We start from the raw sequence: 57,671 nt of genomic DNA, 5'->3' as shown, positions 1-57,671 counted from the left end.
GGCAAGCGCAATCCATCCGCACTCGATCCATATAGGTTGCTGGCGACTGCCCGTTAGTCTCACGGAATACGCGATAGAAGTGCGACTCGCTCAGCCCTGCCTCTGCCGCGAGCTGTTCATTCGTGCAACGAAGAGCCGGATTCGCCTCAATGCGCGAAGCGAGCTCTACTGAATACTGGTGCAGGTCGGGAGACTGTGAGGATGAGTTCGTCGATTGCATGAGCTGAAGCAGTATTTCTAATATATAGTGGCGAACTTGATATGCCGTTAATATCGAATCTGGCTGTTCAATGACTCTTCGCAAGCCGCGGAAGGGCTCAACAATCCCTCGGTTCGTTGAACATATACGGGGTTGATGTTTAAGCACATGAACGAATTCCTCTCGCTCTGCTTCCCCTAATGAGAACCATTCATGATGTGTTTCAGGATTCCGTATAATGATCCACCAGATCGTGCAAGGACCTATATAGTCGAAGCTAGCTCGATGGCTCTCTCCCGGCCGCGTATGGAATAGCTGCTGCGCATGCGTATGGTGCGTGACGCCGTCAACTTCCCAGCTCACTTTACCTTGTTCAATATAGACAAACTCATAAGCATCTTCATGGAAATGGATCTGCAACGGAGCAGCCGTTTTAAAATGATCGTACCCTAATAGCTCGAATTCCGTCATGTGCATCAGCTTCGGATGATCACCATAGCGATAGACCCATCGCTCGTTGTTCTTGTTGGAGATCGTCATAACATTACCCCTATTCATGTTTCATACTCCTAATGTTTCGAATCCTATTCCATATGAATCGAAAAGTCAACTCGCGTGTAACCCCTTACGATGGAGATATATGAATTATGATAAAGGAGTGGGACCATTGGCTAATCAATCTAAGAAGTTAATCCATGTTGTATTCAAGACACATCTCGATATTGGTTTCACCGATCTGGCGCAGCGTGTGACGGAGCGATATATGAACGTATTCATTCCAGGTGCGATCTCAAGAGCTGAATACTTTGCGGAGCACCCTGACAAAGGGTCCTTTATATGGACAACAGGCTCCTGGCTGATCCACCACATCTTGAAGCATGGCAGCGAAGAAGAAAAGAGCAAGGTGGAAGACGCGATCAACAAGGGTTATCTAGAATGGCATGGTTTTCCTTTTACAACCTATACTGAATTGATGGACCCTGAACTGCTCCAATACGGTATGGAGATGACGAAGGGGCTGGATCGCCGCTTCGGCAAGCGGACGATTGCAGCCAAGATGACCGACGTTCCCGGTCATACGCGTTCGATGATCACTTATCTCGCCCAGGCGGGCATCAAGTATTTGCATCTAGGCGTTAATGGATCAAGTACTGTGCCGAATGTGCCAGAAATGGCAGTATGGCGCAACCAAGACGGATCGGAGATCATCGTCCATTACAGCAAGGACTACGGCAATTCCTATGAAAGGGAAGGCTTTGAGGACATGCTGTACTTCGCGCATACGCACGATAATCTCGGACCTTCATCCGTGGAGCAGATCGAGGCACAATTCCAACGGCTGAGAGAAACGTATCCAGATGCGGTTATTGAAGCCTCAACGCTGGATCGCTATGCGGAGAAAGTATGGGCCATCCGCGATACCCTGCCAGTCGTGGAGGAAGAGATCGGCGACAGCTGGATTCACGGCTCTTCCACAGATCCGTATAAGCTGGCTGCCTATCGGGAGCTGCTGAGACTGAAGAGCCGATGGTTAGCGGAAGGCGTTTTGACTACAGCAGATGAAGAATACAAGTCGTTCTGCGATGAGCTGATCATGGTCGCGGAGCACACTTGGGGAACAGATATTAAGCGTTATTTGGCGGATTATGCTCATTATGAGAAGGCAGACTTCCAGAAGGCGCGTAAACGCGATAAGACAGATGTTACTCTGAATCCGACGGGGTATCAGTTCCTGGAGAGTGGTGCACGCGCTGACATGATCAATATGTTTGGCGCGGATGCGCAATCTAGATTGGATGAGCGCTCTTACAGTATGATGGAACGATCTTGGCAGGAACAGCGGGACTATATCACGAAAGCTGTTGCGGCTCTTCATCCAGAGCGACAAGCAGAAGCGGCAGCAGCGCTAGAGGGGCTCAAGCCAAGACGTGGTATGGCAAGTTCAGCAGAAGCTGCGGTATTGCAAGCCGACGAGTCATACGCGCTAGGCAGCTTCAAGGTTAAGTTTGCAGATGATGGTTCTATCGTCGAGCTCCGAGACAAGAAGGGCAAGGAATGGGCAGGCCCATCCAATCCGATTGGTCTATTCTCTTACGAAGCCTATTCCCAAGAAGATTATGATCGTTGGTACCGTCAGTATCATGTGATGTGGAAGTATTCCTACTCCTGGGCGACTGGGGACTTCGGCAAGCCAGGGTTGGAACTGACTTCCGAGTTGATTACCCATCAGACGGTAACGCCTAAACTAAGCTCGATCCATCACTATCAGGCCGATGGCCAAGATATCGTGAAGCTCAAGCTGCGGATGCCGAAGGAAGCTTCAGAGAAGCGGGGAGCGCCTAGAGAGCTCGAAGTTGAATACAGATTCGCTGTGGATTGTGACACGGTTGAATATAAGCTTATGTGGTTTGATAAGGATGCGAACCGATTGCCGGAGGCTTCCTGGATTACCTTCAACCCTGCAGTAGACAATCCGAATCAGTGGAAAATGGATAAGCTGGGACAGCTCATATCTCCGCTCGAGGTAGTAAAGGGCGGCAATCGCAACATGCACGCTGTTAACAAGGGCATCACTTATCGTGGTGCTGACGGTGAGGTACAGATCGAGATGCTGGATGCTGCCTTGGTATGTCCAGGCGAACGAAGATTGCTTCAATTCGATCATTCCTTCGCATCATTGGCAGGCGGCATGCATGTGAACCTGCACAACAATATCTGGGGAACGAACTTCCCGGCATGGTACGAGGAGGACGCTCTTTTCCGATTCAAGATGCACTTCAATTCCTACGTATAACGCAGCAGTATTAGCATTTTCATATAAATAGCCAAGGTCAAGGTCAGGGCCAGGGACGCTCAAGTCGTCTCTGGCCTCTTTGTTATGTCCATAGGATAAGCTCAGTCTACTCTATTTACCAGCACGGCCCTAATTTGTATTTCATATTCCTAATGTTTCGAATCCTATTCGATATAAATCGGATAGTCAACTCGCGTGCAACCCCTTACGATGTAGTTATGTGAGTCAAGATAAGGAGTGAGACTAGTGACTAATCCATCCAAGAAGCATATTCATGTTGTGTTCAAGACACATCTCGATATTGGTTATACCGATCTAGCGCAGCGTGTAACGGAGCGATACATGAACGTATTTATACCGAGTGCGATCTCAACGGGCGAGTACTTTGCGGATCACCCGGACAAAGGATCCTTTATATGGACAACAGGCTCATGGTTGATCCATCACATCTTGAAATACGGCAGCGACGAAGCGAAGGCCAAGGTTGCTGATGCAATCGATAAGGGTTATCTAAGATGGCATGGTCTTCCATTTACAACTTATACCGAATTAATGGACCCAGAATTGCTGGCATACGGAATTGAAATGTCGCAAGCGCTGGATCGCCGCTTCGGCAAGCAGACGATCGCAGCTAAGATGACCGACGTTCCGGGTCATACGCGATCGATGGTCACTCAACTCGCCAAGGCGGGTATCAAGTATGTGCATCTGGGCGTTAATGCCTCAAGTCATGTGCCTCATGTGCCGGAGGTATTTGTATGGCGCAATCAAGACGGATCAGAGATCGTCGTTGAATACAGCAAGGACTACGGCGATTCCATTGAAATGGAAGGCTTGCAGGATATGCTGTACTTCGCGCATACACACGATAATCACGGACCTTCATCCGTCGAGCAGATCGAGGCAGAATTCCAACGGCTTAGAGAAAAATACCCGAATGCGGTTATTGAAGCCTCGACGTTGGATCGCTACGCGGAGAAAGTATGGGCCATCCGCGATACTCTTCCAGTCGTAGAAGAAGAGATTGGCGACAGCTGGATTCACGGCTCTTCCACAGATCCGTATAAGCTGGCTGCTTATCGGGAGCTGCTGAGACTGAAGAGCCGATGGTTAGCGGAAGGCGCTTGGACGACAGAGGATGAAGAATACAAGGCGTTCTGCGATGAGCTGATCATGGTCGCGGAGCACACTTGGGGAGCAGATATTAAGCGTTATTTGGCGGATTATGCTCATTATGAGAAAGCAGACTTCCAGAAGGCGCGTAAGGATGATAAGACAGATGTTACCCTGAATCCGATGGAGTATCGTTTTCTGGAGCATAATTCACGCGGTGAGATCGTTGATATGTTTGGCGAGGAAGCACAATCTAGATTGGATGAGCGCTCCTACAGTCTGATGGAACGATCTTGGCAGGAGCAGCGGGACTATATCTTGAGAGCAGTTGAGGCTCTTCATCCGGAGCGGCGAGCAGAAGCGAGAGCTGCGCTAGAAGGGCTTAGACCACTACGCGATACGGCAAGCTCAGCAGAAGCTGCGGTATTGCAAGCTGATCAGTCCTACGCGCTAGGCAGCTTCAAGGTTAAGTTTGCAGATGATGGCTCAATCGTCGAGCTTCGCGACAAGAACGGCAAGGAATGGGCAGGCCCATCCAATCCGATTGGTCTATTCTCCTATGAAACCTATTCCCAAGAAGATTATGATCGTTGGTACCGCGAGTATCATGTCAGATGGAAGAATACGCACTTCTGGGTGATCGGGGATTTCGGCAAGCCGGGGATGGAGCTGACTTCCGAGTGGATTACCCATCAGACGATAACGCCTAAATTAAGCTCGATCCTTCACCATCAGGCGGATGGCCAAGATATCGTGAAGCTCAAGCTGCGGATGCCTAAGGAAGCGGCAGAACGTCGGGGAGCGCCTAGAGAGCTCGAGGTTGAATACCGATTCTCTATGGGTGCCGACACGGTTGAATATAAGCTGATGTGGTTTGATAAGGATGCGAACCGATTGCCGGAGGCTTCTTGGATCACCTTCAACCCTGTTGTAGACAACCCGAATCTGTGGAAAATGGATAAGCTGGGACAGCTCGTATCACCGCTCGAGGTAGTGAAGGGCGGCAACCGCAACATGCATGCCGTTAACAAGGGCGTCACGTATCGAGGCGCTGACGGTGAGGTGGAGATCGAGATGCTGGATGCCGCCTTGGTATGTCCGGGCGAACGAAGATTGCTTCAGTTCGATCATTCCTTCGCATCCTTGACAGGCGGCATGCATGTGAATCTGCATAACAATACATGGGGAACCAATTTCCCTGCATGGTACGAAGAGGACGCGCTGTTCCGATTCAAGATGCACTTCAAGTCCTACGTATAACTTAGCAGCATTAGCATCTTAATATAAATGGTCAGGGTCGAGGTCAGGGACGCTTAATTCGTCTCTGGCCTCTTTTTGATGTCCAGACGATGTGTTCAGGCTGTTGGTTTACTGGCGGCGTGGGACTGTTCAAGGGTCTATCTTCTCATCGTGAAATATAAATTGGAATGTACAATCATTTTCCGTTACCATGGATGGTAGACGAGCTTACAATCGGACGAATCAGTACTGTCAATGCTTATGATAAGGAGAGAAGCACATGAAGGCGCATGGATCCTATTACATAGGAGTCGATATCGGGACTACAAGCACCAAAGCCGTTCTCTACGGGGAACGAGGTAAAGTTATCCGTACACATCATATCGAATACGCTCTGTTCAGCCCTGCTCCATCCATTGCCGAACAAGACCCCGATGAAATCTTGCAAGCCGTAATCGGAACGATTACGGCGGTGCTTCAACAGCAGGAGGGGCATCATAATGCGGCTGATCATGTGGCATTGGTATCCTTCAGTTCGGCGATGCACAGTGTGATAGTGATGGATGAAGGGGGAAACCCGCTGACACGCTGCATCACATGGGCAGACAGCCGTTCGAGCAAGATGGCGGATCGAATTCGCGTCGAAATGAACGGACTCGAGATCTACAGCAGAACGGGGACTCCGATTCATCCCATGTCGCCGCTCACGAAGATTGCTTGGATACGTGAGGAGAATCCGGACCTGTTCTTAAGGGCATATAAATTTATTGGCATTAAGGAATATATCTTTTATAAATTGTTTGGTCGCTACGTGATCGATCATTCGCTTGCTTCTGCTACTGGGCTGTTCAACTTGAAAGAGTTGAAGTGGGATGAAGGCGCTCTAGAAGTCGCGGGCATAACGCCAGAGAAGCTGTCGGAGCCCGTGCCTACGACTTCCATCTTCACGAAGTTGGATGAGGAGTACGCTCAAGAGCTCGGCATCTCGCCTGAGACGCCGTTCATCATCGGCGCGAGCGATGGTGTACTGTCCAATCTTGGCGTTAATGCGATCGAGCCGGGTACAACTGCTGTTACGATCGGAACGAGTGGAGCGATTCGCGCAGTCATAGATAAACCTGTGACAGATCCGAAGGGCAGAACCTTCTGCTACGCGCTAACCGAACACCATTGGGTGGTTGGCGGTCCTGTTAACAGCGGCGGGATGATCTTTCGTTGGGTTCGCGATGAGCTGGCACCTTCTGAAATGGAGACAGCGAAACGCCTAGGCATTGACCCGTATGAGGTCCTGACTAGCATTGCATCCAGGGTACCCGCGGGTGCGGACGGGCTGCTCTTTCATCCGTATATGGCAGGGGAACGCGCGCCGCTGTGGAATGCGGATGCGCGGGGGTCCTTCTTCGGACTCGGCCTGCATCATAAGCGGGAGCATATGATTCGTTCCGTGCTCGAAGGCGTTATCCTGAATCTTTACTCCGTCATGCTGGCGCTCGAAGAGATCATTGGCGTTCCAAGTAAGATCCAGGCGACTGGCGGATTCGCGCGATCTGAGCTATGGCGTCAGATGATGGCCGACATCTTCAATCAGGAGATACATGTTCCGGCGAGCTTTGAAAGCTCCTGCTTAGGGGCGGTAGTGCTGGGGATGTACGCACTTGGAGAGATCGAGGATTTCTCTATTGTGTCCGAATGGATAGGAACTACACATGTGCATCAACCGATCCCTTCTAACGTAAATGTATACCGAGAGCTGGTTCCGATCTTCCTTCGCGTTTCTCGACTGCTGGAAGAGGAGTACCATGCTATAGCCGCCTTTCAACACAAATGGGTCAACTAGGTACAGTAACATTTAACACATACGATGATAAATAGGCTATTCCTCCATCAAGAAGCTCATCCAAGTGATATTAGTTGAGTGAGGTGTTGGCGATGAAGTATTTTACTAGGCAGCAATATGAGAAGATGCAGGTCTGGGGACATTTGGTTTTCCCAGAAGATGAGGAACAATACAAGGAATTTCATGATATTAGGTATGAGGAAATATACAAGAAGAACTTCGAAGACATGAAGCCATATCTCATCAAATATCTACCTGATCGCTTTACACCGTATATTCATGATGGAAGTCTGGTTCAAGGGCAGCTGCTCAAACAGCCTCTTAAGTCGTTTGTTCAGGAATGGCAGTCACATTGGAATCAGGAGTGGGATGGAGCGGTAAGACAGTATAGTGAATACTACCGAACCATTAAGGATCGCCTTCCGCTTAAGCCTGAGATTCTCAGTGAGGTAACCGGATTTCATGATTCTCGAATCATTAGAATGGAGTTTCCAGCCGCAGATTGTGTTAAATTATCATTGGATTGCAAGGGAGCCTTCACTTCTATGGAAGCATGTGATCTGGTATTTGAAGGAGTTAAGTCCAGCGAGATACCCTTAGATCTTGTTTCCGATAGATGGTTATATGAAGAGCTGTATCTTCTGAATGAGAACTTGATCGAGTTGCGAGTACTGCTGGACTCGTCGAGAGGCTACATGGATACTAATGAGCTCATTATCCGTGCAGAGAACATTGAGATCACGAATATAGTCGAGAGAACAGATGAATATTGACCACCTAAAAGGGGTTGTCCCAGAAGTCATTTTTCACATGACTTTTGAGACAACCCCTTTATTGTTAACGATATTAAATCGACAACCTTGAGCTCGCCATCTTGGAACGGTCTATCTCAGTTGAGACGTCGAAAATATGCATCTCAGCTCCAAAACCAGCTGTGAAAAGGGCTGAGATGCACAAAATAGACATCTCAGCCGGCACAACACCCTTGGCGAGCCGAAAAACAAAGCTGAGACGTCGAAAACATGCATCTCAGCTCCAAAATCAGCCCGAAAAAGGGCTGAGATGCACAAAATTGACGTCTCAGCCGGCAGAAACGCCTCGGCGAGCCGAAAAACAAAGCTGAGACGTCGAAAACATGCATCTCAGCTCCAAAATCAGCTCAAAAGAGGGCTGAGATGCTAAATAATGACATCTCAGCTTCCCAGCCCCCTTATTGGTCTATACAGACTTTATCTTGTAACTATTGCGATCACGCTTCAGGGCATGTCCATTCGCTGGTCAGATACTTCTCCGTAAGGGTGGTCAGCATTTGAATTCCGACCGCATTACGACCGCCTTCTGGAATGATCACGTCAGCGTACTTCTTCGAAGGCTCGATAAACGCCTCGTGCATAGGCTTAACCGTACTTAGATATTGGTTGTGAACGGACTGGATGGACCGTCCGCGCTCCTCAATATCCCGTACGACTCGACGCAGAATGCGCACATCAGGGTCTGTATCTACAAATACCTTGATGTCGAGCATTTGACGGAGGTTCTCGTCGGACAACACATGAAGCCCCTCAATAATCACGATATTGTTCGGCTGAAGTTCAATCTTCTTATTCTCAAACCGAGAATGAGTTGTGAAGTCATATACCGGAGCATATGCGATCTGGCCTGCTCTCAACTGGTTCACATTTTCAATTAACAGCTCATTGTCAAATGCGAACGGGTGATCATAATTGATCGTAGTGCGTTCATCCAAGCTGAGATGAGCGTGGTTCTTATAGTAATTGTCTTGTGATATAAACGTTACATTATCTGATCCAAGACGATCAATGACAGTGCGAGCCACAGTTGTCTTGCCGGAGCCGGTGCCGCCGGCGATACCAATGATTAGCATGGCGATTCAAATAACCTCCCTGAGATGATTGCCTGTGCAATTCTAATATTGTAGCACAGCTTAATTTATTTTTCACATCGTCTCAGGCAAGAAAATTATTGCATATATTGCTTTACCTTTGGGAACCCTTCTGTCAGCAATCTGACCTAGAAATGCTGCTTGTTGTATGAAGACGGATATACATGTTCCACCCGACTTCCGATACGGCTCATGATCTCATTCGTCAGCGTCCCGCATCGTGCGGCGATCTGACCTGCAGTAATAGCTTCCGTACCGTCTTGTCCAATTAATGTCGCTGTATCTCCTTGCTGTATTCCTTCGATTGAGGTGACATCTGCCATGAATTGATCCATGCAGATGCTTCCTACGATGCTTGCCCGTTGACCGCGGATAAGCACATATCCACCCTGGTCTCCCAAAGTCTTCGGAATACCGTCGGCATAGCCAATCGTAATGATCGCGATCCGCGTATCACGCGAAGCCATACAGGCATGCCCGTATCCGATCGGAGACTGAGCGCTTATGTCCTTAACCTGCGCAACTGTCGCCTTCAGGGTAAGCACAGGGCGCAGCTCTGCTTGCGCCATAATCGGATCCTCATCATGGCTTAGTAATCCGTATAACGAAATGCCAGGTCGCGCCAGATCATACTCCATCGATGGATGATTCAATATTCCATAGCTGCTCTGAAGATGAACAGCGCCGGGATCTAGACCAGCTTCTTTAATCTGCTGGACTACGCCGTTCAATCGATCCGCTTGCATGCTCGAATAAGCGATACGCTTTTGATCCAGACTGTCGGATACGGACATGTGACTGAATGTCCCTGTAACCTGCACATGTTGGAGCTGATAGCAGGATAGGATCCGATCGATGTTTTGATAGGGCTCACCTAGACGGTTCATGCCAGTGTCAATCTTCATGTGCCCCTTTAGGTTTAATCCACATTGATCTAAGGCAATAGCGTGATCGGCGCTGACAATCGTTTGCGTCAGCTTATAACGCCAGAGATCATGAATACGGTCAGGTGATGTATAGCCTAAGATCAGAATATCGCCGGTTACACCATGCTGGCGTAAGCTAATTCCTTCTTCAATCTCGGCGACTGCAAACTGTGCTACACCGATCTTATTTAGAGCCTGCGCAATCGGTATGCTTCCGTGTCCATAAGCATTAGCCTTGACGACTGCCATGATTCGGCAGGCAGCGGGGAGTAAGCGCTGTAACTCCAGTACGTTATGCTTCAGATTCCTCAGACTAATCTCCGCCCAAGCTCGATGCGATGAAGCCTTCGCAGCGCTATTCTTCGTACGCATCAGCATACGAGCGACAAGCATAGCTAGTAGGATAGATAGAACGGAAATAGCAATATAATAAATGAGAGGTTGATTCACTTGAACACCCACTCGTGATCATGATAGATCGTAACGATAAACCCATCGCAGTTATTTCCTGACCATTCATACTCACAGTCACTCTTCATCATGATCGATGTCTCGCATTCCTCGGCCTCAACATAATACATCTCTATGAGGTGGCGCTTGTACTTCATATATAGATGCGAACCTTTGTAGGGAAATTGTGTGATAAAGTCGATATATTCTTCTAAGCACAGATCATGCTGCTCCATTATAATCGCGTGCGGAACACCGACATATCGGTAATGCCACGGCTCACACGCAATGTTCGTGATCGATTCTTTGCCTTCCTTATATCTCTGGACAAATCCATACTCCGCCGCAAGCTGCCTGAAAGTCGCGAATACCCCGTCGTGAGGAAGCGAAGGACAGAGATAGTCCACTTCCTCGATCAGCTCTCCGACATCAACGGCGAGCCCTGTTTGGTGCTCACTTTCATTTGGACGAGCTACATACTTGACCGTGAACTCGGCTCCATGCTCCAGCAACGAGGTATCGTATATATGCTTCTGCTGCGCCTGAGTGCGATATCCGCTCACGATCCCGATGCTGTCTTCGGCATGGCAAGCCTTCAGCCATGCGCGCAGCTGCAGGCAGCAAGTTCGCTCGAGACGCAGCTCTTGTTCTTCTGTGCCCGCTTGCGGAATTGCTGTCACAGGTATGATGTTGCCATCTTGAGGCTGCGCCGCTAAGGGCCAATCCCGATTCACTAATATTAAGTGTCCATGATGAATCATCTCACGTTTCAGACTGACTACTGCATCTGTCAGTGGCATGAGTTCACCTTCTTCGCGGCATCCAGCGAGAGCTCGATAAGCCGATTCATTAATTGCGGATACGAGATACCGCTGCAGCTCATCATGTTCGGATATCGGCTTGCAGAGGTGAATCCAGGCATCGTATTCACCTCATTAAATACGATACGCCCATCCACAGTAAGGAACATGTCTACCCGAGCGAGCCCCGTACAGCCTAGTGCTTTGTAGATCAGACGAGCGGTATCCTTGATCTTATCGGCTGCAGCCGCATCTATTCTCGCAGGCAAATGAATCTTGGAAGAGCGCAGTGAGTATTTCTCTTCATAGTCGAAGAATTCACCCGTAAGCTCAATCTCATCTACTTCAGCGATAATGGGATCTTCCGCATGACCCAATACCGCGCAGCCTACTTCAAATCCGCTCACGTTCTGCTCGATTACCACCTTCCTGTCATGCAAGAAGGCAGCTTGAATTCCATTCATAAGCTCCAGCTTGCTGTATGCCTTCGTGATGCCGAATGATGAGCCTGACTTCGCAGGCTTAATATACAACGGAAAGCCAAGCTTCTCTGCGTCTTGAACAGCTTGATCGAGACGATCGCCCTCGAATACGGTAACCGATGGAGCAGTTTCAACGCCTGCTGCTCGGACCATCTGGCTCGCAATGGCCTTGTCCATACAGATCGCTGATGACAAGGTGTCGCATCCGACATAGGGAATGCCGGACAGCTCCAGAAGTCCTTGCACAGTCCCGTCCTCGCCGTTCTTGCCGTGTAGAACGGGGAATACGGCATCTACAGCAGTGACGCGATACTCTGTGCCTACCAACTCTACGATCCCGCCGATCTCCTTGCTTGGCGAGATGAAGGCGGGGAGGCAGCTAGAGTGAGTATGCCAGAGATCATTTCGTATATCCTCTGTAGTGCCATTGTAGCGAAGCCATGCTCCTTCTCTTGTAATCCCAATCAAAATTATATGATAAGCAGATCGGTCTAGATGATCGATAACAGAGGCTGCCGATTGCAAAGACACATCATATTCAGTCGAGCAACCGCCGAACAATACGGCTACATTTTTCATTTTCATGAGGAGTCTCTCCTGTTCCTATTCATTAAGATACAGTTGATTATAGGGACAAGAGCTGAAGCAATTTCCAAGAAATTGTTAAGAAGTATGAAGAAGATATGAAGAAATAATGATTTCTCCGCCTGTGGACATTTATAGATGGAGCTCAGAATGCTGGAGAAGGTTACTGGAGAAGGTTATATGAACCAATTGATGAATAGGATACACTATGAGGTTATTTGGAATCGGAGGAATGAGCATGAAGCGTTGGTGGATGAATTCGCCGTACACGTTCGCATTCGGGATGTTCGCGATGATGGTTCCGAGTCAGGCTTTCAGTTCATTTTACAGCTATTTCTATGTGGAGAAGCTTGGACTTGGGATCGGGCTCGCCACGCTGGCGCGCACCATCTTCCTCATCTGGGATGCAGTCAATAATCCAATCTTCGGTTATTGGTCGGATCGCACAAGGACTCGTATTGGACGGCGCAGGCCTTGGGTGTTCGGAGCTATTCCGCTGTTTATGCTGACATTCGTGCTCGTATTCTCTCCTCCTGATGGGTTAACGCAACATGGATTGTTCGCATGGTTTCTAGTAGCGCTCATTCTGTATGAGACGGTTGCTACGGTCCTGTGGGTGAACTATGGCGCGTTATTTCCAGAGCTGTTTCGAGGAGACCGCTTGCGCGCGAAAGCTTCTGCCGTAGAGCAAGGGTATCAGGTCGTTGCACTGCTCATTGGCTCCGCATTAACTCCAATTCTGTATACAGCGATCAACTTTTCAAATATGGCGATTCTGTACGCGGGCATCTTCGGTATCTTCATGCTGCTGTTTGCGTTTAGTGTTCGGGAGAATAAGGAGGCTAGCGCTAGCGAGCCGATGAAGCTGATTCCCGCATTCCGCGAGACGATTCGCAACAAGAAGTTCTGGGTGTTCAACATCTCGAACTCGTTTGCGCAGACCGTGAACGGGCTCATCAGCTCGATGATTCCATTTTACGCGAAATATGTACTGAAGATCTCGGAAGCCCAAGTGACGATTCTGCTCGCATCTGTATTCGTCTCGGTCATTCCATTGGTGTTCGTGTGGTATTGGATGATTCGGAAAATGGACGGGGTTAAAGCATGGCGGCTGTCTCTTGTCCTATATGGCATTTCTGTGATCCCGCTGTGGTTTGGCTTCGATCTCATTAGCGGCATCGCGGCAGGCATTGCCGTCGGGTTCGGATTGGCGGGCTTCTTGGTTACACCGGCCATTGTCAGCGGGAGGATTATCGATGAAGACGCTGAGAAGACGGGATTGCGCAGAGAAGGCATCTACACGGCTGTTGCCGGGTTCATTACTCGATCGAGCGGATTGATCTCGGCGTTGGCATTTTTAATAGTGGGGATTATATTCGGCTATGAAAGCGGCGATAAGCCGGGGGAGAACCCGGAGGCGACGTTTCGATATCTGATCAGTGTTGTGCCGTTCATTCTGCTTACGATCTCAGTCCTCATATCCTATACCGTAAAGTTTCAATTCTCTGGACATGTGGGAGGGGAGCATGATCATGACCAAGGATACAGTCAGAAGGCTGATCATCAATTGTGATGATTTCGGGCAGAGTCCCGCCATGAATAAGGCAATTATGCATCTGCTGGAGGAAGGCAAGGTATCCTCGGCCACGATAATGTCCGTTGCGCCGGGATACGAGGAGGCGGCTTCCTGGACTGCCCGCAGGCGGCAGCCGAATGTGGGGCTTCATCTGACGATGACAAGTGAATTCGATGCCTTGCGGTGGAGCAGTCTGACAGGTCATCCCTCGCTGCATGATGAGAGCGGCAAGCAGTACAAGACCGTGAAGGAATTCGAGCAGGGCGCCGACACGAATGCCGTGTTGAAGGAGATTGATGCGCAATATGAACGGGCGAAGAAGTCGGGTATCAAGATCAGCCACGTCGATAACCATATGGGCAGCCTGTATGGAGTAGAAACGGGGCGGAGTCTGATCCCGCACATGCTGTGGAAGGCGGCGCGCTGGCGGCTGCCAACGCGTCTCTTCCGGTACATTCATCCGGAGGATTCGCTCCTTGGATCGTTGAAGGGAATCGAGCGTGCAGTCGCGCTTGCCTCAGCGCTGGCGGATACGTTCGGCGTGCCGATTCCCGATTACCTGCTGTCGCACCCCTTCCACCTGCAGGAAGGGGAGACCTATAACAGCTTCAAGCGATCCATCATCGCCAAGCTGTACAAGCTGCCGGATGGTGTATGTGAAACTTACATCCACCCGGGCGCGGAAGACTCTTGGATGCTGGCGAACATCCCAGACTATGAGAAGCGGGTATGGGAATATCGCCTGCCCTTCGATGACGACTTCGCATATGCGATGCGCGATGCGGGGGTCATCTTAACGGATTACCGCTACGTGGAGAAGCATCTGAGACGCCCGCGGCTTCAGTCCGCTTTTAGGCTGCTAAGAGTACTTTTAAGATCGTGAATCTAGATAGGCACCAGCCATCCTAGATAATAGATTCGTTTGCCGCACAGCGCTGGTTGTGCGGCTGTTTGATTGCGGGCGATGAAGCTAGGTTCCGACATAGATTGGCGAATAATTATTTTAGTTGACAAACTTTTAAAAACATATAATAGTAGGTTATACATTTAAGAATAATATGGATATTTTGGAGCATTGGGGGAATAAGATACGTGAAATATAAGCAGTTTAGTAGAATAACGTTCGTGTTTCTATTAGTTGGAGTCCTGCTTGTTCTGTCTGCATGCGGCGGAGCAGGGAGTCAATCGACAAACAATAAGAAAACGGTCAATATTGGGATAACTCACTCTCCCGGCAGCTTGAACCCGCTCTCACCTGTTGGCTTGGCATCTACCTACGTTGCAGGCTTGATGTTTCTGCCGCTGGTTGAGATTGACGAAGATCTAACCTTTAAGCCTATGTTGGCTGATTCTATAGAGACGAAGGACAATACAACCTTCACGATCAAGCTGAATCCGAACGCGAAGTGGACGGATGGCACGCCAGTTACGGCAGATGACGTCATCTTTACGATGAAGCTAATGGCTAACCCTAAGGTAGCATCCGTCTATACTTATATGTTTGGCATTTTGGAAGGGCTGGATGATGCGGGTTACTTGCCAGAGGGCAAAGAAGATATATCCGGCGTTAAGAAGCTAGATGATCATACGTTGGAGTTTAAGACTAAGGCTCCCACAACGCTAAATATTTTTTGCGATACGATCGGCAGATACTTGCTCACTGTTCCTCAGTCAGCGCTAAAAGATATTGCTCCTGAGAACCTGAGCAAGAGTGAATTCATGCAGAAGCCTACGGTAACGAATGGTCCGTTCAAGCTGGTAGCATACAATCGTGACCACTTCGTTCAGATGGAAGCGAACAAAGACTATTTCAAGGGCGCTCCGAAGCTGGAGCAGTTGAACTTCAAGGTGCTGCAGGCAAACGCAATCTCTACGCAGCTGCAGAGCGGCGAGATTGATATGAACATTCCTTCCGTTGGTGTGATTCCAATTGATGAGCATGAGAAGATTAAGAGTATGGAAGGAATCACTACTGTAGACGGAGCACCAGTCGCAACTCAATTTATGTACATCAATGAACAAACAGTACCGGACGCGAAGCAGAGACAAGCCATTTCTTATGCGATGAACCGTGAACTTATCGTAGAGAAGCTGCTTAAAGGGTCTGGCGAAGTTGTCGACGGATTCTTTACGAGCATCAGCCCTTATGTCGATTCCAGCGTGAAGCCTGTTGGTTATGATCCGGAGAAGGCTAAGGCTCTACTGGCAGAATCGGGATGGGACACTTCGAAGACACTTACCTTGTCGGTATTGTCTGGAGACAGCACATTGGAGCAAGCAGCTAATATTATTGCTGAGAACCTCAAAAGTGCAGGCATCAACGTTAAGATTCAAATGCTGGATCTAGCAACACTTATCGATTCTATCGTGAAGATGGAGTATGACCTGGCGATTCTTACGGTTTCCATGACGCCGATCAATCCGCTGCCGGACATTGCCTATTTCTTAGGAGAGGGTAATCCTAACGGCTACAGCAACAAAGACATTGACGCGCTCCTTGCTTCCTTGAAAGCTGAGACAGATGAAGCGAAGATCAAGCAGTATTACAGCGAGATTCAGAAGATTACTGCTCAAGACGTTCCTATGCCGTCCATCTATGCTACTCGAGCTTTAGGTGCTGTGAATAAGAGGGTAATCGGAGCTAATCCAACTGATTTCGGTATGTTTATAAATGTGCATGAGTGGGATATCAAGCAATAAACGTGATAGATAGTGTACGAGAACCGCTTTCTAAATGACCATTGCAGAGCAGAAGCAGACAATTGATATCGCAATCCAAAACTGTTGAGGACAAGGCTTATTGTATTCAATGAGCCTGTTTCTGCTGTTAATGAAGCTGCCCGGAAACTAACCTGCCTATTCTATTGCTCAAGGCTGAGACAGCATGGGTGTAAAGTAACAAGATCGCGGTCATGTACCTTGCCATTTTCCGATAACTGATGAAGATCCGAGGTGTTGTTATTTGTTTAATTATGTACTGCGGCGAATTCTCATTGCGATTCCCGTGCTGTTCGGAGTGACCGTCATTAACTTCATTATTATGTACATGGCGCCAGGCAATCCCGTGGATATGCTCATCAGCCCAACCATTCCAGCAGAGGCGTTAGAAGCAAAGAAAATAGAGCTAGGTCTTAACGCACCGCTTTATATCCAATATTGGAACTGGCTCAAGCTTCTGTTTCAGGGTGATCTAGGGTATTCCATGATAACGTATCAGCCTGTAGCGGAAATGATAGGGGCACACTTGGGACCAACCTTGCTGCTTATGGGTACTTCATTGCTGCTGGGCTTAGCTATTGCGATTCCATTGGGTATCATAAGCGCAACCAAGCAGTATTCGAAACTGGATTATACAGCTGTTACAGGGGCTTTTCTCGGTATTTCCGTACCTAACTTCTTTCTTGGACTAGGACTTATATACATCTTCTCGATCTGGTTAGGGATTCTGCCATCCGGAGGCATGACGGAGCTAGGGGGCGAAGGCGGCTTCGCCGATGTTCTCATTCATATGATCATGCCTGTTATCGTGCTTACGGCCAATGTGGCCGGCCGCAATATTAGATATGTCCGCTCTAGTATGCTTGAAATATTGGAGCATGATTATTTGCGAACGGCACGAGCTAAGGGCCTGAGGGAATTCCTAGTCGTTAATAAACACGCGATGAAGAATGCCTTAATTCCGATCATCACCGTTCTTGGGCTGGAGATTCCGATTCTATTTGGCGGAGCTGTAGTGGTGGAACAAATATTTTCTTGGCCGGGATTAGGACAATTGACGATGTCATCGATTATGAATCGTGATTACTCCACGATCATGGGACTCAATCTGGTGGCGGCGATCGTAGTTATTGCTGCGAATCTAGTAACCGATATCGCCTATGTCTTAGTCGATCCAAGAATTAAATTAAGTAAAAAGAAGAAAGCGGCGGTCTAATGAATCTAATGAAGAGGTACTTCACAGGCCGCAGCGTACGGCAAGAAGCTGAGGGTATGATGAAGCTGAATAGCGGGGATAGCTCCGCAGAGACGGTTGCACAGCGGTTCACACGGCACAAGTTTGCTGTAGCGGGCCTTGTCGTCATTGCGATCCTTACTCTATGTGCCATATTCGCGCCTATAATTACACCCTATGAGCCTACTGAAATTACGGAGAATTTCGGCGCTCCTCCATCTATGCAGCATCTGCTGGGTACTGATCAGGTCGGCAGAGATCAATTTACTCGTCTCATATATGCGGCGAGAGTATCTTTATCAGTAGGGATCGGGGCAGTTGCCATATCTGCCATCATCGGAACGACCCTTGGACTGATCTCGGGCTACTTCGGCGGCTGGGTTGATCATATCATTATGAGAATTACGGATGTGTTCATGTCGTTTCCGTATATTATGTTGATCCTAGTCGTTGCCAGTATCGTGGGGCCAGGCTTGTTGAATATCATACTCATCCTAGGCGTGCTCGGATGGCCCGGCGTAGCGCGCTTAGTTCGGGGCAATGTGCTCTCGATTAAGGAACAGGAGTATATTACGGCGGGAACGGTGCTCGGCTTGCGCACGCACATCATCTTGTTCCGCCATATCCTTCCGAATACGATGGCGCCGATCCTGGTCTATGCAACATCAGGAGTTGCTGGGGCTATCTTGGATGAAGCGGCGCTTAGCTTTCTTGGGCTAGGTGTCCAGCCTCCGACGCCGAGCTGGGGGAATATGCTGTCAAGCGCCCAGTCGCTCACTGTGCTGACGTCACAGCCATGGCTATGGATTCCACCTGGTATAATGATTATATTGGCTGTGTTGTCTATCAACTTTATCGGCGATGCGCTTCGTGACGCGCTGGATCCGAAGAATAAGCAATCTCGTTCCTGAATAGAGAAGAGCCAGCCTTCAGCATATGCAGCGGCTGGCTCTTTCCATGTAATCCATGTTACAGGATAACGTGATCCAAGTATCGTAACATAGAACATAGTCTGTTACATCGTAGAGGGGGAATTAACTGTGAACGGACCAATGTTGTTGACGCTGATCATATTAGCAGCAGCGTCAGCGCTGTTTATCTCAGGTAAAGTGCGTTCAGATCTTGTGGCGATTGGTGCCCTAATCGTGATGATGCTGACGAATATATTGACACCAAGTGAGGCGCTGTCAGGCTTCTCCAATTCGGTTGTCATTATGATGATCGGCTTGTTTGTAGTTGGAGGAGGCATCTTTCAGACTGGCTTAGCTAAGATGGCGAGCCGTAAGCTGCTGCAGCTCGCGGGGAAGAATGAGACGCGCTTGCTGATTATGGTCATGCTGGTTACGGCGGCGCTCGGCACGTTCGTCAGCAATACGGGTACGGTGGCCGTTATGATGCCGATCGTCGTTAGTTTAGCTATGAATGCAGAGATCAATCCCGGCCGCTTGCTGATGCCGCTGGCCTTCGCCAGCAGCCTTGGCGGCATGCTGACCTTAATCGGAACACCGCCTAACCTGGTGATTCAGGATACGCTAATCAACGCGGGTTACGAGCCGCTCTCCTTCTTCTCGTTTACACCGATAGGACTGGTCTGTCTCACTGTAGGCATTGTGTCGCTCTTATTTCTGCGCCGATTTCTGCCTAAGAATGAAGAAGGCAATAGCAAGAAGCGTACTGGGCGTTCGCTTAAAGATCTTGCACGAAAGTATCAGCTGTCGCAGAATCTATTTCGCGTTCAAGTAGGAGCAGAATCACCTATTCGCTCGAAGACGCTGCTAGAACTCGATATACCCGCGCAATTCGGGCTGAACGTCATCGAGATTCGCCGTAAGATATCGACCAAGAACCAGTTCTTCAAGACGATCAATCAAGAAATAGCAGGGCCTGACACGGTGATTCAAGAAGAAGATATTTTATATATTAATGGGTCCTTTGAACAGTTAGAGTCGTTTATTGAACAGTATGAACTGGAGCTGCTCGATAGCCAAGCGTCAGAGAAGAAGCAGCTAATCAATGCGGAGCAGTACGCTACAAGCGATGTAGGCATTGCAGAGGTCATGCTGACGGCTAACTCCAGGCTGATTGGTCAGCTCATTAAGCATTCCGGCTTCCGTGAAAAGTACAGAATCAACATTCTAGGGATTCAGCGGAAGGAGCAGTACCTGCTGCACAATTTAAAAGAGGAGAAAATGCGTTTTGGCGATGCCCTGCTCGTTCAGGGGACGTGGAAGGATATCGCCTTACTAGCCGGGGAGCAGGCTGATGTCGTCGTTGTTGGGCAGCCGCTTGAAGAGTCGCGCAAGGTAACGAATGACAATAAGGCGCCGATAGCAGCCGGCATTTTGCTGCTGATGGTCTTATTGCTCGTCACTGAAATCGTTCCTGCGGTGGCTTCGGTCATGATTGCGGCTGTGTTGATGGTTATATTCGGCTGCGTGCGCAATATGGAGGAAGCGTATAAGACGGTCAACTGGGAAAGCATCGTGCTCATCGGCGCGATGATCCCGATGTCGATCGCGATTGAGAAGACAGGGGCCGCTGCACTGCTCTCAGAGGGACTTGTCCAATCGCTTGGCAGTTACGGACCGCTAGCTCTACTCGCAGGTGTGTACTTCACAACGTCGGTGCTCACGATGTTTATCAGCAATACAGCCTGCGCTGTCCTATTCGCGCCTATTGCGCTGAATGCGGCGATACAGCTTGGAGTCAGTCCTTATCCATTCCTGTTCGCGGTATCGATCGGAGCGAGCATGTGCTTCGCTTCTCCGTTCTCGACGCCGCCCAATGCGCTGGTCATGTCGGCTGGCCGATACAAGTTCAGCCATTACTTGAAGGTCGGGCTGCCGCTGCAGCTGGTGATGGGCATTGCTGTGGTTGCCGTGCTGCCGCTGTTCTTCCCGTTTTAACGCGTTCGAGGAAGTGTTGCGGACATGGAAGTTACATTTTCGAATAATAGGGGTAAATATAGCGTATTAGGTGGTTTTACTTACAGCGTGATCTATACATATAATGATTAATATAATGTATGGATCATTCAAGGAGGTGACTAAGACGATGGGCGATGAGCCAGGGGAGCCGGGTGATAGGCTATTGGCATTATGCGGTTGGCGTACGATCAAATATGTCTGGAAAACGAGCTATTATCGACGGAATTAGATCCTCTATCAGTTAAGTAAGTAGGAGCAAGTTAGAAATAACGATGATCTAAAATCACGATGGAGGATGAATAACTTGTTTACAGAGATATTGGTACTTATCATACTCATATTGCTAAATGCGTTTTTTGCGGCTTCTGAGATCGCGTTGATCTCATTGAATGATAATAAGATTAAGGCGATGGCGGAATCGGGGCACAAGAAAGCCCGACTGCTGCACAACCTTCTGAGCGAACCGAGCCGTTTCTTAGCCACAATTCAGATCGGTATTACGCTTGCGGGATTTCTGGCGAGCGCATTTGCTGCCCAGAGCTTCGCTAGCGAGATCGCGACGATGCTCTATGAGGCAGGAGTGCCTATTGCACTGGGCGTTCTGGAGTCGATCGCGGTTATTGTAATTACATTAATCTTGTCTTATTTCACGTTAGTGTTAGGTGAGCTTGTACCTAAGCGATTAGCGATGAAGAAGTCGGAGCCGATCGCGATGTTTGTCGCGTTGCCATTAACGATACTTTTGAAGATTGCCGCTCCGTTCGTTAAATTGTTGACCAGTTCAACGAACTTGATTGTCCGATTGTTTGGAGTCGACCCGTATGATAATAAGGAAGAAATAACCGAGGAAGAGATTCGGATGATGGTCGATGTCGGTAACGAGAACGGTACGATTCAAGAGACGGAGAAGATGGTGATCAACAACATCTTTGAGTTCGACAATAAGACAGTAGACGATATCATGACGCATCGCAGCGCTGTAGTCAGCATTCCGATTGACCTTTCGCTGCAGGAAGTCGTGAAGATTATTAATATTGAAAAATATTCCCGATACCCGATATACGTGGATGATGCAGATCATATTGAAGGTATTTTGCATGTTAAAGATATGTTTCAATTCATCGATACGAGCACTGGCAGTGAGAACGACTTCGCGTTGAAGGATATCATTCGCAGGCCTTACTTTATTCCGGCGTCGAAGCATATAGACGATCTGTATAAAGAGATGCAAAAAGACAAAGTCTACATGGCAGTTGCGATCGATGAATATGGTGACATGGCGGGTATCGTGTCGATAGAAGACTTAGTCGAAGAGATTGTGGGCAATATATTTGACGAGCATGATGAAGAAGAGAAGACGATTGAACAGCTCGATGAGGATACGTTCTTGATCAATGGGGGAACGAATCTGCGTGAGCTAAGGGATTATCTAGATATAGAATTTCCACTGGATGAGTATGATACGTTAAGCGGCTTCCTGATTGGTTTATTGGATCGGATTCCGAATGAAGATGAGCAGCCTGTCATGGAGTACAGCGGGTTCAACTTTAAAGTGGAAAATGTCGATGAGATGCGCATCACGGTCGTCAAAGTGTCAAGGTCTGAGCCGCTGGCTATACCTGAAGCTCCATAGGTTATAGAGGTCTGGTTATATTAGGCTGCTGGGCAGCATGTAAATGATGGAATGCCGCATCGGCGGATTAGTCATTCCGAATAGCTTGTCCACGCACAGGGCATAAGATATAATGGGAACTAATGAGGAGATAGAAGGTATGTAATAGTTAGTATATTTCCGAAAAAACCTAGGATAACTTGATTCAAAGGCATATTAACTTATACAGTGTACATTATGGCATGAAAGCTTCATATAGAATAAGAAACCTCAGTCCATCTCGGGTTGAGGTCTCTTTACATTGAGAGTATGATCTTTAAACAAGAAGTTATATGTCTTAAGTTATATGTCGCAGAAATTATATAACGTTATACCATATCAAGGAGATGTTTAGATTGGATATATTCAGTGTTGAATTCTGGACTAGCCTATTGTCAATCGTCATTATTGATTTAGTATTGGCGGGTGATAATGCGATTGTAATCGGGCTGGCTGCGCGCAATATTCAGAAGAAAGATCAGAAGAAAGTAATCATATGGGGGATGGTGGGTGCAGTCGCCATTCGTATCATTGCAACGGTATGTGTAGTTTATCTGCTCAAGATTCCTGGATTGCTCATTATAGGCGGCTTGATGCTGCTCTGGATCGCGATTAAGCTCGTTACCGAGGATCATGAACAACATAATGTCGAGGCCAAGAACAGTATATGGGCAGCCATTGGAACTATCATCGTCGCTGACGCTGCCATGGGGCTTGATAATGTGCTTGCGGTAGCAGGCGCGGCAGAGGGACATATTGTACTCGTGGTCATAGGATTGATGATCTCTGTTCCTGTCGTCGTATGGGGCAGCACAGTGGTACTGAAGCTACTCGAAAGATTCCCTTGGGCTATTTTTGTTGGATCGGGTGTATTAGGCTGGACAGCTGCCAAGATGTTTGTAAACGAACCGTTCTTGGCACAGTTCTTCACGAACCCGGTTATTAAATACGGATTTGAGATACTGATGGTTGCCTTAGTTGTCCTTATCGGTATCGCGAAGAAAAACAAATCAACTGCCGTCAGTCAGTCATAGGTCAATGCAGTTGCATCGGCAATGTCGCACAAAAAGCAGGCAGTGTCACAGAGTTGAATGATAGCTTAGACTGCAAAGAGCGGACGCCTCTCAGGGTGTTCGCTCTTTTTGGTATATCGCAGCGGCATAGTTACTTTCTAGCAGCAAGGATAAATTGCGTTTATCTTTACTATGGCGAATGATATAATGGTGAGCAATTGTGTTGAGATCTATAACGCTTATCGAGTGTATGTAGTGTTTATAGCTTATGCGAGCCTTCTCAGCATACATCATACGTCATATCAATAGAAATGGGAGCTCAATGACAAAAAAGATTGCTTGGATCACAGATAGTACGGCTTATATCCCTGCTGACTTAAAGGATAACCCAGATGTATTCGTTATGCCCCTAGGGATTATATTTGGCAACCATGCATACGAAGATGGTATTGATCTAACCACAGAGCAATTGTATCGACGCATTCGAGAAGAAACAGTCATACCTAAGACGTCGCAGCCGCCTATTGGTAGATTTGCTGAATTATTCGAACGTCTAAGTGTTGATTATGACTGTGCAATCGCTATTCATGTATCTGAGAAGTTAAGCGGAACACTAGCTTGCTGCCAATCCGCTGCAGAGATGGGTTCCTTCCAGGTTGAGGTCGTTGATTCGAAATCGATGTCTTATGCGATCACAACATTGCTGTACAAGGGCATCGCGATGGCCAAGGAAGGGATCGATTGCCAGGAAATTGCAGGTGTATTGCGTCAAGAGGCTAATAAGTCGGAAAATTATATCGTGTTAGGCAGTCTGGAGCAATTCTATAAAGGCGGTAGAATGACAGGCACTCAGTACCTGCTAGGTTCTCTGCTTCGAATTAAACCCGTTATTCGAGTTAACTCCGATGGAGCATTCGAACTGTTCGAACGAATTCGCTCAGAGAAGAAAGCGTACTTGAGAATGATTGAATTGTTCGCAGAAGCGTATCAACGGAACACGATTCATCAACTGCAAATTATGCATGGCAATGTGATAGAGAAAGCAGAAGCATTCAAGCAAGAAATGAGAAGTCGCTTCCCAAGCCTGGATATCGTAATCGGCGAGATAAGCTCTACTATTGCTGTCCACGCAGGCGAAGGCACTCTGGCTGTCATTTGGCATAATGAGTAAACCCAGTTTGATCTATAAAAAACAGACTACTTCCTATAATTAGGAGGTAGTCTGTTTATTATAACGAAGTATCCGTATAACCTAGTCATTATATGACAATCTATACTCAGATTCTCCTCAAACACAAGATGATGCTAGGTATGCGGACACACGATCCGCTATTTGCAGCCAACACCGCTATATCGTCATCCACACGGACCGTACAGCCGCTATTTGTGACAAATCAGCCCGTTTTCGATAGAACCGAAGCAAATAACGGCTTCTGTGTCCGCAAAACTCCCAATATGCTGCTTTTTTTAAGGAATAAGGGCTCCTCTGTCCGTTTCCGCCACCCTTAATCTAGAACTACTGTAGAATATATGAAAGTAATCTATTATACTCATATATAGGACTTATAACCTACTATAAGGGGATACTGTGATGAGAGCAATTAAGAAATTAGTCATGTTCTTGCTTGTTGTCTTGATGATGACAGCTGCTCCGCAAGCATATGCGGCAAGCAATGCGGCAATCGCGGATAACGGCAGTATTATCAATCAGAACATTGTGTTTATTGATGTCCAGAACCATTGGGCGAATGATGCTATTTATGATATGGCTCAGAAGGGGTATATCAGCGGATATCAGGATAATTCATTTAAACCGGAGAAGCCAATCACGCGAGAGGAATTCGCTAAGCTGATCTCGGTCACGTTTTCGTTGGATCTGGTGGATGTAGATACTCCGTCATTCACGGATGTGCAGCGAGATCGATGGTCTTTCAAATATGTCGAGGCAGCGAAGGAATTTCTTACAGGCTACTATCCGCCTAAGGGGAAGGCATTCTTTAGTCCCGATACGAAAGCTACTCGTGAAGATGTAGCAGTGGCGCTCGTTAAGGTATTGGGCTATACGGCTGATGATTTACAAGATCCGTACATACTTGATCGCAACTTTAGTGATGTAGACAGCATTTCCTATAACCTAAGAGACTATGTAGCGATTGCGACTGAGAATCGACTCATTCAAGGCTATCAAGACGGCACCTTCCGTCCTGAGAATCCGATTACGCGCGCGGAAGTGGCCACGCTCCTATATCGAGTAATCAAGGATTCTTCCCATGATCAGGGAGAAGGCTTGAAGCTGGAAGTGAGCGTTCCTGAGAAGACTGAGAGCGGAACCTTCTCGGTCGAAGGATCGACAAGCCGCAATGCGAAGGTAACCATTAACGGTTCGGCTGTTAAGGTGGAAGATGGCCGCTTTAAAGAGCTGTACAAGCTGGATGAGGAAGGCCGCCATACCATCACGATTACTGCAAAGCTGCCAAACGGTCAAGAGAAGAGCGTAACGAAGACGATCGTCTATCAGATCGATGGTCCTCAATTACGAGTGAACGACGTACCGGAGACGACCACAAAAGAATCGATAACAATCAGCGGTACGGTAACGGATAAGAATGACAGCTATCCAGTAGTATATTTAAACGATGAGAAGGTGTCTGTGTCCAGCTACAACGGTTCCTTCTCGGAGGAAGTGAAGCTGCAAGAAGGCGTGAATAAGATCGTGGTTCGCGCAGTTAATAAGCAGGACAAGTCCACTGTGGTGACGAAGACGATCACGTTCAATGCGGGAGGTCCTAACCTCCAAGTGAACTCCATTCCAGAGCAAACGGCGAATGAGAAGCTGACGGTTTCTGGTACGGTAACGGATAAGAACGATGGCTATCCAACGCTCTATATTAATGATCAAAAGGTATCTGTCAGCAGTTATAATGGCAGCTTCTCAGAAGAGTACACGCTCCGTAACGGCGAGAATACATTCGTATTCAAAGCGGTCAACAAAAACGGCAAAGAGACGGTTGTCACGAAGAAGGTTACACTCAACGCCGATGGCCCTGTGCTGCGTGTGAATGATCTTCCGGCAGTGTCAACGAACGAGACGATCACGATCAGCGGTACAGTTACAGACAAGAATGACAGCAATCCAACGGTTTATATGAACGATGAGAAGCTGTACGTGGCGAGCTACAACGGTTCATTCTCCAAGGAGGTTAAGCTTAAGGAGGGTGTGAATACATTTGCGATTCGCGCGACAAATAAAGCCGGCAAGTCTACCACGGTGACGAAGAGCATCGAATTCAGTGCCGGGGCTCCTACGCTGAAAGTAAATGCGCCGGATCTGAGCAAGCTGAAGGAAGTTACGATAACGGGAAGTGTGTCGGATAAGAATGATAGCTACCCAACCGTTTATATGAATGGTGAGAAGCTGTATGTGGCGGGCTATGATGGATCATTTTCAGCGACGGTGACATTGAAGGACAATGAGAATACGTTCGTATTCAAAGCTGTGAACAAGATAGGCAAAGAGACGACTGTAACGAAGGTCATTAAGTACGTTCCTGGCGGACCTGTGCTGCAAGTGAATGATATTCCTGCAACAACGACATCCGACAAGATCACAATCAGTGGTTCTGTGAGCGATGATAATGACAGCAGATTTACCGTTTACTTGAATGATGAAACGATTATTTCAAACAGCTATTATAATTCCTTCTCCCAGGAAGTAACACTGACTGAAGGTGTGAATACCTTCGTCATTCGCGTGGTGAACAGCGCAGGCTTATCGACGTCCGTGACGAAGACGATTATCTTCACAGTAGAAGGTCCCGCTCTTGTCATTGGCTACGCGCCAGAAACGACAACCAATCCCGAGTTTACATTAACGGGCAGTGTGACCGATAAGAACGACAGCAGACCGCAGTTGTACTTGAACGATGTGCTCATTAATGTGGATTGGAACGGCTCCTTCAGTAAGACTGTGCAGCTGAAGGAAGGGGCTAACGTCTTTACATTTACGGCAGCTAACAAGCTGGGCAAGACAACGAAGGTCGTGAAGACGATCATCCTGCAGACTGCGCCTCCAGCGGAGTCGGGAGTATAAGCGTCAGATGAATAGGAGCTTCCTCCGAACTCAACGGGGGGAGCTCCTTTTTGGTTGCAATCGAACGATTGAAATAGTAGATTAAGGAGTGAAATCCACATGGAAGTGGAAGGGAAGAGGGCAGTATATGGCTAAGCAAAAGTATTATGTCGTATGGGAAGGCAATCGGCCGGGAATCTACACGAGTTGGCCGGAGTGCCAAGCCGAAGTAGCGGCATACAAGGATGCTAAATATAAATCCTACTCCACGAGAGCGGAGGCGGAGCGAGCATACAAGGAAGGCTGGAAGAAGCACTGGGGCAAGAAGGAATCAGGAAGCGCATCGGCGGGTAAGGTGAAGGCAGCTTCATCGACACCAGCGTCAGCAGGGGAGATTGACTATGACAGCATTTCAGTTGATGTAGGCACCAAGGGCAACCCTGGACCGATTGAATATCGGGGCGTGGATACGCAGACAGGTCAAGTTTTGTTTGCTCGAGGACCTATTCCGAACGGTACCAATAATCTGGGCGAGTTTCTGGCTATCGTTCATTCGTTGGCCTACTTGAAGAAGCTTGGCAGCCATAAAACGGTGTACAGCGATTCCCGCACAGCAATGAAATGGGTTAGAGAGAAGAAGGTCGCGACCACCCTGGAGCGCAATACCTCCACGAAGGAAGTGTGGGATCTGGTTGACCGTGCATTGAAATGGCTCCAGACGAACAGCTATGACAACAAGGTGTTGAAGTGGGAGACGCAGGAATGGGGCGAGATCAAGGCGGATTACGGTCGAAAGTAGAATTCTGTGCACTTTACCTAAGGTCGGTACGTACAATAGCCTAAACGAGGTTATGTACGATCGGAGGTGATACAGTGACAATCATTGTGAGTCATGGCGCAGATCAAGTAAGCAGAATCCCGATGATGGAACTGGAAAGATCCATTTATGTACAGAAACAGAACAGCCCTGTTGTGTATCGATATGATTCCCCGGCAGCCTTGGCATTCGAGCTGAATATGAGAAGCAGGATCGTTTCGGATGCTATCGCTCTCTACCACAGCGGCTTGAACTTCTCGACGTTCGACAATTCCAAGTGCAACGAGCTCGTCTGGACTCGGAATGATAACGGAGGCTTCAGGTTGAACTATGGTGTGCTGCCTTCTGATGGAATACTCGATATTTTTCGAAATGGTCATCTGTACGCAACAGAATGCGCTACCGCAATGGTGATTGTGATGTACAGGGCGATATTGGACGGTATCGGCAAGGCGGCATTCGATTATCATTTTAAGGACATCGTACTATATGACTGGCAGTATGACAGCGATTTGCGTTTGATCCCGAACTACAACAACAATGAGGCATATCCTGGAGACATCGTCTATTTTGAGAATCCTGATTATAATCCGGAAACACCGGAGTGGCAGGGGGAAAATGCGATCGTTCTAGGCAACAATCTGTACTATGGGCATGGAATCGGAATAAAGACGGCGGACGAAATCATCGCAGCACTGAATAAACAAAGAGTGCCAGGCAGCACGACTTCCGCCTATTTCTCTGACTTTGTGCTTGCGCTGGACTTTGAGTATACCCGGAGTTTAGCTGCAGGCGGCGCTAGTCCCTTTTTATTTCGAGACAAATACAGCACTGAGCTCATTTACGCCAGAATAGGTACACATCTATACATGCAATAAACCGGTCGACATGATCGGTTTTTTTGTTGCCATGAACTCACTGAATGCGCGAGACCTCCTGCAATTTTCTTGAATATTCAGATAATGGGTCGTCAACGAGCTGCGGCGCATGAATTTATGTGATGTTTGTTGCAGAACTATGGAATTTTTGAAAATGGGTGATACTATAAGAGTTATCTTTATTACTTTGGGCGTGACATACATAGTTCACTAAGAAGTATACGATCATGAATAAATGCCCATACGAGAATGTTATTCTCAGAGGACGTTAGGTAGGGGGACATATGGATACTCAAGCAATACTGGCAATTGGCATCTTTTTGATCACGTACGCATTGATTATTACGGAGAAGATTCACCGCACCATAGTTGCGATGCTTGGCGGTCTGTTAGTTATACTGTTTGGTATAGTTGACATTGAATCGGCGATCGCGCATCATATCGATTTCAACACTCTGGGTCTGCTGCTCGGGATGATGATTATTGTTGGTGTGACCTCGAAAACAGGCTTCTTCAGCTATATGGCTATCAAGGCGGCTAAGGTAGCGAAGGGAGATCCGATTAAGATCCTGGTCGCTTTAGCGCTGATAACAGCTCTGGCATCCGCATTTTTGGATAATGTAACAACTGTCTTATTGATGGTTCCGGTTACGTTCAGCATTACTCGGCAATTGAAGGTCAATCCGTTTCCGTTTTTATTTTCACAGATCCTTGCGTCCAATATCGGCGGTACAGCAACGATGATCGGGGATCCTCCAAACATTATGATTGGCAGCGCCGTGCCGGAACTGACCTTTATGGCGTTCATTGAGAACCTGGCACCGGTCGTCTTGCTCATACTGGCTGTTCAAATCCCTTTGTTCATCCTCATGTTTCGCAAAAGTCTACGTACGACAGACGAACATAAGCGGGGGATCATGGCAATCGACGAGAGCGAGCTCATTACCGACCGCCGTTTGCTGGTAAAATGCCTAATTATACTGGGGCTTACGATCGCTGGATTCTTTCTGCATCAGATCGTACATGTGGAGTCATCTGTCGTTGCGTTGACAGGGGCCTTTATTCTGCTGTTAATTACCGGTGAGCATATGATGGAGGAAGCGTTCAGCAAGGTGGAATGGACTACGATCTTCTTCTTTATCGGATTATTTACGCTGGTAGGGGGGCTCGTGGATACGGGAGTCATTAACAGCTTGGCTGAAAAAGCGATCGAAGTGACTGGCGGCGACTTGACCGCAACCTCGATGCTGATTCTGTGGATGAGCGCGTTGGCCTCTTCCTTCATGGATAACATCCCGTTTGTTGCGACGATGATTCCGTTGATTCAGGAAATGGGCAATATGGGCGTGTCCAATCTGGAGCCGCTCTGGTGGAGCCTTGCGCTCGGCGCGTGTCTTGGCGGAAACGGTACATTGATCGGAGCAAGCGCGAATCTGATCACGGCTGGATTGGCAGCTAAGGAAGGACATCCGATTACCTTCGTTAAGTTCATGAAGTATGGATTTCCGATGATGCTGCTGTCCATTGTTATTTCCACGATCTATATATACTTTAGATATCTGCTCTAACTACGAAGGGGATGCGGATAAGTCGACTTATCATCTGACTTATCTGCATCCCCTTTAATCATAGCTCGCCGCGCACCTGCCAACGGTACGAGTCGGGCTGTCATAGAACATATTCTATTGGCGATCTGTCCTCAGATTCTGCCCTTTCGGGTGTCGCGAACCTCGTGACCTGTGAGCTTCATTAGCTCTGAGAACTCTTGATCCGTCAGATCACGCCATTGTCCAATCTTCAATGGATCGAGTCGGATGTTCATAATTCGAATACGCTTAAGCTTCACGACATTATAGCCAAACACTTGACACATCCGGCGAATCTGACGATTCAAGCCTTGTGTCAGAATAATCTTAAACACGCGCTCACCGATTGGAGTAACCTTGCATGGTTTCGTCTTCGTGCCAAGAATAAGAACTCCGCGCGACATCCCCTCTACGAAGGAAGGGGTAATGGGCTTGTCTACCGTTACGATATATTCCTTCTCGTGGTTATTCTCTGCTCGCAGAATCTTATTGACGATATCGCCATCGTTAGTAAGCAGGATCAGGCCTTCCGAATCTTTGTCGAGACGCCCGATCGGGAAGATGCGCTCTTTATGATTAACGAAGTCAACGATGTTGTCTTTCACGTGCAGCTCGGTCGTGCATGTTATGCCCACAGGCTTATTTAAAGCGATGTATACAGGCTTCTTCTTCTCGCCGATACGTCTGCCGTCGACGCGAACATCGTCGCCGGGCTCCACCGTGCTGCCAAGCTCGGCCAGCTTGCCGTTAATCGATACACGCTTCGCTTCAACCCATTTATCCGCTTCCCGTCTGGAGCATATGCCCGTTTCACTAATGAATTTATTAATTCTCATCTGGGATTCCTTTCTCATATGCCAAAGTAACAACCGCATGCCATATATTATACTATATTCCGTCATGCGGTAAACTTCTATGCTGAGAGGAGTCTTGATACAGTTTGAGTAAATAGCGGGGTGAACATATAAGAAACAGCGGGCGCCAATATGCTGGGCCCGCTGGATAAGTGCATATGGATATAACAGGTGACAAGGCTACTGTGTCCCGCAGCATGCTAAATATCAATGTTGGCTTCCTTCAACGTACTGCGTAGGACTTGGGCCATTAAGCTGTAGCCTAGAGCGTGCGGATGCACCCCATCGTCGGTTAATCCGTCCCGCAGCGTTTGACCATCTGTTTCAACGAAGTGGCTGTGATAATCGACGTAGATGAAGCCGTATTGTTCAGCGATACTCTTGATATGTTGGTTGATCTGAACAATGACAGCATTGCGCTCTTGGTTGGCTTCGGTTGCCGGCCGGTTCGTCGGCAGAATCGAGCACAGAATGAGCGGCTGCTCGCGGTCTGCGCACATCTTAGCTATCTCGTCGATGTGTGTAGTAACAAGCTCGAATACTTCATCGCTAGTCCAACCTATACGGTTTGGCACATTCGTCGATTCCATCTTAAAGGTGTCATTCACACCGATCATCAACACGATATGATTCGGTTTAAGCTGCAGCGTATCCGCTTCAAAGCGTTTCGCGACATACTGTGCTACGTCCCCGCCGATTCCGCGGTTAATTAATGCGCCTCGTTCCGAATGGAAGTAGGGATCGAACTCCCACAGATGCGTGATCGAATCCCCGATAAATACAAAGTCAACCGGCGTTTGCTCCGTGAGCAAGCATTCATTCTTAATATCGAATTCCAAACGTCTAAAGTCCGCAGCAGCTTGAAGCGGAGAGAATAAACCTGGCTTAACAAATTGAACTCTGCTCATATCGTCACTTCTTTCATATGTAATGGATGAGTTGGAGATTCATTACCCACTCTTAATATAGAGTAATCATTGCAGGATTAGCATATGATTTGATCCATTCGATAACATAAATGAAGGCTAAGACGTGATCGCGATTATGACAATAAGAATTCGGCTACCAGATGATTAAAGTCTTCCTGCTCCTCGATAAACGGCATATGACCGCTCTGCTCGAAGATATGAAGCTTGGCGTTAGGCAGCAGCTTCGCCATCTCCTCTGCTTGCGATACAGGTGTAATCCAATCGTGACGCGCTGCAATGATGAGTGTATCAGACTCGTAAGACGGCAGAAGCGGGCGAACATCATACAGCGGGATCAGGTGCTTGAACGTATAGTTGCAAGCTTCTAAGGAGCCGATCGGACGGTTTCCGACTTCCTCCATCAGCTGAAGGTCTTGTTTATAGAAGTACAAGGATAAGCATAGGCTCCACCATTGCTCCAGGTGGTCGTTGTCCTTAATGTTGCCTTCGAACAGTTCTGGAATCGCGCGCAGCTGCTCTGGTGTGGCTACCGCTGCCGCGAATTCCAACGCAGCTGGATAGAATTCATAGCTTGGCGCCGTACATAGGAGTACAAGCTTGTCCACGGATTGCGGGTATTTCGTAGCGAAGACCTGTGCCACCATTCCTCCGAATGAATGCCCCAATACATGGATCGATTCAAGGCCTAAATATAGCCGCAGCGCTTCTAGATCATCCGCCAGCTGCTCTAGAGTGCAGTCAGCAGGATTAACCCGGTCCGATTGCCCATTGTTGCGATGATCTACATAGACGATCTGCAGATGCTGAGCAAGAGGCGTCAGCCACGGCTTGAAGTCGGAGTGATCGCTTCCTGGTCCGCCGTGCAGAACGAAACATACTTTTCTATGTTCCATGCGAGGTCCGTTAGGAACGTAGCTGGAGCCCTCCACATCGAAGTAGATTCGAGCGCCATTCAGTTGAGCAAACATATATATTACCCCTCTCAATATCTTAGTTGTTCGTAATCGTTGAAATGAATACTGGAGCCGCACAAACTTAACCAAGTTAATAGTTAACAGCTTCAAGTCATATGCTGGGCAACACTCGTTTATCTGTCACAAATTAAAGGCAGCATATACCAAATAATCAACGATACACCAAATTATAACGTTTTCTATGTAAAATATTAATCGGATAAGTGAAAGTTTATTAATTATTTTGGATTGGCGGGCAGTTCCATATCTCCCACGGAGAATCGAATGCGGTGCTGCAGCCTTACGTCATGGGCTACATCCGCAGAAGTCGCAGCCATGCATGCGGCTTTTTTTCTTTGGACAGATTCATGAATCTATCATCATAAGGTTGGCAAGGGAAGCATTTGCGGAAATAGAAATAGGAATAAATAGGGAATTATGCCTACTATTCTATTGACTATTGAATCTTTCAGAAGTAAGATATTAGTAGGAATTTTGATAGATAATAACTCCATATATTGATAAAGGCAAACCCATCGAAAGATGGCGGCGCAAAGCTATAGGGGCTAAGGCGAGAGATCGCGATGCCAGCCAGTTACCGGTATAGAAGCGATACGTGTCCAATTGCGTAATTCCAGCCCTTCTTACCTAGGTAAGAAGGGCTTTTTATATTGGAAGTACATTGGTCAACTCCGTATTGACAAAGGCAAACCCATCGAAAGATGGCGACGCAAAGCTAGAGGGGCTACAGCAGTGAGTGCTAAGCCAGCCAGCTACCGATAAACAAGCTCAACGTCCAAGAGCGTTGGCTTTAGGAGGAGAATTATGATGAAATGGGACAAGCGTATTGTCGTTGTCGCACTTATCTTATCGTTCTTATTCGCAACACCAGCATATACAGTAGAAGCACAAGGCACTTCAGTAATCGATCAATTGGTCGTGCTGCCAACAGGCGATTATAATACTAAAGAAGCTAAAGCTATGATCGATAGACTTGAGAAGATTCCTGCAGCAGCATTAGAGGGATTGAACGATAAAGGGACTAAGATTAAGCTTACGAACGACATCATCACGAACGAGCCGGAACTTCAGTATTTGAAAGGTGTTACCCCAAGAGGTTGGGAGAACACGGGATTGACTTGGGACGACGTTCCTGGCGTCAGCGAACGCAACGTTGTCGTTAGAATCGGTTATAGCAAGAAGGGTAAAGGTCACAGCTCGTACAACTTGGAGATTCATGAAACGATGCACGCGATAGACCGTTTCGTATACGATGAAGCAAGCAGCACGAGTACTTTCAAAGATATCTTCGACAAAGAAGCCAAGGTGAAATATGACGGAGACGGTTATGTATCGGTCTACCCTGCTGAATACTTTGCGGAGGCAGCAACATTGTATGTATACAGCGATAAGACACGCAGTGACCTGAAAAAGAACATGCCATTAACATACGACTACTTGGACAAGCTGTTTAATAGCTAAGTTGAAACCAGCACTTATAACGATAGAAGCTCTTTTCAGGCGTCGCTGCCCGAAAGGAGCTTTTTTGGATTTGCGCATTAGAAAACTTCTTAGCTATACTCTTTAACTGGATGTAAGAAGTTCATATTCATTTCAGGTGGACGCTTCGTGATTGGAGGTATTTCTGACGTATTTACGTCCTATACCGTATAATGATTGATGATGAATGAATATGGGAAGCATTTAATTAGCTTATCCGTATACTTAGTAGAGAAGGGGGACGCACATGCAATCCAAATATATAGCGGGAATATCACTAGCCGTTATGGCCGTAGGTTTCGCGGTGACGATGTTTCTGCCACAGCATGTTGTTATCATCTTGCTTCACGGCGGATTTGAAGCAGGACTTGTTGGCGGAATTGCGGATTGGTTCGCAGTAACCGCTCTGTTTCGCCATCCGTGGGGGATACCTATTCCGCACACTTCGCTCTTGCTGAAGAATAAGAACAGAATTGTTGAATCGATGATTTCTTCTATGGAGAATGAATTGCTGAACAAGGAGAGCATTGAGAGCAAGCTCCGACAGATTCAAATATTACAGCGCACCACTGCTATGTTGACGAAGTTGATGAGCCAGAAAGAGATCAGAGTACAGATGATCAATATGATCATCACTGGTATTCAGCGCTTGCCGATTCAACAGCTTGTCCCATCTATTCAATCTGGATTAGCGGCTTATGTTCAGAAGATGGACCTTAAAAGCACGGCGGATGCTGTAATGACGAAGCTGCTCCATGACCATTATGATGAACAAGCTCTGGATTATGTGTTGGATCAAGCATCTGACTGGGTTAAGCAGCGCAAGACAAAGCTCATGCTTGGGCAGCTTGCCCTCGAGAAGCTGTCTGAAGTGAGAATGGGCGGCTTTACAGGCTTTGCTGTACAGGCGTTTGCCGGCTTCGTGGATGAAGATAAGATGGGGGCTATGCTGCAGAATATAATCGTATCCGCGATCCGAGATCTGAAGGTTCCTGAGCATCCAACCCGCGAAGCGTTAATGCAGGAGGTTCGCATTCGATTGTTCGAGCTCGCGGAGAATGAAGACTATCTGGAACAGCTGAAGCAATGGGCTGCCAAGCAATTGAAGGAAGAGCAGATGGAGTCCATCTTGATCACACAGCTGGAACAGCTGCGAGATCTTATTATTGCTAAGCTGGAGTCGGAACGCGAAGCGGGAGGACGCAAGGTGTTTGCAGCTTATCGCTGGCTCGTGAGGAAAGCTGGTGAAGATCCAGAGATGTTGGCTAAAGGAGAGGCATGGATCTCATCTAACATTATCCGCATAGTAGAGAGCAATCACTACAGAATCGGACAGCTGGTACGCGAAAATATCAATCGGATGGACGATGCATCCCTAGTACTTATGCTGGAGGATAAGGTCGGTAAAGATTTGCAGTGGATTCGAGTGAACGGAGCGTTGTGCGGTTTCATCATCGGGATATTCCTCTCTCTCTTTAAGATGTTGATTTAATATAACTTATATAAGCATGCACCGTTAATGGGCAGTCTGAGTCATCAGGCTGCCCATTTCTGTTGTTCTTGGGTTAAGATAGGCCATTAGCCTTCGTTCTGTCGACACAAATTAAGCACAATTTAGGATAGGAAGTCGACAATATATACCATATAATAGGCGATATGTGGAAATTTTGTATTTGGAACGAAAGAGCACAACTTCAGACTATGATAAGCAGCTATTAATCAACATAGACTCATTTCGTTAGGTGTTGTCCTTAAACTCTGTTCTAACCAGATTCATAGTGAGGAGATTCAACGATGAAGGTGCAAGCATTTTTACACCGAAAGTGGCTAATGGGTTGTTTATTATTCGTCTTATTGGTTGTTGGTTATACGCTGTATATATATTCTAAAGACATCACGTTAGTTGTAAATGGGAAAACGATTGACAATAAAGCCGCGATATATATGAACGATAATAGACTGATGGTGTCAGAAGCATTAATCGAGAGTGAATTTGGCAAGCAAGTGGAGACGGCAATCGTTAAACTTGATCCTGGTACGTACTACAAAGATCGAGTAGCTGTACTGATGTATCATCATATCGAAGATCATCCTACTGAACCGCACATTCTATCAGCAGCAGACTTTGACAAGCAGATGGAGTTGTTGGAATTAAACGGCTTTAAGATTATCACCTTAGAAGAGTATACGGCTTTTATGACAGAAGGGCAGGACGTGCCGGATAACGCGGTGCTGCTTACATTTGACGACGGTTATGAGAGCTTCTATACACACGCCTATCCGATCTTGAAGAAGTATGGTCATACTGCAACTAATTTCGTGATGGTCGCGGCAGTGGATAATCGGACTGGGGTAACCAAGATGACATGGGATCAGATGAGAGAGATGAAGCAAGCAGGCATGAGCTTCTATAGTCATTCATACGATTCCCATTACTATCGTGCAATTGATAACAAGGGCAAGGAGGGGCAGATGCTGACCCACCCGCTGTACATTCAGGCGGAGAAGCGCGTCGAGACGGAAGAGGAATACAAGAAACGGATCGCAACCGATCTCGGAACAGCCGAGAAGCGGCTGCGCGAAGAACTAGGCAATGATTTGGCTTATATAGCATTTCCGTTTGGCGCGGCTAATGATGACGTATTTGATATATTAAAGTCACTTCAGATCAAGCTCTCCTTCACGATAGAGCCGGGCTTGACCTCGCGCCGTGACAAGAATGCTTATCGTTTCAATGCGGGCGGCAGCGATAAGAAGCCTGAGGAGTTGATCGAGACCTTAAAGTCGATTGCCACTGGGGGCAAGAATGAATATATGGCGATTAAGGTTGATGGGGAGGAAATATACTTTGCGAAGCAGCAGCCTATGCTGGTGAAAGATGAGTTGATGATTCCCTTGAAGGAGTTCTGTAAATTGTACAATATTCGGATCAAGTATGATAAGAAGCGGCGCACGGTGGAGCTAACTACGCCGTAGAACATAGAAAAGATTGTAATTGCTCGAAGAACAGGCTATACTAAACGTTAAATTCAATGATTCGATCATGCCTGTGAAGAGCATCCAACTCGGAGGCGTTCTCGTCAAGGGGTCCGTTAATCGTGTGAGTCGATTGCGGCACTGCCCTAAGTTTACCGGCACCGCCCGTTATCGCGGAACCAGAGAGGATTGGACGGCTATGCTGTTCAATCAAGTTGGGTGGCACCGCGAGCGAAGCGCTCCTCGTCCCATACGGATGAGGGCGCTTTTTGTATTTTTCGCGAGAGGGAGTCGGTAGACGATGTTGGACATGAGATGGATAAGAGCACATGCAGATGAAGTACAGAACGCGGCGGATCAGAAAGGAATTCAGATCTCGATCGGCGAGCTTGCGGCGGTGGATGAACGGAAACGACGGCTGCAGCAGGAAGTAGATGAGCTGCGCCGCGTGCGCAATGAACAGTCGCAAGAGATTGGCAAGCTGATGAAGAATGGCGATCAAGAGCGGGCTGAAGCGCGCCGAGCAGCTGTGAAAGAGATGAATGAGAAGCTAACGGCGACGGAACAGGAGTTGAATGAGGTTGAGAAGCAATATACGCAATTGATGCTTCTCGTCCCCAATATCGTATCGGCGGATACCCCGATCGGACGCTCGGATGCAGACAATGTGGAAGTGAAGCGTGTAGGGGAACCGCCAGCGCGCGATTATGAGATCAAGGATCATGTAGAGCTCGGCGAGCTGCACGACATGATCGACATTCCGCGCGGGGTAAAGACGGCCGGATCGCGAAACTACTATTTAAAGGGAGCGGGTGTGCTGCTGCACCGCGCTGTTCAGCAATTAGCGGTGGATCTGCTGCTTCGCAAAGGGTACACATTGCTGGATGTGCCGTTAATGGTGCGGACGGAAGCACTGACCCATACAGGGTTCTTCCCGCTTGGGCAGGATCAGACGTATGAGCTTGTTGATGAGGGGAAATGGCTTGTAGGTACGTCGGAAGTATCGCTCGTCTCGTACTACGCTAATGAAATCGTGGAAATGGCTGAGCCAGTGAGACTGGCGGCTGTATCGACCTGCTTCCGCAGCGAAGTCGGCTCGGCAGGCAAGGATGTGACGGGGCTCTATCGTGTGCATCAGTTTGCCAAGGTTGAGCAGGTCATCCTGTGTGAAGCCGATGCTGAAGTATCGGAGAGCTTGCATCAGGAGATTACAGCTAATGCGGAGGAGATCCTGCAGCTGTTAGAGCTGCCTTATCGTGTTATGGCTGTGTGTACTGGCGATATGTCGCAGAAGACGTATAAGCAGTTCGACATTGAGACATGGATGCCGAGCCGGCAGGCCTATGGTGAGACTCATTCGTCGTCGAACCTGCATGACTTTCAGGCGCGGCGGTCGAACATTCGCTACCGTGACAAGGAGGGCAAGCTGCAGTATGCCCATACCTTGAACAACACGGCCATCGCTTCGCCGCGTATCTTGATCCCGCTGCTGGAGAACCATCAGGAAGCCGATGGCTCGATCCGAATCCCAGCAGCACTGCGGCCTTACATGTATGGGATGGAGCGGATTGCGGCTCCAATGGCAATCAGCGAATAGCGCAAATAAGCGCATATCGATCATACGGAAGCTTTCGCGGCGGCAGATCCTGCTCCTCGAAAGCTTTTGTTATGCTGTTGTCTTTACTCTTGGCATCTTATTGACGTTTCACCACATTGAAGTTGTCATCGATAAGCAGCCAATTCTGCGGAAAGTCCAAGCCGAGCTTCCAGTAGCTGATGCCGCGCAAGCGGAGCTCCTTCAATAGGTTAAACTTGGCTTGAATCGAGCGAGCATCCTCAAACCAGACGATATGCTCTTTGCCCGCATCATCTGTGTACCTGAAGTGGGGCGCTTGCGCCTTCTGATCGTATTGGATAGGTACGCCTCTATTTCGAGCAAGATTAGTGGCAGCGACGGGACTTAACGCCTTGGCGTATGGGCCGCCCTGCACATAAGGCAAGGTCCAGTCATAACCGTATAGATTCTGTCCCATCATGATCTTGGACGCTGGAATCTCCGTGAGTGCATACTCCAGCACCTGGCGAACAGGTCCAATAGGCGAGACAGCCATCGGAGGACCACCGCTATATCCCCATTCATACGTCATAATTACAACAAAGTCAGCAACCTCTCCATGCGTCTTATAGTCATGAGCTGTATACCATTCTCCAGTTTGCGCGGCGCTTGTCTTTGGAGCCAGCGCTGTAGACATCAGATACCCCGCGCCATGAATCCGCTCAGCCGCTTTTCTTAGAAATCGATTGTAGGCTTCTCGATCCTCAGGGCGCAGATGTTCGAAATCAAAGTGGATATCTCGAAACCCCAGCTCTTGAGCTGTTTTCATGATGTTGTCGAGCATTGTGTTCTGCACCTGCTCGTTCGTTAAGATTTCATGCCCCAGTTCCGCGCTGAACTGTTCATTTTCCAGATTGGTAACCACCATCATCATCGTGACATTGTTCTCTCGGGCGATGTCCTGCAATTGCCCCAGTGGCGGAGCCTTCAATGATCCGTCTCGATTGACGCGGAAGCTGAAAGGAGCCAAGTAGGTAAGATAAGGCGCTGTTTCTCTGGCGGCTGCAGTGAGGTCCTGTGATACTTGATCTCCTCTTGGTTCAATGTAGGCGTTGACTTCGGCCTTGCTTCGCGGAGCGGGGGGAATATAGAGACGTACTCCGACCTGCAGCGGTTTATTGACATCCAGTCGATTGACAGAGGCAAGCTTATCTACGGTAGTACCGTGTTTGCGAGCGATCGTATAGAGACTGTCGCCAGGCTGTACCCAATAATACTGTCCAACAATAGGGATGACCAGCGACTGACCTGTGACTAATGGAGCGTCTTGCGGGATTTGGTTCGCTTCCGCTATCGTTTGAGCAGAGATGCTGTAGGCTTGGGATAAGCCGTTCAACGTCTGCCCGGGTTGCACGACATGAATTTGCATGATGCTACTCCTTCCAGCTTCTGTTGTAAATAGGATCTTTCAGTGACGTTATGAACATGGATAAATCGAAATTAAGGCATTGCGGATGCCTCTTATTGGTTAGGGTATTCTCCTAGGTGGGCCGGGGTGTATGTCTAGTGAAAGGTATTGCGAGGCTGTTATTCGAGTGGACCCATAAGATCGGAAATGAAAAACAGGCCATTACCGTGCACTTTATGTACATGGTAATAGCCTGTATGTATTCATACGATTTCATTAAAACTGTCCGATGCGGGCATATCGGATCTGCTTCTTATAGATACTGCGCGCAATCAAGAACTGCGCTGAATAATAAGTGATCATAATTAATGTATCCGCGTAAGCCACATCTGAAACGAACATATTCCAGCCTAGGATGGAGTCCGATACCATAAACAGCAAGCCGCCTACGATCGCCCATTTGCTGCCGGTCATGATGGACAGCCAGCCCATAACGGAGATAGCAATCATATAGCACAGCACAGGGATTAACAGAACTTCTTCGTTGTTAAGCTTGAGAGCTGACTGGAGCTCACTCCACATAAAGAAGAAGTACACCGCGATAGGGATAATCGTCAGAAAGCGCGGCCATGAGAATCGCCATCTAGTTAGAAATGCTCCTGCATAGAAGAGATGTCCGATCAAGAATGCGCTGAGTCCGGCCACGAACGACCACTCTATGAATCCGTCCCCCAGCATACAGAAGAACAGTCCAACAAGCGCAAGCCGGAAGTAGCGGTCTTTCGAATCAGGTCTCTGCAAATAAGCGTAAATCAGAATGAGGCACATTGGAATCAGCTTAAATAGAGTAAGATTGGGTACAAAGAAAATATATAGTATGCCCATCGCTAATATTGCTACAGGAAGCAGCCATTTTGTCATAAGTCATCCTCCCGATCGTTTCATTAATGAAATATCTATTATCTATTAATAATATGACACTGTAAAATGGAAAAGTCTACTTTTGTGCGTGTGCGCGCGCTGTGAGTCACCCATGCGAGACCTGAGACGTCGAAAAACGACATCTCAGACTCAAAAGAGCCCTGCGAGAAGGCCGAGACGTCGGAAAACGACGTCTCAGCCCCATAAACGCCCTCGCGCCAGCGATAAAAGAGTCTGAGACGTCGAAAACCGACATCTCAGACTCAAAAAGGCCTTGCGAGAAGGTTGAGACGTCGGAAAACGACGTCTTAGCCCCGCCACTGCCCGCGCAATAGGCAGTCCAACATTACTCTACAGCCTCGACATCGAAGCTAGGGATATTGACGAGTTGATCGCTTATGAGCACTTCCGTATATGAATTGAAGCTGCCCATCACCGTAATCGTGCCGCTCGTCTGCGGCAAATCGCCGTTCAATGCGATAAAGCTGTCTCCCATGACCGCGTAGATGGCACCATCTCCGCCCTCTACAAGCTCGCAGCTGAAGCGGACTTTCTCATGTTGGTGCTGTATCAGATCATTCACTTGAATATCACGGTATCCCATCTCTGGCGACATGCTGGAATCGGAGCCAGTCTCAGCGCCAGCGTCAGATCTTTTGTCGTGACCGTGACCGTGACCGTGACCTTTACCAGCACCTGCGTTAGTATCCACATTGCCCTCATGATCGAATGCAGTATCTTCATGTTCCATGCCAGTATAAATGTATTGGCCCAGGAGCAAGCGATAAGTGGCAACGCCGCCTTCAGCACCCTTTATGTTCGGATTCGTCACCCTAATCTTGTTGTCACCCACTAATTCTAAGCTGTCGGCCTCGACTTGGAACTGCGTGTTAATCTCCTTGCTTGTCACCTGCAGCAGCGTATAGGTGGCTTCGCGAGTTACCGATTCGGATACGAGCAGCAGGACAGGCTTCTTCTTGCTAAGCGCATCTTCAATCGTTAAGCTCGTGACGGCAGAGTTCGTTGGAATCGGACTGCTGGTCAGCACGCGAACGCTCTCATCGCCGCCTTCCCAACTTGCGAAGTACACACGACTACTGTCATCAACCCCTGCAGCATAAGCCTGTGTACCGAAGCGATTCCCTCCGCCAACAACATGGCTATAATTCTGACTAGGGTCAACGCTTTCCAACAGACGGACAGGCTCAGCGACAGCCCAAGCCAGGCGAGCCGCTTGAATGTCGGCCGAAGTATCCCGATAAGGCGCCAAGTCCGTGTACAGCTTAATCGCCGCCTCATATTCTCCGCTGGATACATACCGTTCGGCCTTCTTCATCCAGGAGTTGATCTGCTTCTCGACACTTCCAGCAATGCCGGATTTGATTCCAGCGTTCTCGGCGAATGAAGCATATGCCTTAGCATGAGCGATATAAATTTCAACATGATCCTGTTCAGCATCTTTTTGCATAACGGTGCTCGCGATTGATTCCACCTGCTTCGCCAGCCAAGGAGCATAATAATTCAGCTCTTCGTAGCTGCGCAGCATAGACGACGCCTCATCGAGCATATGGTTAAATTGTCCAGAAGCCCCAAGACGGGACAGCTTCCGCCCATCATAGCTCTCAAACTTGTTGGCGAGCAGACTGGACTTCTTCTCCGCTCCTCCATAATAGAGATCTGGAATGCGGAGCAGGTTCGCCTTGAACGATTCATCCTCGTAGCTGTCCTGTTCCAGATTATGAGCCATTTGTTCATCAAAATGCTTCTTGAAATATTCAAACCCAGCTATGATGCTATCCGAAATGCCGTATGACTCTGATATTTCACGATAATAGGCTTCGAATGGGCTATTATTACCAACATAAGAATTGCGCACGTTCTGCTGCTTCTTGTATGTGTTCATAAACGATTCGAAGTCAGAATCGCTCACAGCAGCTTCCGCATCGCGACGGACAACCAGCAGCTGCTCCTTGATCGAGGTGATCGGAGCAAGCTCCTGCAAGCGCGCATCAATTTCCTGCTCCTTATAATCGATCCAGCGATTCCGATGCGCTTGCTGATACCAATCCTCGGCCTCCACGAGTTGCTTATCGTTATACAACTGCTCGGCTTGGGTGACTGCGGATATTTTCCGTGAGATGTTGACGCCCTTAACGCCAATAAGAACCAGCGCAATCACGCATAAAATAATCAACATATTCCGAGGGTTCAGCACCCGTAACTTCGTCATATCGTATATCCTTTTCATTGAGATTGAAAATCTGGGTCCCATTGGTACTGTTCCTTGTAAATCTGATAGACTTCATCTCTTAATCCGCCCCAATCCTGGGTGCTGTTCTGACCGATGATGTTATAGAGGCGCAGGAAGCGATCCTTCGGCAGATAGCGCGCGTAGCGAGCAATAAAGTTCGGATACAATTGAACATAGTGCTTCATGCGTACTGCAGCGCCGACAACTGCTGTTAAGATCTCGGTTCCTTGCTCCATTTCATAGAACTCAATCTCATAGGTCGTCACATAACGGAGCGCTCTTTCTTTAATGAGATCGCGCTTGACTCTAGCAAGCTCGCCGATATACCTTGCAAGCATGGGCTCGAAGTGCGACACCAGAAGCGGTTCAAGCTGAAGCTCCATATCCTTGCGTAAAATGAAAGAATCGAGCAGCGCAATCTGCTGCAGGCGAATCGTGCTGCTGCGCTGCACGGTGCTGATCTCGCGCAGCATCTCGTATGACTTCACTGGCTCCGTCTTCCACAGCCCGATAGCGGATTCCCAATCTCGAAATACGCCTTTCACGATGTTGGATTCATCCCGCTTTATGAGCTTATCCAGCTCGCGAGTTGTCTCATAGGGTATCGCCTTGCGCTGGAAGTACCACATGGTGAGTGTGCATACGACTCCTGCTGTGAGCGACAGCGCTATCTGTAGGAAAGTATTGCTAAACAGGACAGCGACGAGCGAGATCAGAACCACAAGGAGCAGATGCGATTGCAACGAGCGGCGAGCAAGAATCGCGGCGCGCTGCTCAACGGATATGATCTGTTTCTTGCCGCAGTTGGTGCACTGTTCTGCAGGCAGAACAGTGTAAGTGTTGCAATGTTTGCAAACTTTTAACCTTTGCACCCTATATCGCGTCTTATTATAAGGATGGAACTGTACGGGCTTCTTAGCACTCATGACCGTTCACCTTCGCGATTCAGTATCGTAAGCAAGCGACGATCGATATCATCGGAAGTAGGCGTGTTCTTATGCCGGAAAAAGTAGGTTGTTGACTTCACTGCGGCATAAAGAAACATAATTCCTATACATGCGTATGCAACCATATTACAATCCTTTCTATAACAGGAGTTTGTTAATGGGAGGAGCCTATGACTTTTCGCCTATTAGGTCCGCCCAGCTGTTATGCGCTACGTTGAAGTTTGAGCTGAATAATACTATCATATGATAAAGCTCTGGTATAAATAGTAAGCTTTCTTCGCGGCAATGTGAGGCTTATTGCCTATAACGCATCCGTGTATTTATATTATCTCATTTCACAACAAAGGAGTTCAACTATGAGACGGAGAAGACACCTGTCCCTGTATATTGTATGGATCATTACACTACTGCTGCTGCCGTTAGCAGGCAGCCTGCCCGCGGCGCAAGCAGCGCCGCAAGCCTCACAGATCGACGCTATGCTCGTCATCGACGTGAGTAATTCCATGAATACGAGCGATGTCAATAAGATCGGCAATGAAGCGATGAAGATGTTTATCGATATGCTGTCTACCAAGGGAGATAAGGTAGGCATCGTAGCGTATACGGATAAGATCGAGCGCGAAAAGGCGCTGCTGACGATTGAATCTGCCGCTGACAAAGAAGAATTGAAGGAATACATTGACGGACTCAATCGTGGGGCTTATACAGATATCGCGGTTGGGGTGAAAGAAGCGGTCAAGGTGCTTGAGCAGGGAGCCGATCCTGCGCATGAGCCGATGATCGTGGTGCTGGCAGATGGCAACAATTATTTGAACAGTAAGGGGAACCGTACGCAAGAGCAGTCTGATAAAGAGCTGCAGCAAGCGGTAGAGGACGCGAAGCAGAAGGGCATACCGATCTACACGATCGGGCTCAATGCGGACGGCAATCTGAATCAGAAGCCGCTCGAGGACATATCGAAGCAGACAGGCGGGAAGTCCTTTGCAACAGACACTGCGGATGATCTGCCGCAAATATTGAGCGAGATCTTTGCAAGCCATCTGAAGCTCAACATCGTACCAGTTCAATCGCTGACAGGAACTGGCGGCTATCAAGAGGTAACGGTCAATGTGCCGAATGCCAACGTGCTGGAAGCGAATATCTCGATCATGTCTTCCAAGCCTGTTGAAGTGAAGCTGACGGATCCTTCGGGTAATAGCGTGGCCGTGCCGTCGGACAGCGCATTGTTGTCGAAGTCCAAGAGCTACTCGCTGATCAAGCTGCTCCAGCCTGCTGAAGGCGACTGGAAGCTGCAGGTCAAGGGGGTACCGCAGGACAAGATCGATATCAATCTCGTGTTCAACTACGACCTGGAGCTGAAGATGGACCCGATTCCGTCCAAGAAATACAGCAAGGGCGATAAGATTGAGATCAATTCGTACCTGATGAGCAACGGCCAGAAGCTTCAGGATAATGAGCTGTATAAGAACATGAATGCCGCTCTCGTTGTGAAGGACCTCGATACGGGCAAGTCGGAAGAGATCAAGCTGGATAATCTGGGCGACCACTTCGGCGGCAGCTATAAGATCGCAGAGAAGCACGATTATGAGCTGCTCGTACGCGCAGAGGAGAAGAGCTTCTACCGTGAGACGGAGCCGATCAAAGTAAGCGCGAAGGCGGGCGGCGCAGCGGACGCTTCTGGAACAACGCCAGCGCCAGATCAAGTGGAGGAGGAATCCACTCCGGTCTGGATGTATATTGCAGGTGCGGTAGGCTTGCTTGCGATAGCGGCCGCTGCCTATTTCATCATGGCAGCCGTTAAGAAGGCGAACCGCGGCTTCGTAGGCCAGCTCGTCATCGAGATTCGCGACGAGAATACGGGCGAGAAGACGTACCCGCAGTATAAGAAGCTGACCGCGTTCAAGGGCAAGTTCACGCTGCATCAGCTGCTGCAGCTGGCTCCAGAGTTGAAGGAGACGGAGAATATCCTCTTTACACCTGGCAGCCAGGACCGAATTGTGCTGAAGAACGGATCTGCAAGCACGATTGAGAAGTCAGGGCGTGCTATTGATGCAAGCAAAGGTGTAGAATTAAAGAGCGGCGACCGTGTGACGGTACCGCTTGCTAACGTAGATAAGACCATATTGATCGAATATTTGAAATAAGCGGCGAATGCCGCAATCCGTATTAGTCGGAGGAGGAAGTAAGTTGAAACCAATCGTAAGAGAGCATATTCAGCAGCTAGACGTATCATTGGGCGGAGGGATCGTCAGTGAGAAGATTCGGGTAGATACGATTGATAACCCGATTCTTATCATTGGTCTTGGCGGAACTGGTATTGACGCGCTGCTGCGCTTAAAATACCAAATAAACCGCAGATTCAAGCTGCCGGAAGATCCGCTGTCCAAGAAGAAGCTGGAGAAGCCGAACAATGTCGAATTCCTGGCATTTGAAACGAATGAGCAGGATCGCGGCAAGCGCTATAAAGGGATCGGGCTTGACCCGATCAATGAGTTTGTGCTGCTCTCCAATGCGGAGATCGGCGGACTGCTGCAGAACCGCAGCGTCTTGGAGTCGTACATTACCGACTGGCTGTCACCGGAGCTCAGCATCACCGACGGTATGAACGGCGCGGCGGGCGTTCGCCAAGCCGGACGACTGCTCTTGTTCACCAAGATTAATCAAGTTGTACAAGCAATCGACAAGAAGATCAAGACGCTGTCGGTTGGTACAAATAAGAAGCTGATGGTATTCCTGCTGACGGGCCTATCAGGCGGAACAGGCAGCGGATGCTTCCTGGATATCGCTTATATCGTGCGCGGCATTATCGAACGCGACCACGGCTCTGCCGGCATTGACCGCGTGAATACACTCGGCTATCTCTTTACACCGGACATTAACCTGTCCAACAAGAGCTTGAGCGAGCATACGCGCGAATATATCAAGAAGAACGGCTACGCCGCCCTTAAAGAGCTGGATTACTGGATGAATGTAGACAGCCGCAGCGAGCGTTTCCAGCAGAAGTACGGCAACATCCTGACGGTTAATTCACCGCTGCCGCCTTTCAATCTGTGCCATCTCATTTCAGCGACGAATACAGAAGGCAAGCTGTTGGAAAATGCGTACGACTACACGATGAACGTAACAGCAGAGAATATTACGAACTTTATATCAAGCGAAGAGAAGCAGTCAGGCGAGGAATTCGCGATCCATGACTATATCAGCAATATTCGGACAAACATCGCGCAGATGAACAAGGTGTACCCAGCGAACTATGAGTACAACATCATCGGTGCTTCTTCCGCGGTGCTGCCGATTGAAGAAATGACGACGTATCTCGGATACCGCTTGTTCCAGAAGATGGAGAAGATGTTCGAGAAAGCGCCGACGCAGGAGGATGTCGAGAAGTTTGCACGCAAGCTCGGCATCGATCTCGATTCGATGATTAAGACATTCGAATCCCGTGTTCCAGAGCCGCTGCCTGGCTTCGAGAACAGCGAGCGCATGAGCTACAGCAACGTGATCAAGACGCAGGTCATCAACATGGATACCGAGCTCGAGCAAACGTTCCTGACGCGTGCGCGCGAAGAGTATATTAAGGCGAAGAAGCAGCTTCCTGGCGAGATCGCGGGACAGTTTACAGATCAGATTCGCCGCATGTTCCTGCATCCGGAGCAAGGACCGTTCTACGTATCCCGCATGATCTTTACCGAGAAGGGCTTCTGTCTCTTGAAGATGCTGCTCTCTTATATTGAGACACTGCGTGAGAATCTGCACCGCATCCCGCGCGATATTGAAGACGCGAATGAGCTGGCTTATCAACGTCTAGGAGATGCGAAGAGCGCATTTGTCTCCAAGGATAAGAAGAAGAATGCCTATATTCTGGCGAAGATTGATGAATATTGGCTGCACGCGGATGTCGAGCGGACAGAGCAGATGATTGAGTTCTACGAGGACCTGTATGAGCTCTTGAACCGTGAGAACAATCGAATCTATAACGTATTTACCGAAATCTTGAATGCGTTGAACTCGATCTTTGAGAAAAATGGCGACATTCTGATCAACGGCGATGAGCAGGCAGACCACAAAGGTAATCGCACTTATTACTGGAATATCGTCAGCGTGCCGGACATCTCGAAAGTGATCAGCAAAGTGATGGAGCAGAAGGAAGTAGATGATCTGATTCGAGATTTCTCGCTGTCCTTGCTGGAACATTCGAATCAATGGGTGAAGGAGCAGGAGATTGACATTGTCAGCAATATCTCTGATTTCTTGACGCTGAAGTTCGGCGATCTGATCACACAGTCAATGGAAGAATTCCTTATTATGAAATTCGGTCATGAAGAGTCGATCGAGAAGTTTGTGGAGCGCAACATCGCGAGCAAGCTGGATGAAGAGGCTGTTCCGGTGTTCCACCTAAGCAACAGCTCGGGAAGCTTGTACTTCCCATCATGGGGCTTCGTATCGGTGCCTGTGAACGCGCCTAGCATTCTCAAAGGAATTCGCAACTACCAGAATAATGCGGTGGGCAAGTCTCACTTTACGATCAAAGAGAGCGAAGTGAAGAACCGCATCTTCTGGCTCAATACACGCAACGGCGTGCCGCTCTTCGTATATACGCCGCTGAAGGTGTACGAGGAGAGCTATGAGCGCACGATTCTGGAGAAGGAAGGCATCGGCCGTCACCTCGTGCAGACGGAGAAGAGGAACTGGACGTATCTGCCGTCGCCGATTCCAGAGAAGTCATGGGGGGACACGTACGTGAACCCACGTGTGCAAGCCTATAATGGGCGCGTGCGCTCGGAGTATGAGCGAGCGCTTGCGTTTGGTGTTGTTCGCGAGAAGGATATCGATCAGAACACGAGCAACCGCTATGCGGTCGTCTTCACGAAGCCGCTTGATCTTGAGGCGTTGATGGGAAGCTATGATATGCAGCTGACCTTGCCTAAGCCGAATCTCGGCGAAGTGAAGCGTGCCGTCGTCGAATTGAAACGCCTGCTTGCAGGCGGGCTTGAACAGACGGGCACGAAGGATATCTTCGGCAGCATCACGGAGGACCTGGCGAAGGAGAACCTGATTCGTTCGCCTGAGCTGATCGCGCGTGTTCGCGAAGAGCTGGTGAAATATACAGCGATCGAAGCGAAGATCGCCGAGCTGGAGAAGGTGCTCGGCCAGTATCAGGACGAGGAGAAGTGGTTCGACCAATTCATCGAGGCGATTTACACAGGCACGATCACGAAGAAAGGCGCGCTGTACGTGTACGATCGCGACGAAGAGGAAGAAGCATGGGAGCCATTCGCAAATGTGATGAAGAGCCGCGACTATGTGGAGTTTGAGGTGTTCGAGCGCTTCCGCGAGCTGGATGAGAAGAAGCTCAGCACCTTGATGCGCAAAGCATCGCGCCGTGATACGGAGATGACCGCCTCCGAAGATATCACGCCTCTGCTTGAGAAGCTGGATGAGCTGTACGAGACTTATCTCGACGCGCGCGATCGCTTGGAATACGAGAAGATCGAGCTTGCGAACGGAGAGGATACTTATCAGTTCTACAAGCAGATGACAACGAAATTACATGCGATTCGCAGAAAGTTGAAATAGACGATGACGAAACAGCTACTGGAACGTTACGCAGCTGAATACTCGGCAGCGGAAGATAAGCTGACCGGCAAAGGCGATGACCAGAGCAGCATTCATTATCCGACTGTGTACTTGTTCATTGGCGACAAGACGGAAGAGGCCATAGATCCAATCATGCGCGTGAATGAGCGCAAATGGGACAACAGCGCAGGCGTGATGTACGTACATGTTACATCACGCTCTGCTGGCAGCGAGCAGTCTGCGGGCTGCCATCCAACGAATGCGGCTAAGCAGGGCCATGCTTCGCGCTTGAGCCGCATCGCCTTTTCGCTGCCGGAAGAGAAGCGAGAAGGGAAGACGTATCGGCAGGATGTGTACCGTCATTTTTATGACGAGGATCGACATCTGTTCGATCTGAATCGCATCTTGCGGCAGGTCAGCATGAACATAGCGGATTATGGCCGGTTATATGCATCATTTGACCGCATTCATCTCTCTGTCATTACGCGAGTCGATGATCCGCTTAATGTACTGATCCCGGAGATCAGCCTGCTCGCACAGTCCATCTTCAGTCAGTCGTTTAAGTCGGTGCAGATGGATCTGTATGCGCTCATTTATGAGCGCGATCAGGTGGAAGCATTCGGCTACACGAGCTCAGTAGGTGTCGCGTTCCTGCGTGAATTGGAGCGGATGCAGCAGCTGGACTATACTTTTGCTGCATCACTTCAGGTGACGGAGGACGGGATCGCGATTCCGGTTAAGCATTCGTCTGCACCTCTGTTCGATCTCGTTTACGTCCTGTCTGATAAGGACGAACGCGGGATCACATCGCCAACCGGCATGCAGGATAACTACGAGATGATCTCGCACATCAGTTTGCTGAAGAATCGGAGACAGAAGGATGCTGCCTATGATCTGAATGTCGGCGGTTATAACAATACATCATTCAAGAATAACATCATGACGGAATCAGGCCGGCAAGGTTATGTATCGGCAGGGTTTGCGAAGGTGAAACGGCCGAACCATTCCATTGCGATGGCCGTGCTGTATTATTTCTTTAACAAGCTCATGAAGAGAATGAATGTGGAGCTTGAATGGAGCAACCGCGAGAAGCTGGCGATGTTCGGTGTCGATCCGCACGCTCTCGCAGCGCGCGCGGAGGCGGCCGTCCCGGATGCGGAGCGCATTCACGATATGGCGGGCATTATGACGCATCCGGTTAGCTACAGCAGCTTGAAGCGAATGACGCTGCAGGAAGCGGAGGAAGCGTTGTTCGGAGGCGGATGCCGCGCATACTTCCATGAGAATCTTGCAAGGGAGGCGGAGGAAGCCGTCAGACGGATGGATGCGGCTGAGGAGATTCAGCGTACGCTGCAGCATCAGCTGGCTACACATCCGCAGGTTGGCTTCTTTCATCTCTATGCTTGGACAGATGAGCACGGCGAAGCCGAGAGTGTGATGAAGGAGCTGAGCGCTGCCGGGCGGGAAACGACCCGCGCGATCGAAGCGGCGCGTGCCGAGCTGGAGCAGATCTACTACAGCAAGGTGGAAGAGCTGTCGTTTCAGCGCCTGCCGCTTATGGATAAGCACAATGTGCGCAGCTTCATTCGCGCCTTCTTCGATGCCGTATATCGGCAGAAGCTGGACATCCTGCGCTTGGAGACCGAGCTAAAGCTCATTCGCCGCTATGAGGCGGAGCTTCTGCGATTGCACGGTCATTACAAGCAGCAGGTGAGCCGGATGCGCGCCATGGAGGAGACGCTGCGCGAAGCGGCGCAAGCGAGCATTCGTTCAGCCGATGATTATATCGGGCAGAACATTATGGAGTATTATGAACGCGTCACGGAGCAAGTGATGCAAGAGATTGAATCGAAGCGCGGGGCAAATGCGTTCTTCGAGGAGCGATATATGGGCAGCATCACACAGCTGCTCGATGCAGGTGAGGAAGCGTTCATGACCCGCTTGATTACCGTGTGCCGTGAAGTGCTGCTGACGGCGGAGCCGTTTCGCTTAACGTTCGAAGAGGAGCTGCTGCACCGTGCCAATGTCACCGTGGAATACAGCAATCGGCAGGTGCTGTCGAAGGACGAATTGTTCAAGATGCTTTACCGCAGGCTCGAAGAGCAGGCAGGAATTCATGTTCGTCTGCTGGATTACACGCATGAGCATCGATACGAGGAGAAGTATTTCTTCGGTGACAACACGAGCGAGTTCGTTCGTTATGCGCTTGGTGCAGATGAGACCTCGCGCATTTATAAGCTCGGCTGTGTCCATGAGAAGCGGAGCAGCGGCGTGGAGAAGCTAAACATGATGGGCGGCTTCCACTTGGAAGATTTGATGTTCTATCGCAATGGCAAAGTATACTATGAGCATTATGTACAGAACGGATACGCCTTTCATGGCATAGATCCGGATCAATTGCCTGTGCTGCGATAGCAGCGATGAAATAGCGGTAATTCAAGGCGCCATTCGGTGAGATGAATTTATAGTAAGCACCTTAATAGTCAATTCGTAAAGCTGTAGCTGCTGTCCAGAGGTGATATAATTAGGGTAGCAGCTATAGTGCGATTGACTCTCGTATATCGCCTTCTCTTGCTGAAGGAGGCGGAATGGCGCTTAATATTACCGCTAATTCAGAAGCAACTTGATAGAGGCAGAGATGTGTGAGTCTCGAATGAATGGGGAGGAAGCGTGTCATATGCAGCGTAAAATAAACGGACTGCTTGTACTGTTCAGTCTTATTGGCGGAGCAGTTGGTTTCGCGATTGGAGAGTATGTGCTGCACAGTCTGATAGACGATATGCCGACCATATTTATAGTGGGGATATATATGGGCATACTTGCGCTTAGCATCGGGCTGTTCTGCTTGATTGCTGAGATGATCTCGCCGCGATTAAGCGGTTCCTCATGGCGACAGCAGTACACGGGATTATCGTGGAAGCTGCTTGTTCCCGCAACGCTTGTACTGCTGCTTGTGTTAGGTACAGTGTTGGAGTTCGTCTATGAGCTTAATATGGGCGGCGTGAAGCAAGTAAAGGATATTGTGCTGGTCATTGATAATTCAGGCAGCATGACGAGAACGGATCCTGACAATGGACGTTATGAAGCAGCCAAGTCATTGATTAATAATATGGACGAAGATAAGCAGGTAGCTATTGTTACCTTCAGCAACAGTGCTGAACTGGTGCAGCCCTTCACACCGACCAACTCGGATGAGGCGAAGAAGGAGCTCTTCGCGAAGATCGACGGGTTAACCCCGACAGACGGCGGCACCAATATTGCCGCTGCATTAACCGAATCGATGAATCATATTCGTGAGAAGAGCGATTCGAAGCGTGGCACGATGGTCATTCTGCTGTCTGACGGCGTAAGTAATTCTAAGGTGGACACGATACTGGCAGAGTACATCGATGAAAAGATACCTATCAACACGATCGGTCTGAGCCTGGTAGATGCCTCCGGTGAAGGCACGCTGCAATCCATAGCAAGTCGTACAGGCGGACAATATTACGATGTAACAAATGCGGATGACTTGTCACTCGTATTCCAAGAAATATACGACAACATAGATGACCGCACCTTGCTGACAGAACGAACCGGATCGACGAGCGACAGCGCTTATTATATGGTGCTGCGTATCCTTTCCTTCGTTATCATTGGCGCAGCAATCGGCATCGCGCTCGGCATCGTGTTCGACAACCGCCATCTCGCGCGCAGCTTTGCCATTGGCGGAGCCGCAGCAGGCTTGCTCGCCGGCATGCTGCTCGAATTCGGCCTAACCGGCTGGTCCTTGCCGGATGGCATCATCCGCTTGCTGGCTGACCTGCTGCTCGCCGGCGTTATGACGATGTTCACACTTGTCGTACCTGTGAAGGAGAGCGGCGGCAGCCTGTATCGCCAGCAGCGTCAAGCAGGGGCGGCACGCGCCGCGCGAGGCATCGCAGAGCAGCCGAAGGATAGAGGCAGCCGTGGATTCTAGACGGCTGCATGAAGCAAGGAGGCCGATACAGCATGAAATTTATCGATGCGGATAACGACTCACCGATTATTGCTGGCTTGAACGGCAGTATAGACGAAGACCGATGTACGCTCCGCTGGCATTGGCCAGCGGGCGTACAATCGGTATATATCCGCAAGATGGATGCGGATGCCGGAGTTGAAGAACCGACATCTTTCACAGGCTTGCGGCTCTATACGAAGGACGAATATAAAGCTAACAACGGCTACCACGATCGAGTTAATGGAATAGGCCGCATCCTGTATACGGTGTATGCTTGCGTCATGGAGGACGGTGAGCAATTGCTCATTCGACAACAGGACGGAGCCAACCGTCAGGCAGTCAGCACAGGCAAAGCCAAGATACGCTATGCGATCCGCATGAAAGGCGGCTTATTCAAGAAGTACAAATCAGTACACATTCAGGTGACGACCGAGGTTCCTTTATCGAAGGAAGTGCTCTGCTACGTGAAGAAGCAAGGCGGCTACCCGATTAGCCGTGATGACGGGACGGTTTACCCGTTCGTGGTCGATTTTGCGCCTGGACAGAATGTATTGCCCGCTATTGAGATCGGGAAGGAAGAATACGTACGGCTGTTCTTTACGGATGGACCAAGATATGGCCATCTATACGAGCTCATACCGGAATAAGGATGAACGGACGCAGCGCTTGCGCCTTCCGTTCTCATAATGATGAATCGATTATGCCGCCGATGAAGGCAATCCTATTCCTCAGAGGAGGTAAACGATGAGTTTCTTGAATTTTTTCAAACGAAAGCAAGAGGTTGTTCCCAAGCCTTTATTTTACGATATTGTATGTCCATACTGCTTCAGCAAGTTTCATCCCGATGAAGTGGTATTCCGCGCAGCGCACCATCGTGAGGACGACGAGAACTACGCGCTTGGCGAAGATGAAGAACTAAATCGCTATCGCGAGCGATTTGGCCTGGATTCCGTATATGACATCGAAGCGATCTTGTATCCGCGGGATATTCCAGAAGAGCAGCATATATACTCTGACCATGTCATTGTAGGCTTGAACGATCGTTATGGTGTCGTGACACGCAAACGCTTATGCCCGAAATGTCATAACGAGCTTCCTATTACCGCAGGCAAGGTGCCGAGCAATATCATTTCCATCATTGGGGCATCGCAGGTGGGTAAGTCCGTTTACATGACATCGCTGATTCATACCCTGCAGCATATGACGGCAGATCATTTTGACGCAGCTTGCATGCCGCTCAATACGGAGATCAGCCGCAAGTTCCGTACGCTGTACGAAGAGCCGTTGTTTGAACGCGGCGATCTGCTGGCATCCACTCAGAAAGAGAAGATGCAGGAGCCTTTTATCTTTCAATTTGTATTCAAGGATGAATCCAAGCCTCCGCTGACGCTCGTATTCTTTGATGTAGCAGGCGAGGGGATGGTGGATCAGGACTATCTGGGATTGCACGGGCAGCATATTAAGAACTCTGCCGGGATTCTGTTCTTGGTCGATCCGCTGCAGATTCGCTCGATCCGCGAGAAGATTCGCATCAAATACGGCGATAATCCAGGCGAATGGGTCTCGCAGTACGACGAGCCGCGGGATGTCGTGTTGACGATGTTTGGCGACTTTATTGCCTATGAGGACAAAGGGAAGACTGATATCCCGACTGCAGTTGTGCTCGCGAAGAGTGACATGCTGCATTCCTTGAAGGACGAGGATGGCGAGTACATTAAGTCCAACAGCAACATTTTCAAAAATATGATCCACCGCAACTACCTCAACTTGACTGAGTTCGAAAATATTGACGGCGAAATCCGACGCTTCATCGAGAAGGTCGATCGTCCGTTCAAGGGTACGATGGATGTGTACTTCTCCAATACTGCTTACTTTGCAGTGTCAGCCCTTGGCAGCAATCCGGTCAATCAGAAGCTGGAAAGCGTTGTGAGTCCGATTCGAGTAGATGAACCATTCATATGGCTCCTTTATCAACTGAAATACATTGAAGGGAGAGAGGAATAGTGCACCACACTCCCACACAGATTCAGCAGCAAATGTATACACGGGAACGGCGTGGAATATTTCGATCTACTGAAGGCTATGACACAATCGCAGTATCAAGAGGCTTAGACGCCTCTTTCGTCAAGAAGATACTTCATCCGTTCTGCGTATATGACGCGCCTATGGAGTTGACGACTGCTGGAGAGAAAGACAACGCGCGTTATCCTGATGCGCTGCATCTGTTCCACACGGATCAGGGTGCTATTGTCATGGGGCGCAGCGTTTACCAATCCGCTGACTTTACTGGGCTGCGCAGCACCTTCTTTACGCATAACTATGTGATCCCGGCGGAACGATCGGCTGAGATCATAAGCAATTATGGCGGTTGGATGCAGGCGGCGTTTGCTGATAGCTACGATATTGAGCAAGGCACAGAGCTTCCTGAATTGGATCAGATTCCGCTTAAGTCAGAAGCGAGCTTTAGAAGCTCCTTATCAGTACGCGAGCGTCTAGCGGCCTTGAAGATCGATGAGCGAATCTTCAAACAGCTGTTATTCGCATTTATGATGTCCGCCGCAGGTAAGAGAAAGGTGTACATCGCGCTTGATGTTCCGATCGAACAACTGTCGGTTCATGCGCGTGAGCTGCTGACTATATTATTTGCAAGCTTGCCATATGCATATCGTAAATTACTAGGCTTCATGACCTTTGTGAAGGATTTGCAGAGCAAGCGAGGCATTCATATCATGTTCGTGGAAAAAGGGAGCTTCCGCCCCAATGACCGCAACACAGAGAAGGAATATACGTTTGACCTTGCTTCCGGCCGCGTGATGAATATCGATGCGGAGCTGCCTAACCAGCCGTATCTGGACTTGGCTTGGAGCAACCTGGATCAGCCTGAGCGGGCGGAACGCTTCTATCAATTCGCGGATCAGATGCTTGGAGATATGGATCCGGTTCGTCAGGCCGCTATCGCGAGCTATCATGAGCTGTGCGTCTATTATCTAATCGAAGAGGGTCAAGAAGCCCTTTACGACATGA

General features: G+C 48.7%; 40 protein-coding genes and 2 riboswitches (2 of these 42 cut by a window edge). Of the genes, 28 read left to right on the top strand and 12 right to left on the bottom strand.

Going from position 1 to position 57,671, the window contains the following annotated elements; translation table 11 throughout:
• Window positions 1–757, bottom strand: the 5' portion of a protein-coding gene (locus tag AC3WTP_RS13875; RefSeq protein ID WP_492395215.1) for a helix-turn-helix transcriptional regulator. It extends 140 nt beyond the left edge of the window; the window shows 757 of its 897 coding nt (coding positions 1–757); it begins with the start codon at window positions 755–757; its stop codon lies beyond the left edge, outside the window.
• A 109-nt stretch (window positions 758–866) separates the two neighbouring features.
• Here AC3WTP_RS13875 and AC3WTP_RS13870 point away from each other — a divergent pair, with 109 nt between their 5' ends.
• The 4 genes from AC3WTP_RS13870 (at window position 867) to AC3WTP_RS13855 (ending at window position 7,955) form a co-directional block, all read left to right on the top strand.
• Window positions 867–2,993 carry a DUF5054 domain-containing protein gene (locus AC3WTP_RS13870; RefSeq protein WP_492395214.1) on the top strand — a complete coding sequence of 709 codons (2,127 nt, stop codon included), beginning with the start codon at window positions 867–869 and terminating at the stop codon, window positions 2,991–2,993.
• A 246-nt stretch (window positions 2,994–3,239) separates the two neighbouring features.
• Complete coding sequence (locus AC3WTP_RS13865; protein ID WP_492395213.1) at window positions 3,240–5,366, top strand: DUF5054 domain-containing protein; 2,127 nt, start codon at window positions 3,240–3,242, stop codon at window positions 5,364–5,366.
• Window positions 5,367–5,625: 259 nt separating this feature from the next.
• On the top strand, window positions 5,626–7,182 hold the full coding sequence (gene gntK, locus AC3WTP_RS13860; protein WP_492395212.1) for a gluconokinase: 1,557 nt from the start codon (window positions 5,626–5,628) through the stop codon (window positions 7,180–7,182).
• Between the two features lie 92 nt (window positions 7,183–7,274).
• Complete coding sequence (locus tag AC3WTP_RS13855; protein ID WP_492395211.1) at window positions 7,275–7,955, top strand: DUF4085 family protein; 681 nt, start codon at window positions 7,275–7,277, stop codon at window positions 7,953–7,955.
• 476 nt (window positions 7,956–8,431) lie between these two features.
• Here AC3WTP_RS13855 and udk read toward each other — a convergent pair whose 3' ends face one another.
• The 4 genes from udk to vanG all read right to left on the bottom strand — a co-directional run bounded on the left by udk (window position 8,432) and on the right by vanG (window position 12,328).
• Complete coding sequence (gene udk / locus AC3WTP_RS13850; protein WP_492395210.1) at window positions 8,432–9,067, bottom strand: uridine kinase; 636 nt, start codon at window positions 9,065–9,067, stop codon at window positions 8,432–8,434.
• A gap of 146 nt (window positions 9,068–9,213) precedes the next feature.
• Window positions 9,214–10,461, bottom strand: a complete 1,248-nt coding sequence (gene vanT / locus AC3WTP_RS13845; protein ID WP_492395209.1) for a serine racemase VanT catalytic subunit — start codon at window positions 10,459–10,461, stop codon at window positions 9,214–9,216.
• Window positions 10,458–11,261 (bottom strand): D-alanyl-D-alanine carboxypeptidase family protein, encoded by an 804-nt coding sequence (locus AC3WTP_RS13840; RefSeq protein ID WP_492395208.1) that lies wholly within the window; start codon window positions 11,259–11,261, stop codon window positions 10,458–10,460. The genes vanT and AC3WTP_RS13840 overlap by 4 nt, the downstream gene beginning before the upstream one ends.
• The gene (gene vanG, locus AC3WTP_RS13835; protein ID WP_492395207.1) at window positions 11,252–12,328 is read right to left on the bottom strand and encodes a D-alanine--D-serine ligase VanG; all 1,077 of its coding nucleotides are present in this window, start codon (window positions 12,326–12,328) and stop codon (window positions 11,252–11,254) included. Before vanG ends, AC3WTP_RS13840 begins: the two co-directional genes overlap by 10 nt.
• Window positions 12,329–12,566: 238 nt before the next feature.
• Between vanG and AC3WTP_RS13830 the strand changes: the two genes are divergently transcribed.
• The 13 genes from AC3WTP_RS13830 to AC3WTP_RS13770 all read left to right on the top strand — a co-directional run bounded on the left by AC3WTP_RS13830 (window position 12,567) and on the right by AC3WTP_RS13770 (window position 30,779).
• Window positions 12,567–13,901 carry an MFS transporter gene (locus AC3WTP_RS13830; protein ID WP_492395206.1) on the top strand — a complete coding sequence of 445 codons (1,335 nt, stop codon included), beginning with the start codon at window positions 12,567–12,569 and terminating at the stop codon, window positions 13,899–13,901.
• Complete coding sequence (locus tag AC3WTP_RS13825) at window positions 13,861–14,787, top strand: polysaccharide deacetylase family protein (RefSeq protein ID WP_492395205.1); 927 nt, start codon at window positions 13,861–13,863, stop codon at window positions 14,785–14,787. The genes AC3WTP_RS13830 and AC3WTP_RS13825 overlap by 41 nt, the downstream gene beginning before the upstream one ends.
• Before the next feature lie 209 nt (window positions 14,788–14,996).
• Window positions 14,997–16,604 carry an ABC transporter substrate-binding protein gene (locus AC3WTP_RS13820; protein WP_492395204.1) on the top strand — a complete coding sequence of 536 codons (1,608 nt, stop codon included), beginning with the start codon at window positions 14,997–14,999 and terminating at the stop codon, window positions 16,602–16,604.
• A gap of 262 nt (window positions 16,605–16,866) precedes the next feature.
• The gene (locus AC3WTP_RS13815; RefSeq protein WP_492395203.1) at window positions 16,867–17,838 is read left to right on the top strand and encodes an ABC transporter permease; all 972 of its coding nucleotides are present in this window, start codon (window positions 16,867–16,869) and stop codon (window positions 17,836–17,838) included.
• Window positions 17,839–17,846: 8 nt separating this feature from the next.
• Window positions 17,847–18,767 (top strand): oligopeptide ABC transporter permease, encoded by a 921-nt coding sequence (opp4C, locus tag AC3WTP_RS13810; RefSeq protein ID WP_492395314.1) that lies wholly within the window; start codon window positions 17,847–17,849, stop codon window positions 18,765–18,767.
• A 129-nt stretch (window positions 18,768–18,896) separates the two neighbouring features.
• Window positions 18,897–20,762 carry an SLC13 family permease gene (locus AC3WTP_RS13805; protein ID WP_492395202.1) on the top strand — a complete coding sequence of 622 codons (1,866 nt, stop codon included), beginning with the start codon at window positions 18,897–18,899 and terminating at the stop codon, window positions 20,760–20,762.
• Between the two features lie 325 nt (window positions 20,763–21,087).
• The gene (locus AC3WTP_RS13800; RefSeq protein ID WP_492395201.1) at window positions 21,088–22,416 is read left to right on the top strand and encodes a hemolysin family protein; all 1,329 of its coding nucleotides are present in this window, start codon (window positions 21,088–21,090) and stop codon (window positions 22,414–22,416) included.
• A 374-nt stretch (window positions 22,417–22,790) separates the two neighbouring features.
• Complete coding sequence (locus tag AC3WTP_RS13795; protein ID WP_492395200.1) at window positions 22,791–23,468, top strand: TerC family protein; 678 nt, start codon at window positions 22,791–22,793, stop codon at window positions 23,466–23,468.
• 301 nt (window positions 23,469–23,769) lie between these two features.
• Window positions 23,770–24,618, top strand: coding sequence for a DegV family protein (locus AC3WTP_RS13790; RefSeq protein WP_492395199.1), 849 nt, complete (start codon window positions 23,770–23,772; stop codon window positions 24,616–24,618).
• Between the two features lie 420 nt (window positions 24,619–25,038).
• Window positions 25,039–27,537 carry an S-layer homology domain-containing protein gene (locus AC3WTP_RS13785; RefSeq protein ID WP_492395198.1) on the top strand — a complete coding sequence of 833 codons (2,499 nt, stop codon included), beginning with the start codon at window positions 25,039–25,041 and terminating at the stop codon, window positions 27,535–27,537.
• Window positions 27,538–27,664: 127 nt separating this feature from the next.
• Window positions 27,665–28,315: a ribonuclease H gene (rnhA, locus tag AC3WTP_RS13780; protein WP_492395197.1), complete on the top strand. Its 651-nt coding sequence runs from the start codon at window positions 27,665–27,667 to the stop codon at window positions 28,313–28,315.
• 74 nt (window positions 28,316–28,389) lie between these two features.
• Window positions 28,390–29,211, top strand: a complete 822-nt coding sequence (locus AC3WTP_RS13775; RefSeq protein WP_492395196.1) for a protein-glutamine gamma-glutamyltransferase — start codon at window positions 28,390–28,392, stop codon at window positions 29,209–29,211.
• Window positions 29,212–29,495: 284 nt separating this feature from the next.
• Window positions 29,496–30,779: an ArsB/NhaD family transporter gene (locus AC3WTP_RS13770; protein WP_492395195.1), complete on the top strand. Its 1,284-nt coding sequence runs from the start codon at window positions 29,496–29,498 to the stop codon at window positions 30,777–30,779.
• Between the two features lie 131 nt (window positions 30,780–30,910).
• On the opposite strand, the gene rluF is transcribed toward AC3WTP_RS13770, so the two are convergent.
• The 3 genes from rluF to AC3WTP_RS13755 all read right to left on the bottom strand — a co-directional run bounded on the left by rluF (window position 30,911) and on the right by AC3WTP_RS13755 (window position 33,548).
• A complete protein-coding gene (gene rluF, locus AC3WTP_RS13765) occupies window positions 30,911–31,651 on the bottom strand; it encodes a 23S rRNA pseudouridine(2604) synthase RluF (RefSeq protein ID WP_492395194.1) in 741 nt (246 codons plus the stop codon).
• Between the two features lie 200 nt (window positions 31,652–31,851).
• Window positions 31,852–32,559 carry an SGNH/GDSL hydrolase family protein gene (locus tag AC3WTP_RS13760; protein ID WP_492395193.1) on the bottom strand — a complete coding sequence of 236 codons (708 nt, stop codon included), beginning with the start codon at window positions 32,557–32,559 and terminating at the stop codon, window positions 31,852–31,854.
• A 134-nt stretch (window positions 32,560–32,693) separates the two neighbouring features.
• Complete coding sequence (locus tag AC3WTP_RS13755) at window positions 32,694–33,548, bottom strand: alpha/beta fold hydrolase (protein ID WP_492395192.1); 855 nt, start codon at window positions 33,546–33,548, stop codon at window positions 32,694–32,696.
• 501 nt (window positions 33,549–34,049) lie between these two features.
• Window positions 34,050–34,136: riboswitch (cyclic di-GMP riboswitch) on the top strand.
• A gap of 92 nt (window positions 34,137–34,228) precedes the next feature.
• Window positions 34,229–34,314: riboswitch (cyclic di-GMP riboswitch) on the top strand.
• Between the two features lie 44 nt (window positions 34,315–34,358).
• Between AC3WTP_RS13755 and AC3WTP_RS13750 the strand changes: the two genes are divergently transcribed.
• From AC3WTP_RS13750 to serS, 4 genes are all read left to right on the top strand, one after another.
• Complete coding sequence (locus tag AC3WTP_RS13750; protein WP_492395191.1) at window positions 34,359–35,015, top strand: anthrax toxin lethal factor-related metalloendopeptidase; 657 nt, start codon at window positions 34,359–34,361, stop codon at window positions 35,013–35,015.
• Window positions 35,016–35,280: 265 nt separating this feature from the next.
• A complete protein-coding gene (locus AC3WTP_RS13745) occupies window positions 35,281–36,525 on the top strand; it encodes a DUF445 domain-containing protein (protein ID WP_492395190.1) in 1,245 nt (414 codons plus the stop codon).
• 302 nt (window positions 36,526–36,827) lie between these two features.
• Entirely contained in the window at window positions 36,828–38,009 is a 1,182-nt protein-coding gene (locus tag AC3WTP_RS13740) for a polysaccharide deacetylase family protein (protein WP_492395189.1), read from the top strand.
• Between the two features lie 301 nt (window positions 38,010–38,310).
• Window positions 38,311–39,606, top strand: coding sequence for a serine--tRNA ligase (gene serS, locus AC3WTP_RS13735; protein WP_492395188.1), 1,296 nt, complete (start codon window positions 38,311–38,313; stop codon window positions 39,604–39,606).
• A 97-nt stretch (window positions 39,607–39,703) separates the two neighbouring features.
• On the opposite strand, the gene AC3WTP_RS13730 is transcribed toward serS, so the two are convergent.
• The 4 genes from AC3WTP_RS13730 to AC3WTP_RS13715 all read right to left on the bottom strand — a co-directional run bounded on the left by AC3WTP_RS13730 (window position 39,704) and on the right by AC3WTP_RS13715 (window position 45,070).
• Window positions 39,704–40,993, bottom strand: coding sequence for a glycosyl hydrolase family 18 protein (locus AC3WTP_RS13730; protein ID WP_492395187.1), 1,290 nt, complete (start codon window positions 40,991–40,993; stop codon window positions 39,704–39,706).
• 255 nt (window positions 40,994–41,248) lie between these two features.
• Window positions 41,249–41,893, bottom strand: coding sequence for a lysoplasmalogenase (locus AC3WTP_RS13725; RefSeq protein WP_492395186.1), 645 nt, complete (start codon window positions 41,891–41,893; stop codon window positions 41,249–41,251).
• Between the two features lie 346 nt (window positions 41,894–42,239).
• Complete coding sequence (locus tag AC3WTP_RS13720; protein WP_492395185.1) at window positions 42,240–44,123, bottom strand: hypothetical protein; 1,884 nt, start codon at window positions 44,121–44,123, stop codon at window positions 42,240–42,242.
• Between the two features lie 14 nt (window positions 44,124–44,137).
• Window positions 44,138–45,070, bottom strand: a complete 933-nt coding sequence (locus AC3WTP_RS13715) for a hypothetical protein (RefSeq protein WP_492395184.1) — start codon at window positions 45,068–45,070, stop codon at window positions 44,138–44,140.
• 377 nt (window positions 45,071–45,447) lie between these two features.
• Between AC3WTP_RS13715 and AC3WTP_RS13710 the strand changes: the two genes are divergently transcribed.
• The 7 genes from AC3WTP_RS13710 to AC3WTP_RS13680 all read left to right on the top strand — a co-directional run.
• Window positions 45,448–47,235 carry a vWA domain-containing protein gene (locus AC3WTP_RS13710; protein ID WP_492395183.1) on the top strand — a complete coding sequence of 596 codons (1,788 nt, stop codon included), beginning with the start codon at window positions 45,448–45,450 and terminating at the stop codon, window positions 47,233–47,235.
• A gap of 43 nt (window positions 47,236–47,278) precedes the next feature.
• Window positions 47,279–50,668 carry a tubulin-like doman-containing protein gene (locus AC3WTP_RS13705; protein WP_492395182.1) on the top strand — a complete coding sequence of 1,130 codons (3,390 nt, stop codon included), beginning with the start codon at window positions 47,279–47,281 and terminating at the stop codon, window positions 50,666–50,668.
• 3 nt (window positions 50,669–50,671) lie between these two features.
• Window positions 50,672–53,083, top strand: coding sequence for a transcription initiation factor TFIID (locus AC3WTP_RS13700; protein WP_492395181.1), 2,412 nt, complete (start codon window positions 50,672–50,674; stop codon window positions 53,081–53,083).
• Window positions 53,084–53,345: 262 nt separating this feature from the next.
• A complete protein-coding gene (locus tag AC3WTP_RS13695) occupies window positions 53,346–54,626 on the top strand; it encodes a vWA domain-containing protein (RefSeq protein ID WP_492395180.1) in 1,281 nt (426 codons plus the stop codon).
• Window positions 54,627–54,658: 32 nt separating this feature from the next.
• Window positions 54,659–55,294 (top strand): beta-mannanase, encoded by a 636-nt coding sequence (locus AC3WTP_RS13690; RefSeq protein ID WP_492395179.1) that lies wholly within the window; start codon window positions 54,659–54,661, stop codon window positions 55,292–55,294.
• A gap of 97 nt (window positions 55,295–55,391) precedes the next feature.
• On the top strand, window positions 55,392–56,651 hold the full coding sequence (locus AC3WTP_RS13685) for a hypothetical protein (RefSeq protein ID WP_492395178.1): 1,260 nt from the start codon (window positions 55,392–55,394) through the stop codon (window positions 56,649–56,651).
• Window positions 56,651–57,671: the 5' end (the start) of a GAP1-N2 domain-containing protein gene (locus tag AC3WTP_RS13680; protein WP_492395177.1), read on the top strand. The gene runs 1,970 nt beyond the window's last position; the window shows 1,021 of its 2,991 coding nt (coding positions 1–1,021); its start codon is at window positions 56,651–56,653; the stop codon falls past the right edge of the window. Before AC3WTP_RS13685 ends, AC3WTP_RS13680 begins: the two co-directional genes overlap by 1 nt.

The organism is Paenibacillus sp. EB106-04-04-XG159 (assembly GCF_058791835.1).
This window is presented reverse-complemented; position numbering and strand designations above follow the sequence as displayed.

Bases quoted from the DNA above. Each gene is read 5' to 3' on its own strand.
- gntK (WP_492395212.1), top strand. From the start codon at position 5,626: ATGAAGGCGCATGGATCCTATTACATAGGAGTCGATATCGGGACTACA.
- AC3WTP_RS13855 (WP_492395211.1), top strand. From the start codon at position 7,275: ATGAAGTATTTTACTAGGCAGCAATATGAGAAGATGCAGGTCTGGGGA.
- udk (WP_492395210.1), bottom strand. From the start codon at position 9,067: ATGCTAATCATTGGTATCGCCGGCGGCACCGGCTCCGGCAAGACAACT.
- AC3WTP_RS13840 (WP_492395208.1), bottom strand. From the start codon at position 11,261: ATGCCACTGACAGATGCAGTAGTCAGTCTGAAACGTGAGATGATTCAT.
- vanG (WP_492395207.1), bottom strand. From the start codon at position 12,328: ATGAAAATGAAAAATGTAGCCGTATTGTTCGGCGGTTGCTCGACTGAA.
- AC3WTP_RS13830 (WP_492395206.1), top strand. From the start codon at position 12,567: ATGAAGCGTTGGTGGATGAATTCGCCGTACACGTTCGCATTCGGGATG.
- AC3WTP_RS13825 (WP_492395205.1), top strand. From the start codon at position 13,861: ATGACCAAGGATACAGTCAGAAGGCTGATCATCAATTGTGATGATTTC.
- opp4C (WP_492395314.1), top strand. From the start codon at position 17,847: ATGAAGAGGTACTTCACAGGCCGCAGCGTACGGCAAGAAGCTGAGGGT.
- AC3WTP_RS13790 (WP_492395199.1), top strand. From the start codon at position 23,770: ATGACAAAAAAGATTGCTTGGATCACAGATAGTACGGCTTATATCCCT.
- AC3WTP_RS13785 (WP_492395198.1), top strand. From the start codon at position 25,039: ATGAGAGCAATTAAGAAATTAGTCATGTTCTTGCTTGTTGTCTTGATG.
- rnhA (WP_492395197.1), top strand. From the start codon at position 27,665: ATGGCTAAGCAAAAGTATTATGTCGTATGGGAAGGCAATCGGCCGGGA.
- AC3WTP_RS13770 (WP_492395195.1), top strand. From the start codon at position 29,496: ATGGATACTCAAGCAATACTGGCAATTGGCATCTTTTTGATCACGTAC.
- rluF (WP_492395194.1), bottom strand. From the start codon at position 31,651: ATGAGAAAGGAATCCCAGATGAGAATTAATAAATTCATTAGTGAAACG.
- AC3WTP_RS13760 (WP_492395193.1), bottom strand. From the start codon at position 32,559: ATGAGCAGAGTTCAATTTGTTAAGCCAGGTTTATTCTCTCCGCTTCAA.
- AC3WTP_RS13755 (WP_492395192.1), bottom strand. From the start codon at position 33,548: ATGTTTGCTCAACTGAATGGCGCTCGAATCTACTTCGATGTGGAGGGC.
- AC3WTP_RS13750 (WP_492395191.1), top strand. From the start codon at position 34,359: ATGATGAAATGGGACAAGCGTATTGTCGTTGTCGCACTTATCTTATCG.
- AC3WTP_RS13745 (WP_492395190.1), top strand. From the start codon at position 35,281: ATGCAATCCAAATATATAGCGGGAATATCACTAGCCGTTATGGCCGTA.
- AC3WTP_RS13740 (WP_492395189.1), top strand. From the start codon at position 36,828: ATGAAGGTGCAAGCATTTTTACACCGAAAGTGGCTAATGGGTTGTTTA.
- serS (WP_492395188.1), top strand. From the start codon at position 38,311: ATGTTGGACATGAGATGGATAAGAGCACATGCAGATGAAGTACAGAAC.
- AC3WTP_RS13730 (WP_492395187.1), bottom strand. From the start codon at position 40,993: ATGCAAATTCATGTCGTGCAACCCGGGCAGACGTTGAACGGCTTATCC.
- AC3WTP_RS13725 (WP_492395186.1), bottom strand. From the start codon at position 41,893: ATGACAAAATGGCTGCTTCCTGTAGCAATATTAGCGATGGGCATACTA.
- AC3WTP_RS13720 (WP_492395185.1), bottom strand. From the start codon at position 44,123: ATGACGAAGTTACGGGTGCTGAACCCTCGGAATATGTTGATTATTTTA.
- AC3WTP_RS13715 (WP_492395184.1), bottom strand. From the start codon at position 45,070: ATGAGTGCTAAGAAGCCCGTACAGTTCCATCCTTATAATAAGACGCGA.
- AC3WTP_RS13710 (WP_492395183.1), top strand. From the start codon at position 45,448: ATGAGACGGAGAAGACACCTGTCCCTGTATATTGTATGGATCATTACA.
- AC3WTP_RS13700 (WP_492395181.1), top strand. From the start codon at position 50,672: ATGACGAAACAGCTACTGGAACGTTACGCAGCTGAATACTCGGCAGCG.
- AC3WTP_RS13695 (WP_492395180.1), top strand. From the start codon at position 53,346: ATGCAGCGTAAAATAAACGGACTGCTTGTACTGTTCAGTCTTATTGGC.
- AC3WTP_RS13690 (WP_492395179.1), top strand. From the start codon at position 54,659: ATGAAATTTATCGATGCGGATAACGACTCACCGATTATTGCTGGCTTG.
- AC3WTP_RS13685 (WP_492395178.1), top strand. From the start codon at position 55,392: ATGAGTTTCTTGAATTTTTTCAAACGAAAGCAAGAGGTTGTTCCCAAG.